At 47.1% G+C, this 55536-nt stretch carries 65 protein-coding genes (2 of these 65 cut by a window edge); 23 read left to right on the top strand and 42 right to left on the bottom strand.

Features of this window, described 5'->3' with window-relative positions; genetic code table 11:
- Positions 1 to 454 carry the 3' end of an ROK family protein gene (locus EBO34_RS18525; protein WP_122901360.1) on the top strand. 695 nt of this gene lie to the left of the window's left edge, so only the last 454 of its 1149 coding nucleotides appear in the window; its start codon lies beyond the left edge, outside the window; the stop codon is at positions 452 to 454.
- A gap of 63 nt (positions 455 to 517) precedes the next feature.
- Here EBO34_RS18525 and EBO34_RS18520 read toward each other — a convergent pair whose 3' ends face one another.
- From EBO34_RS18520 to EBO34_RS18475, 11 genes are all read right to left on the bottom strand, one after another.
- Positions 518 to 1606, bottom strand: a complete 1089-nt coding sequence (locus tag EBO34_RS18520) for a Gfo/Idh/MocA family protein (RefSeq protein ID WP_122901358.1) — start codon at positions 1604 to 1606, stop codon at positions 518 to 520.
- Between the two features lie 23 nt (positions 1607 to 1629).
- Entirely contained in the window at positions 1630 to 2781 is a 1152-nt protein-coding gene (locus EBO34_RS18515; RefSeq protein ID WP_122901356.1) for a Gfo/Idh/MocA family protein, read from the bottom strand.
- Positions 2782 to 2783: 2 nt separating this feature from the next.
- A complete protein-coding gene (locus EBO34_RS20835) occupies positions 2784 to 2948 on the bottom strand; it encodes a hypothetical protein (RefSeq protein WP_183163955.1) in 165 nt (54 codons plus the stop codon).
- Between the two features lie 16 nt (positions 2949 to 2964).
- Entirely contained in the window at positions 2965 to 3816 is an 852-nt protein-coding gene (locus EBO34_RS18510) for an SDR family oxidoreductase (RefSeq protein WP_122901448.1), read from the bottom strand.
- Entirely contained in the window at positions 3794 to 4864 is a 1071-nt protein-coding gene (locus tag EBO34_RS18505; protein ID WP_122901354.1) for a mannonate dehydratase, read from the bottom strand. The genes EBO34_RS18510 and EBO34_RS18505 overlap by 23 nt, the downstream gene beginning before the upstream one ends.
- A gap of 16 nt (positions 4865 to 4880) precedes the next feature.
- Positions 4881 to 6269, bottom strand: coding sequence for a glucuronate isomerase (gene uxaC, locus EBO34_RS18500; RefSeq protein WP_122901352.1), 1389 nt, complete (start codon positions 6267 to 6269; stop codon positions 4881 to 4883).
- A gap of 147 nt (positions 6270 to 6416) precedes the next feature.
- Positions 6417 to 6851 (bottom strand): peroxide-responsive transcriptional repressor PerR, encoded by a 435-nt coding sequence (gene perR / locus EBO34_RS18495; protein ID WP_122901350.1) that lies wholly within the window; start codon positions 6849 to 6851, stop codon positions 6417 to 6419.
- A gap of 115 nt (positions 6852 to 6966) precedes the next feature.
- On the bottom strand, positions 6967 to 7278 hold the full coding sequence (locus EBO34_RS18490) for a cyclic-di-AMP receptor (protein ID WP_122901348.1): 312 nt from the start codon (positions 7276 to 7278) through the stop codon (positions 6967 to 6969).
- A 30-nt stretch (positions 7279 to 7308) separates the two neighbouring features.
- Entirely contained in the window at positions 7309 to 8259 is a 951-nt protein-coding gene (locus EBO34_RS18485) for a D-2-hydroxyacid dehydrogenase (RefSeq protein WP_122901346.1), read from the bottom strand.
- A gap of 613 nt (positions 8260 to 8872) precedes the next feature.
- Positions 8873 to 9982 (bottom strand): aminopeptidase, encoded by a 1110-nt coding sequence (locus tag EBO34_RS18480; RefSeq protein ID WP_122901344.1) that lies wholly within the window; start codon positions 9980 to 9982, stop codon positions 8873 to 8875.
- Positions 9975 to 10463: a hypothetical protein gene (locus EBO34_RS18475; RefSeq protein ID WP_122901342.1), complete on the bottom strand. Its 489-nt coding sequence runs from the start codon at positions 10461 to 10463 to the stop codon at positions 9975 to 9977. The genes EBO34_RS18480 and EBO34_RS18475 overlap by 8 nt, the downstream gene beginning before the upstream one ends.
- Before the next feature lie 155 nt (positions 10464 to 10618).
- Between EBO34_RS18475 and EBO34_RS18470 the strand changes: the two genes are divergently transcribed.
- A complete protein-coding gene (locus EBO34_RS18470; RefSeq protein ID WP_122901340.1) occupies positions 10619 to 11404 on the top strand; it encodes a hypothetical protein in 786 nt (261 codons plus the stop codon).
- 42 nt (positions 11405 to 11446) lie between these two features.
- Here the strand turns inward: EBO34_RS18470 and EBO34_RS18465 are convergent, their stop codons facing one another.
- Complete coding sequence (locus EBO34_RS18465; RefSeq protein ID WP_122901338.1) at positions 11447 to 11914, bottom strand: hypothetical protein; 468 nt, start codon at positions 11912 to 11914, stop codon at positions 11447 to 11449.
- Positions 11915 to 12050: 136 nt separating this feature from the next.
- Here EBO34_RS18465 and EBO34_RS18460 point away from each other — a divergent pair, with 136 nt between their 5' ends.
- A complete protein-coding gene (locus EBO34_RS18460) occupies positions 12051 to 12884 on the top strand; it encodes a hypothetical protein (protein ID WP_122901336.1) in 834 nt (277 codons plus the stop codon).
- 40 nt (positions 12885 to 12924) lie between these two features.
- Here the strand turns inward: EBO34_RS18460 and bcp are convergent, their stop codons facing one another.
- The 5 genes from bcp to EBO34_RS18435 all read right to left on the bottom strand — a co-directional run bounded on the left by bcp (position 12925) and on the right by EBO34_RS18435 (position 16828).
- Positions 12925 to 13392, bottom strand: coding sequence for a thioredoxin-dependent thiol peroxidase (gene bcp / locus EBO34_RS18455; RefSeq protein WP_122901334.1), 468 nt, complete (start codon positions 13390 to 13392; stop codon positions 12925 to 12927).
- Between the two features lie 63 nt (positions 13393 to 13455).
- Positions 13456 to 13884 carry a potassium channel family protein gene (locus tag EBO34_RS18450; RefSeq protein WP_122901332.1) on the bottom strand — a complete coding sequence of 143 codons (429 nt, stop codon included), beginning with the start codon at positions 13882 to 13884 and terminating at the stop codon, positions 13456 to 13458.
- Positions 13885 to 14229: 345 nt separating this feature from the next.
- Complete coding sequence (locus EBO34_RS18445) at positions 14230 to 15015, bottom strand: ABC transporter permease (protein WP_122901330.1); 786 nt, start codon at positions 15013 to 15015, stop codon at positions 14230 to 14232.
- A gap of 6 nt (positions 15016 to 15021) precedes the next feature.
- Positions 15022 to 15813, bottom strand: a complete 792-nt coding sequence (locus EBO34_RS18440) for an ABC transporter permease (RefSeq protein WP_122901446.1) — start codon at positions 15811 to 15813, stop codon at positions 15022 to 15024.
- A 4-nt stretch (positions 15814 to 15817) separates the two neighbouring features.
- On the bottom strand, positions 15818 to 16828 hold the full coding sequence (locus EBO34_RS18435) for an ABC transporter ATP-binding protein (protein ID WP_122901328.1): 1011 nt from the start codon (positions 16826 to 16828) through the stop codon (positions 15818 to 15820).
- 827 nt (positions 16829 to 17655) lie between these two features.
- Here EBO34_RS18435 and EBO34_RS18425 point away from each other — a divergent pair.
- Both EBO34_RS18425 and EBO34_RS18420 read left to right on the top strand, forming a co-directional pair.
- On the top strand, positions 17656 to 18942 hold the full coding sequence (locus tag EBO34_RS18425; protein WP_122901324.1) for a glutamate-1-semialdehyde 2,1-aminomutase: 1287 nt from the start codon (positions 17656 to 17658) through the stop codon (positions 18940 to 18942).
- Positions 18943 to 19170: 228 nt separating this feature from the next.
- On the top strand, positions 19171 to 20250 hold the full coding sequence (locus EBO34_RS18420) for an FUSC family protein (RefSeq protein ID WP_122901322.1): 1080 nt from the start codon (positions 19171 to 19173) through the stop codon (positions 20248 to 20250).
- Positions 20251 to 20302: 52 nt separating this feature from the next.
- Here the strand turns inward: EBO34_RS18420 and EBO34_RS18415 are convergent, their stop codons facing one another.
- The 5 genes from EBO34_RS18415 to fabL all read right to left on the bottom strand — a co-directional run bounded on the left by EBO34_RS18415 (position 20303) and on the right by fabL (position 24817).
- Positions 20303 to 22045: an ABC transporter ATP-binding protein gene (locus EBO34_RS18415; RefSeq protein WP_122901319.1), complete on the bottom strand. Its 1743-nt coding sequence runs from the start codon at positions 22043 to 22045 to the stop codon at positions 20303 to 20305.
- A gap of 228 nt (positions 22046 to 22273) precedes the next feature.
- Complete coding sequence (ntdP, locus tag EBO34_RS18410) at positions 22274 to 22801, bottom strand: nucleoside tri-diphosphate phosphatase (protein ID WP_122901317.1); 528 nt, start codon at positions 22799 to 22801, stop codon at positions 22274 to 22276.
- Positions 22802 to 22877: 76 nt separating this feature from the next.
- Positions 22878 to 23336 (bottom strand): DUF3939 domain-containing protein, encoded by a 459-nt coding sequence (locus EBO34_RS18405; protein ID WP_122901315.1) that lies wholly within the window; start codon positions 23334 to 23336, stop codon positions 22878 to 22880.
- Positions 23337 to 23749: 413 nt separating this feature from the next.
- Complete coding sequence (locus tag EBO34_RS18400; RefSeq protein WP_122901313.1) at positions 23750 to 23971, bottom strand: gamma-type small acid-soluble spore protein; 222 nt, start codon at positions 23969 to 23971, stop codon at positions 23750 to 23752.
- A gap of 93 nt (positions 23972 to 24064) precedes the next feature.
- The gene (fabL, locus tag EBO34_RS18395) at positions 24065 to 24817 is read right to left on the bottom strand and encodes an enoyl-[acyl-carrier-protein] reductase FabL (protein WP_122901311.1); all 753 of its coding nucleotides are present in this window, start codon (positions 24815 to 24817) and stop codon (positions 24065 to 24067) included.
- Positions 24818 to 24952: 135 nt separating this feature from the next.
- Between fabL and EBO34_RS18390 the strand changes: the two genes are divergently transcribed.
- Positions 24953 to 25174: a cytosolic protein gene (locus EBO34_RS18390; protein WP_122901309.1), complete on the top strand. Its 222-nt coding sequence runs from the start codon at positions 24953 to 24955 to the stop codon at positions 25172 to 25174.
- Positions 25175 to 25608: 434 nt separating this feature from the next.
- Positions 25609 to 26574: an NADPH:quinone reductase gene (locus tag EBO34_RS18385; protein WP_122901307.1), complete on the top strand. Its 966-nt coding sequence runs from the start codon at positions 25609 to 25611 to the stop codon at positions 26572 to 26574.
- A gap of 318 nt (positions 26575 to 26892) precedes the next feature.
- Here the strand turns inward: EBO34_RS18385 and EBO34_RS18380 are convergent, their stop codons facing one another.
- Genes EBO34_RS18380 through EBO34_RS18370 form a run of 3 tightly spaced genes read right to left on the bottom strand, consistent with a single transcriptional unit; the run spans position 26893 to position 29594 of the window.
- Positions 26893 to 27426 carry a chromate transporter gene (locus EBO34_RS18380; protein WP_122901305.1) on the bottom strand — a complete coding sequence of 178 codons (534 nt, stop codon included), beginning with the start codon at positions 27424 to 27426 and terminating at the stop codon, positions 26893 to 26895.
- Positions 27423 to 27965, bottom strand: coding sequence for a chromate transporter (locus EBO34_RS18375; protein ID WP_122901303.1), 543 nt, complete (start codon positions 27963 to 27965; stop codon positions 27423 to 27425). The genes EBO34_RS18380 and EBO34_RS18375 overlap by 4 nt, the downstream gene beginning before the upstream one ends.
- A 15-nt stretch (positions 27966 to 27980) precedes the next feature.
- The gene (locus tag EBO34_RS18370) at positions 27981 to 29594 is read right to left on the bottom strand and encodes a gamma-glutamyltransferase family protein (RefSeq protein WP_122901301.1); all 1614 of its coding nucleotides are present in this window, start codon (positions 29592 to 29594) and stop codon (positions 27981 to 27983) included.
- A 156-nt stretch (positions 29595 to 29750) separates the two neighbouring features.
- Here EBO34_RS18370 and EBO34_RS18365 point away from each other — a divergent pair, with 156 nt between their 5' ends.
- Complete coding sequence (locus EBO34_RS18365; protein ID WP_122901299.1) at positions 29751 to 29912, top strand: DUF1540 domain-containing protein; 162 nt, start codon at positions 29751 to 29753, stop codon at positions 29910 to 29912.
- A 291-nt stretch (positions 29913 to 30203) separates the two neighbouring features.
- Here EBO34_RS18365 and EBO34_RS18355 read toward each other — a convergent pair whose 3' ends face one another.
- Complete coding sequence (locus EBO34_RS18355; protein ID WP_122901295.1) at positions 30204 to 30965, bottom strand: SDR family NAD(P)-dependent oxidoreductase; 762 nt, start codon at positions 30963 to 30965, stop codon at positions 30204 to 30206.
- Positions 30966 to 32045 carry an A/G-specific adenine glycosylase gene (mutY, locus tag EBO34_RS18350; protein WP_122901293.1) on the bottom strand — a complete coding sequence of 360 codons (1080 nt, stop codon included), beginning with the start codon at positions 32043 to 32045 and terminating at the stop codon, positions 30966 to 30968.
- Between the two features lie 439 nt (positions 32046 to 32484).
- Between mutY and EBO34_RS18345 the strand changes: the two genes are divergently transcribed.
- Entirely contained in the window at positions 32485 to 32778 is a 294-nt protein-coding gene (locus EBO34_RS18345) for a hypothetical protein (protein WP_122901290.1), read from the top strand.
- A 177-nt stretch (positions 32779 to 32955) separates the two neighbouring features.
- Here the strand turns inward: EBO34_RS18345 and EBO34_RS18340 are convergent, their stop codons facing one another.
- Complete coding sequence (locus tag EBO34_RS18340) at positions 32956 to 33270, bottom strand: hypothetical protein (RefSeq protein ID WP_122901288.1); 315 nt, start codon at positions 33268 to 33270, stop codon at positions 32956 to 32958.
- 162 nt (positions 33271 to 33432) lie between these two features.
- Between EBO34_RS18340 and EBO34_RS18335 the strand changes: the two genes are divergently transcribed.
- A complete protein-coding gene (locus EBO34_RS18335; RefSeq protein ID WP_122901286.1) occupies positions 33433 to 34416 on the top strand; it encodes a metal-dependent hydrolase in 984 nt (327 codons plus the stop codon).
- A gap of 198 nt (positions 34417 to 34614) precedes the next feature.
- Here the strand turns inward: EBO34_RS18335 and EBO34_RS18330 are convergent, their stop codons facing one another.
- Entirely contained in the window at positions 34615 to 34896 is a 282-nt protein-coding gene (locus EBO34_RS18330; RefSeq protein WP_122901444.1) for a YfhJ family protein, read from the bottom strand.
- Between the two features lie 96 nt (positions 34897 to 34992).
- On the opposite strand from EBO34_RS18330, the gene sspK reads away from it, so the two are divergent.
- Both sspK and EBO34_RS18320 read left to right on the top strand, forming a co-directional pair.
- Positions 34993 to 35139, top strand: coding sequence for a small acid-soluble spore protein K (sspK, locus tag EBO34_RS18325; protein ID WP_122901284.1), 147 nt, complete (start codon positions 34993 to 34995; stop codon positions 35137 to 35139).
- A gap of 63 nt (positions 35140 to 35202) precedes the next feature.
- Positions 35203 to 35343, top strand: a complete 141-nt coding sequence (locus tag EBO34_RS18320; RefSeq protein WP_122901442.1) for a YpzG family protein — start codon at positions 35203 to 35205, stop codon at positions 35341 to 35343.
- A gap of 123 nt (positions 35344 to 35466) precedes the next feature.
- On the opposite strand, the gene EBO34_RS18315 is transcribed toward EBO34_RS18320, so the two are convergent.
- The 3 genes from EBO34_RS18315 to recX all read right to left on the bottom strand — a co-directional run bounded on the left by EBO34_RS18315 (position 35467) and on the right by recX (position 38605).
- On the bottom strand, positions 35467 to 35778 hold the full coding sequence (locus EBO34_RS18315) for a YfhH family protein (protein WP_122901282.1): 312 nt from the start codon (positions 35776 to 35778) through the stop codon (positions 35467 to 35469).
- Between the two features lie 108 nt (positions 35779 to 35886).
- Positions 35887 to 37554: an L-lactate permease gene (locus tag EBO34_RS18310; protein WP_122901280.1), complete on the bottom strand. Its 1668-nt coding sequence runs from the start codon at positions 37552 to 37554 to the stop codon at positions 35887 to 35889.
- A 232-nt stretch (positions 37555 to 37786) separates the two neighbouring features.
- Positions 37787 to 38605: a recombination regulator RecX gene (gene recX / locus EBO34_RS18305; RefSeq protein ID WP_183163953.1), complete on the bottom strand. Its 819-nt coding sequence runs from the start codon at positions 38603 to 38605 to the stop codon at positions 37787 to 37789.
- Between the two features lie 107 nt (positions 38606 to 38712).
- On the opposite strand from recX, the gene EBO34_RS18300 reads away from it, so the two are divergent.
- The 5 genes from EBO34_RS18300 to EBO34_RS18280 all read left to right on the top strand — a co-directional run bounded on the left by EBO34_RS18300 (position 38713) and on the right by EBO34_RS18280 (position 41342).
- Complete coding sequence (locus tag EBO34_RS18300) at positions 38713 to 39618, top strand: TIGR01777 family oxidoreductase (protein WP_122901276.1); 906 nt, start codon at positions 38713 to 38715, stop codon at positions 39616 to 39618.
- A 79-nt stretch (positions 39619 to 39697) separates the two neighbouring features.
- Positions 39698 to 39823 carry a YfhE family protein gene (locus EBO34_RS18295; protein ID WP_122901274.1) on the top strand — a complete coding sequence of 42 codons (126 nt, stop codon included), beginning with the start codon at positions 39698 to 39700 and terminating at the stop codon, positions 39821 to 39823.
- 30 nt (positions 39824 to 39853) lie between these two features.
- Complete coding sequence (locus tag EBO34_RS18290; protein WP_122901272.1) at positions 39854 to 40042, top strand: YfhD family protein; 189 nt, start codon at positions 39854 to 39856, stop codon at positions 40040 to 40042.
- A gap of 162 nt (positions 40043 to 40204) precedes the next feature.
- Complete coding sequence (locus tag EBO34_RS18285) at positions 40205 to 40381, top strand: PLDc N-terminal domain-containing protein (protein ID WP_419466052.1); 177 nt, start codon at positions 40205 to 40207, stop codon at positions 40379 to 40381.
- A gap of 85 nt (positions 40382 to 40466) precedes the next feature.
- A complete protein-coding gene (locus EBO34_RS18280; protein WP_122901270.1) occupies positions 40467 to 41342 on the top strand; it encodes a hypothetical protein in 876 nt (291 codons plus the stop codon).
- Between the two features lie 189 nt (positions 41343 to 41531).
- Here EBO34_RS18280 and treR read toward each other — a convergent pair whose 3' ends face one another.
- The 5 genes from treR to EBO34_RS18255 form a co-directional block, all read right to left on the bottom strand.
- Positions 41532 to 42248, bottom strand: a complete 717-nt coding sequence (gene treR / locus EBO34_RS18275) for a trehalose operon repressor (RefSeq protein ID WP_122901268.1) — start codon at positions 42246 to 42248, stop codon at positions 41532 to 41534.
- Between the two features lie 79 nt (positions 42249 to 42327).
- Positions 42328 to 44010 (bottom strand): alpha,alpha-phosphotrehalase, encoded by a 1683-nt coding sequence (gene treC, locus EBO34_RS18270; protein ID WP_122901266.1) that lies wholly within the window; start codon positions 44008 to 44010, stop codon positions 42328 to 42330.
- Between the two features lie 242 nt (positions 44011 to 44252).
- Complete coding sequence (locus tag EBO34_RS18265; RefSeq protein WP_122901264.1) at positions 44253 to 45011, bottom strand: FixH family protein; 759 nt, start codon at positions 45009 to 45011, stop codon at positions 44253 to 44255.
- A 138-nt stretch (positions 45012 to 45149) separates the two neighbouring features.
- Complete coding sequence (gene rlmD, locus EBO34_RS18260; protein WP_122901262.1) at positions 45150 to 46550, bottom strand: 23S rRNA (uracil(1939)-C(5))-methyltransferase RlmD; 1401 nt, start codon at positions 46548 to 46550, stop codon at positions 45150 to 45152.
- A gap of 17 nt (positions 46551 to 46567) precedes the next feature.
- Positions 46568 to 47443 (bottom strand): DNA-3-methyladenine glycosylase family protein, encoded by an 876-nt coding sequence (locus EBO34_RS18255; RefSeq protein WP_122901438.1) that lies wholly within the window; start codon positions 47441 to 47443, stop codon positions 46568 to 46570.
- 129 nt (positions 47444 to 47572) lie between these two features.
- On the opposite strand from EBO34_RS18255, the gene EBO34_RS18250 reads away from it, so the two are divergent.
- Positions 47573 to 47938 carry a GAF domain-containing protein gene (locus EBO34_RS18250; RefSeq protein WP_122901260.1) on the top strand — a complete coding sequence of 122 codons (366 nt, stop codon included), beginning with the start codon at positions 47573 to 47575 and terminating at the stop codon, positions 47936 to 47938.
- Between the two features lie 176 nt (positions 47939 to 48114).
- Here the strand turns inward: EBO34_RS18250 and pdaA are convergent, their stop codons facing one another.
- Positions 48115 to 48918 (bottom strand): delta-lactam-biosynthetic de-N-acetylase, encoded by an 804-nt coding sequence (gene pdaA, locus EBO34_RS18245; RefSeq protein ID WP_429699524.1) that lies wholly within the window; start codon positions 48916 to 48918, stop codon positions 48115 to 48117.
- A gap of 225 nt (positions 48919 to 49143) precedes the next feature.
- Complete coding sequence (locus EBO34_RS18240) at positions 49144 to 50664, bottom strand: fumarate hydratase (RefSeq protein WP_429699530.1); 1521 nt, start codon at positions 50662 to 50664, stop codon at positions 49144 to 49146.
- Between the two features lie 182 nt (positions 50665 to 50846).
- Here EBO34_RS18240 and EBO34_RS21170 point away from each other — a divergent pair, with 182 nt between their 5' ends.
- The 3 genes from EBO34_RS21170 to fosB are packed head-to-tail and all read left to right on the top strand — an operon-like array spanning position 50847 to position 51797.
- Positions 50847 to 51128, top strand: a complete 282-nt coding sequence (locus EBO34_RS21170; protein ID WP_346725815.1) for a hypothetical protein — start codon at positions 50847 to 50849, stop codon at positions 51126 to 51128.
- The gene (locus EBO34_RS21165; protein ID WP_346725814.1) at positions 51098 to 51394 is read left to right on the top strand and encodes a hypothetical protein; all 297 of its coding nucleotides are present in this window, start codon (positions 51098 to 51100) and stop codon (positions 51392 to 51394) included. The genes EBO34_RS21170 and EBO34_RS21165 overlap by 31 nt, the downstream gene beginning before the upstream one ends.
- Entirely contained in the window at positions 51384 to 51797 is a 414-nt protein-coding gene (gene fosB / locus EBO34_RS18230) for a metallothiol transferase FosB (RefSeq protein ID WP_122901256.1), read from the top strand. Before EBO34_RS21165 ends, fosB begins: the two co-directional genes overlap by 11 nt.
- A 43-nt stretch (positions 51798 to 51840) precedes the next feature.
- On the opposite strand, the gene EBO34_RS18225 is transcribed toward fosB, so the two are convergent.
- On the bottom strand, positions 51841 to 52509 hold the full coding sequence (locus EBO34_RS18225; protein ID WP_122901254.1) for a ribonuclease H family protein: 669 nt from the start codon (positions 52507 to 52509) through the stop codon (positions 51841 to 51843).
- Positions 52510 to 53052: 543 nt separating this feature from the next.
- Here EBO34_RS18225 and EBO34_RS18220 point away from each other — a divergent pair.
- On the top strand, positions 53053 to 53898 hold the full coding sequence (locus EBO34_RS18220) for an STAS domain-containing protein (RefSeq protein WP_122901252.1): 846 nt from the start codon (positions 53053 to 53055) through the stop codon (positions 53896 to 53898).
- A gap of 291 nt (positions 53899 to 54189) precedes the next feature.
- Here the strand turns inward: EBO34_RS18220 and EBO34_RS18215 are convergent, their stop codons facing one another.
- The gene (locus EBO34_RS18215; RefSeq protein ID WP_122901250.1) at positions 54190 to 54630 is read right to left on the bottom strand and encodes a hypothetical protein; all 441 of its coding nucleotides are present in this window, start codon (positions 54628 to 54630) and stop codon (positions 54190 to 54192) included.
- Between the two features lie 195 nt (positions 54631 to 54825).
- Here EBO34_RS18215 and EBO34_RS18210 point away from each other — a divergent pair, with 195 nt between their 5' ends.
- Positions 54826 to 55128, top strand: a complete 303-nt coding sequence (locus EBO34_RS18210) for a YrhK family protein (RefSeq protein WP_122901248.1) — start codon at positions 54826 to 54828, stop codon at positions 55126 to 55128.
- 222 nt (positions 55129 to 55350) lie between these two features.
- Here EBO34_RS18210 and EBO34_RS18205 read toward each other — a convergent pair whose 3' ends face one another.
- Positions 55351 to 55536, bottom strand: the final stretch of a protein-coding gene (locus EBO34_RS18205; RefSeq protein WP_183163952.1) for a hypothetical protein. 960 nt of this gene lie beyond the right edge of the window; 186 of the gene's 1146 nt are visible here — the last part of the coding sequence; its start codon lies beyond the right edge, outside the window; the stop codon is at positions 55351 to 55353.

The following is a 55536-nucleotide window of genomic DNA, read 5'->3' as shown; positions in this document are numbered from 1 at the left end:
CCATGGCTTCGCAGGTGAGGTTGGTCACATGATCGTTCATCCCAATGGAAGGGATTGTCCGTGTGGAAATAAAGGCTGCTGGGAGCTGTATGCTTCTGAAACGGCTTTAAGATCTTTATTAAAGAAGGCACTGCCTGAAATAAACGAAGACAAACGGATTGAGTCAATGTTTACAGAAGAAAATCATTATATCCTAAAGGATTACTTAGACATGCTATCAATAGGATTAAACAATATCATTACCATTTTTAATCCAGAGACCATTATTTTAAATGGGGCCATCATCAATGCACATGCTGACATGATTGAAAGAATAGAATCCCGTCTTGATTCCAAGTTTGCCAAGTATAAAGAAATCCGTTCTTCGAGAATCGGGAAAGAAGCATGTGCACTCGGTGGATCAGCTATAGTACAGAAACACTTTTTGGGGCTTGCCTCTATTTTTCACCGCTGACACAAAAGCCAGAAAAGCTGCCTCTAAAGAGTTGCTGTCCTGGCTCATTAAAATTCAGCTCTTTCATATTCCCCAGTTCTGCTCAACCGTAATAGCCTGCAGCTGTGCCTTAAGGCAAAGTTCAGCAGCCTTAAAGGCATGCTCTTGTGTCATGGCGTTCTCTGTTCTGTTCAGGCAGTCCAGTATCAATTGACCAAAAAACGGAAAGCCCACTTTTCCTTTCAGCGGGTAATGGTACTCCCCTTCTTTATTAACAAGGTAGAGATGATCTCCTTCATGGTCCCTTGCCACATCTACATACTTCCGAATTTCAATCGAACCCTCAGTACCGAGTATGAATGTCCTTCCGTCACCCCAGTTGCTTAGACCTTCCGGAGTAAACCAATCGACCTTAAAGAAATGCGTAGCCCCGTTATCACCAATTAATGTTGCATCTCCATAGTCTTCGAGCTCAGAATATTCTTTTGCATCGTAATTGGCTACTTTACTGTGGACGACCTCTGCATTTTTACATCCAGCGTAATGTAAAAATTGTTCTATCTGGTGACTCCCTATATCACACAGAATTCCACCGTACTTCTCTTTCTGAAAAAACCAGTCAGGCCGGCTCTTTAAATTAAGACGGTGAGGACCGAAGCCTGTAACCTGTATTACCCTGCCGATTGCTCCCTTTTCAATCAACTGTCCTGCAAACACAGCACTTTCAACATGCAAGCGTTCACTGTAATAGACCATGTATTTTAAACCCGTTTGCAAAACTTTGTTCCTAGCTTCTTCTAACTGTTCGAGTGTCGTAAATGGTGTTTTGTCTGTAAAGTAGTCTTTGCCATGATCCATAACCCTCATCCCCAAAGCGCAGCGTTCAGATGGTACAGCTGCACCTGCTACCAGTTTTACGTCATCGTCAGTTAGAATTTGTTCTTCAGAAGAAGCTTCTTTTACATCAGGATAAATTTTTATAAAGGCCTTTACTTTCTCAGGATCCGGATCATAGACCCATTTCAAGTCTGCCCCTGCCTCAATTAATCCGTTACACATCCCGTAAATATGTCCATGGTCCAGAGAGATTGCCGCGAAGACAAACTCTCCTTTTTTAACGACTTTGTTCGGTTTTCCTTTTGGGGCATAGTTCATTCCCTGCTTTTTAGTCATTTAATGACTTCCTTTCCACTGACTTAGTATGTTCCGTCCACACTCAACGTTTTATCTGAAACAGATTTCCCGATTTTTGATTGTTTTATTTTTTCTGTCAGTTTCTGGTGGTATAAATCCTCATTAACGGGTAATGTTACCCAATCATCAATCCATGTAGATAATTGCATAGCATTTGAGGCAGCAAGACTTTTGATTCCCTCGGTTCCAGTGGCTAAAAGAGGGGTGCCATAAAGAATATTATCCACAAAATTTTGTGTGATCCCCTGATGTCCCGTTTCCTTCCCGGTTACAGGTACATCGATTTTCCAGCACTCAGGTTCACCGAACCCTCCGGTATACTCCCGGTTGAACTCTGATTCCGGTACTCTCAGCCTCCAAAAAGTAAATTTCCCATCTTCGATAACTGCCTTTCCACGGTCACCTGCGATTTCCAGCCTGTTCGTGCCAGGAGCTTCCCCGATACTTGTGGTAAAAACACAGGTAGCCTTATCTTTATATTCAAGAAAAGCTGTAACTTCATCTTCAACCTCAATGTTCCGGTATTTCCCAAAGTAGCAAAACGCTCTTATGCGGCTTGGTTCCATCCCTGTTATCCAATGAAGGAGGTCAAGCTGGTGAGGAGACTGATTAATTAAAACCCCTCCTCCTTCACCCTTCCAGGTAGCCCGCCAGCCACCTGAATCATAGTAACTTTGTGAACGGTACCAATCCGTGATGGTCCAGTTGATTCTCTTTAGTTGTCCAAGTTCACCGGACTGAATCAGCTCTCTTAACTTCTGGTACAGTGGGTTCGTTCGTTGATTAAACATAATAGAAAAGACCTGCTTACTCTCTTCAGCCTTTTCATTCATTTCTCTTACTTGTTTCGTATATACCCCCGCAGGTTTTTCAGATAGAACATTCAGACCGTGCTCAAACGCTTTAATTGCGATGGGAGGGTGATGGTAGTGAGGAGTTGCAATCAATACAGCATCGAACAGCCCCGAACAGTAGAATGCATTTTCATCAGTAAAAGACTGGATGCCTGACTCTTCTGCCCAGCGTAATTTCTCAGGATTAATATCTGCAACTGCAGTTAATCTTGCACCTTTTATCTTATTGTTTATAAGGTAACGAGCGTGGTGAGTCCCCATGCTGCCCAGTCCAATAATACCGAACCTGACTTCTTTCATATCTATACACCTCTGTTTACTGTTTTTTTGATTTTTGTATCGAGTATCCGAATCCCGCCCTCATACGAGGATTCACCGGGAGAAAGGGCTTCGGATGGACCGTCTGCCCGAATTATGGAAGCCAGTTTGTTTTCTTTCATTTTTAGCAATGTTTCATATTCCTTCAACTTAAATTCCCCTTCATTAAACGCCTGAATAGGCCGAGAACCCTCCATCAACAGGAATAACTACACCATTTACAAAACTAGAAGATTGGGAGTCTATCAGCCATAACAAAGTTCCCAGTAATTCCTTTGCATCACCAAAACGTCCGAGAGGTGTATGCTCTATTATTTTCTTTGCTCTATCTGTGTACTCCCCTTCTTCTGTAAGCAATAACGTTTCGTTCTGTTTCGTTAAAAAGAATCCCGGGGCAATTGCATTTACACGGATACCCACATCAGAATAATAAACCGAAAGCCACTGGGTTAAATTATTGATTGCCGCCTTTGCCCCGCTGTAAGCAGGAATCTTCGTCAAAGGTCTGAAGCCATTCATAGATGACACATTTATTACAGAGCCTCCTTTTTTTCCGGCCATATCTTTTGAAAATACTTGAATAGGCAGTAACGTACCCATGTAATTTAACCTTAACAGCCAGTCTAGGGATTCTGGATCAAGGTCAAAAAACGTCCGGTTCGAATCATCGTATATATCCTCTATCTTTAACTTTTCAGTTGTCGTGGTCGCCTTTGTGTGATTACCCCCTGCAGCGTTTATTAATATATCTGTTGAGCCAAACGTTGACGTCAGCTGTTCATGCGCTCTTTCGAGTGAATCCTTATTTAAAACATCTACTTCAAACCCTTCGGCAGTCCCGCCACTTTCTCTTATCTTTTTTACCAACGTGTCCATTTTCTCTTGGTTTGTTGCCAGGATCGCTACTTTGGCTCCACACTTCGCTAATGCCTCACACATGGTTGAACCAAGCACGCCGCTCCCTCCTGTTACAACCACTACCTTGCTTTGAAGATCAACGGTAAATGGCAGCTGTATCATTTGTCCTCACCTTCCTCTCCTGGTAGGAATCAATAATTCCGTTTAAGTAAGCAGCACCCAGCGCCCGATCATAAAGACCATACCCCGGACGTCCGGATTCTCCCCAGATCATCCTTCCATGGTCTGGCCTTATTGCTCCCTTAAAGCCTTTATCCAAAAGCTTATTCATTACGCTCACCATATTTATTGAGCCATCTTTTACAGAATGGGAAGTCTCTTGAAAAGATTTAGAACCTGTCCATGTTATGTTTCGCGCGTGGACAAAATGAATCCTCCCTTCTGCTGTTTCAATTATTTGTTCCAAATTATTTCCCCGGTCAGCACCAAATGATCCGGTGCAAAAGGTTATGCCGTTATTCTTGCTTTCTACAGAAGATAAAATCGTTCGGACATGGTGTACATTGTTTACAATACGGGGCAGGCCAAATACCGGCCACGGAGGATCGTCAGGATGAAGTGCCATATTCACGTTTTTCTCTTCTGCCACAGGTATGATTTTTTTCAGAAAGTAAATCAGGTTTTCCATAAGCTGTTCTTCCGTCACTGAACTGTAGTCTTTTAACAGCGTTTCAAGATCTTCTTTCTGGTATGATAAGTCCCATCCCGGAAGTGAAAACTCTCCCTTCACCGGATTCAGTGAGCGAACAGTTTCATCACTGTAATAAAGAGAGTTTGAGCCATCTGGAAGAGCAGCAGCCAGGTCGGTTCTTACCCAGTCAAAAACAGGCATGAAATTGTAGCACACAGTGTTAATGCCTGCCTTTGAGAGGTTTCTAATTGTTTGGGCAAACTGGTCAATCAGAACATCTCTCCTGTTTGAGCCGAGCTTTATCTCCTCATGCACAGGAACACTTTCAATGACAGTAAGTTTAAGACCGGCTTCTTCAACACTGTTTTTTAATTCAACAATATCTTCATAAGGCCAGGTTTCTCCGGGAGGGATATCATAAATGGCTGTTACTATTCCTTTCATATCAGGAATTTGTCTGATTTTTTCTAACGTAACCGGATCATCTTCTCCATACCAGCGAAAACTCATCTCCATCCTTTTCACTCCTTTTTTATAAGCGGAAGTAACGTTTTGCATTTCCGTAGCTGATATCTTTCACATAATCACCCAGCAGCTCTATATCATGCGGCGCTTTTCCTGAAGTCACCCACTCACCGAGCATTTGACACAGAATCCGGCGAAAGTATTCGTGTCTTACAAATGACAACAGACTTCTTGAGTCCGTCAGCATTCCAATAAAATGCCTTAAAACAACCATATTACCAAGCGTGGTCATTTGGTCAATCATCCCTTCATAATTGTCGTTATGCCACCATGCAGTTCCGAACTGCACTTTTCCAGGCATTGAGTCTCCCTGGTAGTTGCCGGCCATGGAAGCAAAAACATCATTATGTTTAGCGTTATTTGTGTAAAGGATCGTTTTAGGAAGTTCCCCTGTAACCTCCAAAGAGTCCAATAGCCTGCTTAGAGGTTGCGCAGCCAAACTGTCTCCAATAGAATCAAATCCCGTATCCGGACCCAGCTCGCGGTATTTTTTTGTGTTTGTATTTCTTATGGGTCCGATATGAAGTTGCATTGCCCATCCCTTCTTATTGTATATACGGCCAAGGCTGGTTAAGGTGTAACTTTTGAATGCCGTAATTTCATCAGTACTTAACCGCTCATCTTTCATCCGTTTGCGGAAGACGGTAGATACATATTCTAAGGAAGCATGTTGATACTTTAGTTCGTTTAAGCCGTGATCGGCACTTCTGCACCCTGACAGATCAAAGTATTCAGCTCTTTTTTCTAATGCAAAGAGAAACTCCTCATAATCTGAAATGTCATACTCAGCAGCTTCAGACAATGCGATTACCCAATCTTTAAAATGGTCTCCTTCAATCATCAACCCCTTGTCCGGTCTGAAAGAAGGAGATACAACGACAGGAAAACCCTCTTCTTTCAGCTTTTTATGATAGGTTAAATTGTCAGTAGGATCATCAGTCGTTCCAACAAATTCTACCTTCTGTTTAGTAAGGATGTTTCGTGCTGATAACTCATTTGTTTTCAACATTTCAGTCGTTTTCTCCCATATGTACGCTTTTGTTTGTCTCCCCAACAAACTATCCACATTAAAAAACCTGGTGAGCTCCAGGTGAGTCCAGTGATACAATGGATTTCCTATCAAATTGGGAACTGTATCGGCCCACGCATCAAACTTATCTTTGTCTGAAGCATCCCCTGTAATCAAATACTCACTGATTCCGTTTGCACGCATGGCTCTCCACTTATAGTGATCATCGGCCAGCCAAAGTTCAGTAAGGTTATCATACATGCGATCTTCATATATTTCTTTGGCACTGAGGTGGTTATGATAATCGATGATCGGCAATTCTTTTGCATAAGAATGGTAGAGTTCTCTGGAAATATCATTTGTTAGTAAAAAGTTGTCGTTAATCATATACTCCTCCTTTTAATTTGTTTACCTGATAAACTAATTAGTTTTCATACTACTCATAGTTTTGAAAAAATTCAACCTTTATTGGATGATCTTTCATGCTTTCGGGATAAAAAAAAGAAGCCCGGAACAAAACGTTCCTGCAGCTTCCTAATGTTTGTGCTTCTGGCATTCCGGGCATGTGCCATATATCTCCATACGGTGGTGCTTCACCTTAAAGTTTGTTACATGTTCAGCCAGTGTTTCCACTTCATCGAGTCCCGGGTAGTGGAAATCAACGATCTTACCGCAATCTTCGCAGATGACATGGTAGTGGTCTGTGGTGTTGCTGTCAAATCTGCTGGAAGAGTCACCATAAGTCAGTTCACGCACCAGGCCTGCTTCTTTAAAAACACGAAGGTTATTGTAGACAGTTGCGACGCTCATGTTAGGGAATTTCCCTTCCAGCGCCTTGTAGATATCATCCGCTGTGGGATGGGTTTTGGCATCGAAAAGAAATTCAAGAATAGCATGGCGTTGAGGTGTCATGCGCACTTTCGTACTTTTTAAAGATTGCAAGGCTTCCTGCAGTCGATGGTTTTCCATGTTCAACACCTCTTCCGAAAAGCATTCTTACTTTATAATATTTACAATTAGTATAGCGAATGCTAACAAAGTTTGTCAATGAATACAACCTTAAATCGCTTCTTTTTTCACAGGCTCAGTTTGATTTATTTTGAAAGGCAGCAAGGATTGGCAGGCTCTCTTTTGCTTCTACTACAAAGGAGGTATAGCGGCTGTCCACATCTTTTGCTTTTCCTTTCTTCTTTTCAAGGTTAAGGCAGATCGTCTGCATCTCCCGCTGGAGAGCATCAACATCATTATCTTTTACACCGAGAAGAAACGTGGTATTCCCTTTTTTCAAGAATCCGCCGCTGCTTGCCAGCTCCGTCATCCGGTAGCCTTTGTCTTTGAGTCCTTTTTCCATAGCGTCACTGTAGCGGTTGTGGACGATACATACCACTAGTTTCATCTTGCCTCTCCCCTTTTATCATCTAAATCCTCAATATCCTTTTGAGGGGTCAACTTTATTTTGATAATTCGTTCCTCCGCCTGAAAAAACCTTTAGGTTATTCTTAAAAATTTCAAGTGCTCTCGGCTGGTATTCCGGTGATATGCCTGAAATATGCGGTGTCACGGTTATCCGGTCCGTACTCCAGAATGGATGTCCTTTCGGAAGCGGCTCTTCTTCGAATACATCAAGTACGGCATGGGAGATCTCCTTGTTTTGCAGTGCTTGTAAGAGAACATCCTCCCTTGCGACAGTGCCTCTTCCTATATTTATAAATATGGCTTCCTTTTTCATCGCTTTAAAAGAATCGGCTGTAAGCATTCCGTCGGTTTCATCGGTATGGGGCAGAACAGACACGACGTAATCAGACTCGTTGAGCAACTGATTCAGATCTTTGAAGGTGATGATTGTATCAAAATGATCGACAGGTCTTCCGCTCCGGTTCAGACCGATGGCAGTCATCCCGAAGGCTTTGGCGAGTCTGGCAATTTCACTGCCGATGGCTCCTGCACCAAGTACACCGATTGTTTTTCCTTTTAATTCGGTCATTGTCAGTTTACGGGACCACACTTCGTTTTGTTCCTGCTCGATAATCCCTTTTCCATACCTGGATACCTGAAGCATCATGGCAAGTGTGTATTCTGCCATCGGGGTGGCATGAATGCCCCGGGCATTGGTTATGAGAATGTCTTTTTTGGCGATGGCGTCAAACGGCATTTTTTCCAATCCGGCTGAGATGACCATGATCCATTTCAAGTTGCGGGCCTGGTCAATGTGATCTTCAGTCAGATCCTCCCCGTAGGTAAGGAGAACGTCAGCGGACGGCAGGTCTTTTTCTGCTTCGTCAATGGATTCATTGAACGAAAAGGTTACCTCCGGGAAGAGGTTTGGCAGTTCTTCACGTAAATCACGGCGGATTTTTGCTGTAGTCACGACATTCATTGGCTGGACTCCTTATTACTTTTAATTTAAATTTTATCATATTTAACGGGTCAGTTAAAAAAATGCCTGTTGATGTGGTGTTGAAATGCGAATGCTCTTTGATTTCCGCGGGGTGCCGGGATAAGACTTCATTCTTTTAGAGGTGGCTTTTTTAAACTCAGGTGTTGATTTATGCTCATTGCGCTCCCTTTCCGCGGGCGGTTCGGGAACCTCCTCGACGCTTTGCGTCTGCGGGGTCTCCCCTGAACTCGCTTTTCCCGCAGGAGTGTCGTGCATTCGTTCCAATCTAAGGCGGCGACTGCGGGAATAGCATCAACTACGAGCAGTTACAGCTTGAATGAGCTACTAGTTGCTTCGACGCATATTCGTCGAAGGTTAAGCTGGTAGAGGAAGAAGCAGAAGGCAACTTCCTCGAGAAGGCTGAAGTGATGACGGGGAAAGCGTTTGCCTGCAGCGGAATTTGTGAACAGCAACCTTTAAGAAAAAAGCGAAAAAAAGAGCGAGACTGGTTTGTCTCGCCTGCAATTTATATTATTGAAGAGGGATTGGGATCACCTATACTTAAATACTATGCGACTTTTTTGATCCGGACTGGTCACGCGCCCTTAAGGGCTTATTTTAATTTTTCAGGGTTGAGCCCCTGAAGTTCTTCGGGGACGAAAATGCCGTCTTTTCGCACAAGGACGCCATCGAAGTAGATCTCTCCCCCTCCGTATTCCTCACGCTGGATGAGAACCATATCCCAATGGACGGAGGACCGGTTGCCGTTGTCGGCATCTTCATAGGCTTCGCCAGGTGTGAAGTGAAGGCTTCCTCCGATTTTTTCATCAAAAAGTATGTCTCCCATAGGGTGCAGGATATACGGATTCACCCCGATGGCAAACTCTCCGGCGTAGCGGGCTCCTTCGTCCGTATTGAGGATTTCTTCGAGTTTTTCTTTCTGGTCGGCATAGGCTTTAACAATTTGTCCTTTTTCAAATGTAAGGCTCACATTGTGGTAGGTCACTCCCCGGTACGGGCATGGTGTGTTAAAGGTAATCGTGCCGTTCACGCTGTCTTTTACCGGAGCCGTGTAGATTTCGCCGTCGGGAATGTTTGCCTCTCCGGCGCAGGGGACAGCGGGAATGTCTTTAATGGAAAAAGACAGGTCTGTTCCCGGACTAGTGATCCGTACGCGGTCGGTTTTTTCCATCAGTTCTCTTAACGGAGCAAAAGCCTTCTCCATTTTTTTATAATCAGCGGTACACACATTGAGTAAAAAGTCAGTGAACGCTTTAGTGCTCATCCCGGCTTTCTGAGCCAGTGCCGGTGTCGGGTAATTAAGGAGCACCCAGCGGCGGTTGTTGATGTAAAACTCCTGAACCGGCTTGAACACTTCTCCACGGAGCTGGAATTTCTCCCCCGGCACCTCTGCCATTTCTGCGTCGTTTTCTTCGGCAATCACGGCTATGACGGCATCCACATCTTTATAACGCTGGAGGGCCCAGGCTGCCTGGGTTTCGAGCTGCTCTTTTTCGTACCCCATACTCAGGTGACGTCCGAGCTCATCGTCCAGGAGTTCGATGTAGGGGTAGCCGCCCCGCTCATAGGTCTTGTCAATTAGTTCGGTCATAAGGGGTTTTGATGCAGCGTGGCCTTTAATGAGGATACGCTCGCCTTTTTTTAAGCCGATGGAGTGATCAAGCAGGAGATCGGCCAAGTGTGAAATTCGAGGGTCATTCATTTGTATTCTCTCCTTCATTTTCGTGTTTAAAAAGCCCGTGTGGCAGCTGGAAGTGGTGAAAATGGTCATAGACTTCCCCGTCTGCCTGCCAGGCTACTTTAACCGTAGCATAGGTTGTCATCGTATCGTAGAAAGCTTCTTCCATGTCACAAAAGCTGCACGGTTCCTGATATGTAAGGGTTCCTTCAAAGTTTTCAACATCCAGGTCCTGATAATAGAGTCCGCCCGGAGGTTCGTGGGTCGCAATGAAGACCTCTACAGCTTCAATGGTTTCCCATTCTTCTTCATTTATGAATTCAGCGGTAAAGCCGATTTCCGGTTCGTCCCCGTAATGTGCATACATCGTGAAACTCCACGGGCTTCCTGCCATGGCGGAGTTTCTCGACCAGTCCGGCTCCCTTTCTTCTTCAGGATCCTGAAAGAAAATCATGGCCCCGGCGATTAAGGCTGCAATGATTACCAGTGGGAGTAGTTGTTTCATCGTTGTGACCTCCTTTTCTCGAGCATTCTCTCCTCATCCTATCAGAAGTTCTCCACCATTTGACAACATTTTTATCTTAATTTTCCAAACTTTGTTTATTCGCCGTTTTCTTCGTGATAGGATGACTAGTAGAAAAGAAAAAGGAGAAACGATTTATGAAAGGACTTATCTTTTTTACCCTTCTCATTCTAATCTCAGGGTGCGGGGTTATGGCGGATGAACCAGATGTAGAGGGTTCGGTTGTGATTCACATGGATCAGCCGGAAATGTTTGTGCTGTTTGTGGAAGACAGCTATTCGGGGGCTGACTATGAATGGCCTGGGCATGGTCATGTAGAATCACAGGAAGATTACGAGGTTGAGGCTTATCTCGTTCATGTTACCGACGAGACGGTGATAAAAGTGGAAGAAAACGGAGAAAAAGTGGAGCTGTTTTCAGATGATACGGACACGCTGGCCCGGATGAATACGTTCAGGTCAGCCATTCCCCTTCAAGTGAAAGCCTCGTTTACAGAAGACTTCACCCCAATAGAAAAAACAGAGCAGAAATCCCGTTTTTCATACGAGTGGTCCCTTCTTCCGGTGTATGAAGCAGAGGAACTTATTTTAACGAGGCCGGATAAAGAGGATGTGATCGACTCCTTGGATTTAGGGAGAGGATCGAGGAACATGGAGTGGCTTATCGTGATGGAGTTTTCGGACGAGCCTTTTGAGTGGAACTGGCATGATCCGGCTTACGATGAGATTCATCACTACTCAAACTCCAACGCTCAGGCTGTCTTCAGACGGATGAGTCATCATGAAGACAAAACGTTATATGAAGATGTAGTGGCGTCCTTTCCCTGGTTTATGATCATAAACGGGGAACAGGAAGTGGTGCATGAAAGTGCCTCTCTGGACGAGGTGTACACGTTTTTTGACCAGTATTTTGATGAAGAATAAGCTGTTGAAGCTGTCCTTTTAAGCTGAAGAAGGACAGCTTTTTTATTCCTGTTCCTGCATTTCCCTGAAAACATACCCGGGATAGGTGAAGTGCTCTTTTACGGTGTGGATTTCCCCGTTCTTTTTCCACGATAATGAGAAGTCGCCTTCCGAATAATCTTCTGTTTCACTGCAGAAATTACAGGAGGTCCGGTAAAAAATTTCTCCGCCGAAGTCTTTAAGATCGAGCTGCTGATCATAGAATCCTCCGATCGTGTTCATACTGCTGTAAAAGAATTCATAATCCGTGATGTCCTCCGGATCCCCGAGATACACGAGCTTTACACCAACTTCCGGGAGCCTTTCCTCCCCTTCATCTATGAAAATTGTAATCTCCCACTCCTGAGCGTCAAAGCCTGCCTGTTCCCGTTCCCAGTATGGATCGAACACTTCCTCTACGGGGTCCTGAAAAAACAGCAGTGCTCCGCCGATCAGGGCAGCGATAATGATGAGTGGCGCGAATTGTTTCAAGGTGACCATGCCTCCAAAATCAGGTTCTCTCTCAAGTTTAGCAGATAATGGATAAACGAAGGGAAAATTCAAGAAAAAATGTATGTATTTTACCAAAATCCTCGTGTTACGATTGAATGACTAAGGAGTTCGGGAGTTGAGACAGATGAAGGTTGCGGCGGGATTAATCGGATGGCTGTTTTTTCTGACGGCCTGCGGGGCGGTGGAGAAAACAGAGGGTCAGGCGGATATGGAGGGGACCCTTTTGGGGAGCATGGGGGCAAACACGTTTCTTTTATTTGTGGAAGACAACATTTCAGGTACAGTATTGGAATTTTCGGACGAGCTCGTTGGCGACTCCTACGAGGCGGAAATCTACAGGATTTTTCTGGATCAGGATACGAAATTGATATACGAGGAAACCGGTGAAGAGCTTTCCGCAGAGCTTTCGGGAATGGGCTTTAACACCATCAGCTTTCTGGCATCTTCCACTGAACGGATCAAGATTAATGTGCGGGGCGATTTTGAGCCGGAGGTAACAACAGGCCGTGATCAAAATGTCCTATTGTACCCGGCTTTTATTCCCATCCACGAAGCAGATGAAATTATTTTCCCAAGGCAGGATTTAGGCACGATTCTGGACCGGTACGATCTGTCCAGGTATCATTCCGATAAAACTGTGGCTGTTCTGTCGTTTTTGGATGAGGTTTTTTCGTATGACAGTATGTTTGATGGGGACCAGCTTTATGAATACAGTGCAGAAGATCAGCACGTTATCCTGGGACATTATTATAATGATGAGGTCGGTTTTTTTGACCATTTCATTGATGAGTACCCCGCCTACTACGTTGTCCGTGAAGACGGCGTCGTGTTTGATACGAATAATCTTCAGGATGTGACGAACTATCTTGAGAATGAACTTGGTTTTGAGGTGAACGAAGACATGTATCATGACGGGATGATTGAGGACGACGGTGGATCGGATGAATAGCTGGAAGCGCCCCTGGATCGCGGTCCGGGGGCGATTTTTTTTACTGCTTTTCTTTTAAGTAGTTAAGCGCTTCCTCCACATGCCCTTTCACGCGGACTTTGCGCCATTCTTTATCGATGTTTCCTTCTTTATCGATAATGAAGGTTGAGCGTTCAATGCCCATGTATTCCTTGCCGAAGTTTTTCTTCAACTTCCACACGCCGTAGTCTTCAGCCACTTTGTGGTCTTCGTCGGCGAGAAGTAAAAACGGAAGACCGTGCTTGTCGATGAATTTTTCGTGACGCTCGACCGGATCCGGGCTTACGCCGAGAATCACCGCGTCCACTTCCTCAAAGTTCTCTTTGTTATCGCGAAAATCACAGGCCTGGGTTGTACATCCCGGCGTCATGTCTTTCGGATAAAAATAAAGGACGACGTTCTTTCCTTTGTAATCGGACAGGCTTACTTCTTCTCCGCTGTTTGCCTTAAGTGTAAATTCAGGTGCTTTTTGACCAACTTCTACTGTCATGTGAAAACACTCCTTCTCGTGTGTAATCTTGTCTCCTATAAGGATAACCAAGATCTGCCCGGGCTACAAACGATTTGGCTTGTTTTCGTTGTAAATAACGGTGGTCACCACGAACGCTGCCGGAAGAAGGTAGCCGATGAGGGCTTCGATCATGGCAATCCAGCGGCCGATGCCCTGGGGAATGATGTCTCCGTATCCGACGGTAAGGATCGTGACGGCGCTAAAGTACATCACGTCTTCGACTAAGTGAATGAGCGACCCGGACATCCGTCCTGTTCCTTCCATCAGCACCGGGTACCCTTTGAAATGGAGGCTCAGGTACAGGCAGCCGAATCCGGTGATTACTGTGGCATAGACGAGCAAAAGAACGAGGAAGTTCCGTATTGAAACACGCCTTCCCTGAGGCGGCTGATTTTGAATGAGTAAAAGCAGGCTCATGACAATGCCTAAAATCGACGTTATGGTTACACACCAAAGCAAAAAGGTTCCCATCCTGATTCACCTCTCTTACTTATATATGAGCAGGAGAGGTGAAGTAGGACAAGGAACCTTTTGAAAGACGTCATGGTCACTTAGCTTTTGTAACTTAAGAGGGATGCTGAAACAATGTCCTCCCTTTCCGCGGTGGTACCGACGAGCCTCCTTCGTTTGCGGGGTCTCGTCTGGCCCCTACTACCGCAGGAGTGTCGGACATTCCTTCAGCATCCGGACTTTTTAGTGTGAATAAAGAAACTATTTTCATGGAGGTTGTATTCTTTCTTTTTATACGGAGGAATCCGTGAGCTTTACAACAAAACTTCAATTATTCCGTAATCTTCTCTTCAGAACACCTACGAATCAATTCCCCGCGCCGCGATACCTTTTCACGCCTTCATTCCATGCAAACACGCTGATTGAAATAAAGATCAGCCCCATTACCGGGGTTAAAAAGGCGTAGAAGTACCATTCATCACGGCCTAGAAAAAAGGCAGCCGGGTACACTCCCACGAACGCAAACGGCAGAATCCACGTGAGCACGTAGCGGATCACCTGGTTGTAGATGTCCACCGGATAGCGTCCGTAGTTTCCGATATTGTACATCATCGGCATAATATCGGTTCGCGAATCGGACCAGAAACTGATGCTCGCCAAAATGATGAAGATCCCGGCATAGATGAGCGAGCCTCCGGCCACCATCAGAAGAAACATAAACGGATCGTACCAGCTAAGGGTTAGCCCAAGCTGGGAGCCGGCGTAAAACATGATCGCAAGTCCGGTAATGACGCCGAACATGGATTCCAGCTCCATCCGTTCGATAATAATCTGAAACAGGCTGTGGATGGGTCTTGTGAGGACCCGGTCCATTTCCCCTTTTACAATGTAGCGGTCATTAAAGTCCCAGATGTTAAAAAACGAACTGAAGATCGCATAAGGTACGAGGAAAAATCCGTAGATAAAGATAATCTCCTCCCGGCTCCAGCCGCTCAGGAGTGTGGTGTGGCCGAACACCACAAGGATAAAGATCAGGTTCACGGCCTGGAACAAGAGGTCCGAGAACAGCTCAACCACAAGGTCAGAGCGGTACTGAAGCCGTGTTTTCATATACTGTGATGCGTATTGGAAAAAGATCGATACGTAGAACATGGCCCGTTACCCTCCTTGTACGATGAGCCGGCGTCTGGCTGACATCCATAGCAATGTAATTGGAATAAATAAAATGACTGACCACATGAGCTGCAAAAGGAGTGCCGAATACACTTCGCTGCCTGTGAACCCTTCCGTGAAAATCATAGACGGAATGTAGCTGATCGCCTGAAACGGCAGAAATGTCATAATATCCTGAGCCCACATCGGGTAAAAGGAAATCGGCAGCAAAAGTCCCGAAAACAGGTCAATGACGACCCGTTTCGCCCGGATGAGTCCGGTGTTATAAAGTAAAAAGAACGTTAAAATTCCTGTAATCAAGTTAATCTGTGTATTTACGATAAAGCTGAACACGAGTGAAATAAAGAAGAGTCCCCAGATCGAAAGGTCGTTGGAAAAGCTGATCGGAAACACGAGCCAGACAATAACCATTCCCGGTACGGAGAAAAAGAGGAGCCGGAAAAGACCTTCCCCGAGTCCCTGCATCGTTTTCATGCCGAGATAGTTGTACGGCCGAATCATTTCCACCGCTACTTTTCCTTCCTGGATCTCCTGGGCTATTTCCCGGTCAATATTATTAAAATAAAATGCCCGGGCCATCCATGCGATGGCTACATAGGTGGTCATCTGGACGATACTAAGGTCCTGGATAGATTCCTGGCCTCCGTAGATCGCCTGCCACAAAAAGTAGTACGCGCCAATGTTGATGCTGTAAATTAAAATGCCGCTATAATAATTGGTCCGGTAGGCAAGCATCATTAAAAACCGGATCCGGAGCATTTCCAGATACATGCTTATCCGGCTAACCATGACGGATACCTTCTTCATAGATGTTTCGGATGATCTCTTCTGTAGACACCTGATTCAGCTTCACGTCACTGATGGAATAGTGGCTCATGACGGTGGCCATCAGCTGGGAAACCACGTCATCGTCCCCGTCCACCGTTGCCTGCCAGCCCCTCATTTTATCCCCTGCACGCCACTTGACCGGAAAATGAGCAGTCAATTCTTCAAGGGCCTCTTTTTCCACCGGCTTTTGAAACTCAAACTGCACCTGCTTACCCTCGACCCAGTTCTGCTGCAGTTTATCCAGGGCTCCGTCGTAGATGATCTTTCCTTCATCCAACAGAACGACCCGGTCGCAAAGGGCTTCGATGTCACTTAAATCGTGAGTCGTTAAAAGAATCGTCGTTTGGTATTTGCGGTTGATATCTTTTAAGAACTCGCGAATCTTCATTTTTACCAGAACGTCCAGACCGATTGTGGGCTCATCCAGGAAAAGCAGAGGCGGATTGTGAATGAGTGCGGCTGCCAATTCACAGCGCATTCGCTGACCGAGACTGAGCTTTCGCACCGGCTTATCAAGAAGCGGTTCGATCTCGAGTGTTTCAATGACTTCTTTCATATGTGTATCGTAGTGCTCGTCAGACAGACGATATACTTTTTTCAGCAGGCGGAACGATTCCTGAACCGCGATATCCCACCAGAGCTGGGAGCGCTGGCCAAATACAACACCGATTGTGCGGACAAATGCCTCCCGCTGCCTGTGGGGATCCATTCCGTTTACCCTGACTGTTCCTGCGGTCGGGGTTAAAATGCCGGTGAGCATTTTGATCGTGGTGGATTTACCGGCTCCGTTTTCACCGATGTAGGCGACCATCTCACCCTGCTTTACATTGAGGGATATATCGTCAACGGCGTTTAAAATCGTATAGTTTCTCGTAAGCAAGTCGCGAAAAGCGCCTGCAAGGCCTTTTCTGCTTGAGTACGATTTAAATTGTTTTCGTAACCCGTGAACTTCAATGACGTTCATGAGGTTTCCTCCTCTCGTAACAACCTTACTAGTTTATCGAATGGGAGGTGTTCCTTCAAGATAGTTGCTTTAATAATGTTTTCAAATCAACTGTTTTTGCTTCCTCTTCATTACAAAGTGCATTTTGATGAAGCCGGAGTGCCCTTCGCTTTCCGTGGTGGTACCGATCATTCTACCAATTTTGTGGGATTATCAGCTTCTCATTGATGATCTAAGCTTCGTTGAACGGAATACGCTCCCTTTCCGCGGACTCGCGACGAGCCTCCTCAGGGCTTTGCCCCTGCGGGGTCTCGTCTATCTCGCACTTCCGCAGGAGTGTCACGTATTCCGTTCAACGAAGCACAATAGGTTGAGAATCAGAGTATAAATTTAACCCAAAGTTAACCTCCCTTAGTCTTAAAGTGTGAAAAGAGTTTGGGTGTGTTTTTCGTAAAGATTGTTGGTTTTGCTTTAGCGATCTGTTGTCAAAAAACAACTGGTGACATTCACCACAACCTCTTGTATAAAAGCGTTGATTGGAGCGAATGCGCGACACTCCTGCGGGAAAAGCGAGTTCCGGGGAGACCCCGCAAGCGCATAGCGCTGAGGAGGCTCCCGAACCGCCCGCGGAAAGAGAGCGCAATGAGCGTAAATCAACATCTGACTTCTAAAGAAGTTTATTTTTTTTCAGTGCCCGTCTTTAACTTGAAAAAGCTTGCCGGCACTACTCATCTTCTTTTTTCAGTACTTTAAAGTAAACAGCTACAATTTTCACGAAATCAGCTATCCATTTTTTCCACTGTGCTACAATGAAACGGACCTGAGTTTTAGAGGAGGATTTATTCAATATGAAGTTTACGGAGTCAGAAAAACATAATGAAGTTGCCCAGGAGCATATTCTTGGGGGCGTTAATAGTCCATCACGTTCGTTTAAGGCTGTAGGCGGAGGCTCTCCTGTATTTATGGAGCGTGCTAAAGGTGCTTACTTCTGGGACGTGGACGGAAACCAATACATCGATTATCTGGCGGCTTACGGACCGATTATTACCGGCCATGCCCATCCCCATATTACAGAAGCGATCAAGGGTGCGGCTGAAGACGGGGTTTTGTACGGCACCCCCACCCGCTATGAAAACCAGTTTGCCGCTATGCTGAAAGAAGCTATGCCTTCGCTGGAAAAAGTGCGGTTTGTGAACTCCGGGACAGAAGCGGTCATGACGACGATCCGTGTGGCCCGTGCCTACACCGGGCGGGATAAAATTATCAAGTTTGCCGGCTGTTACCATGGTCACTCCGACCTTGTTTTAGTCGCTGCCGGATCAGGGCCTGCCACACTTGGAAGCCCGGACAGTGCCGGTGTGACAAAAGCCATTGCCAAAGAAGTGATTACCGTTCCGTTTAACGACATCGAGAGTTACAAGCAGGCTCTTGATCACTGGGGTGATGAAGTGGCTGCGGTTCTCGTTGAACCGATTGTGGGTAACTTCGGGATCGTTGAACCGGCTCCGGGATTTTTGGTAGCGGTGAACGAACTCACTCACGATGCCGGTGCCCTCGTTATTTACGACGAGGTAATAACAGCGTTTCGGTTCAAGTACGGCGGCGCCCAGAATTACTGCGGTGTGGAGCCGGACATGACAGCACTGGGTAAAATTATCGGCGGAGGTCTACCGATCGGTGCCTACGGGGGAAGCCAGGACATTATGGAAACAGTCGCCCCACTTGGACCTGCGTACCAGGCGGGAACGATGGCCGGTAACCCCGCTTCGATCCGTGCCGGAATTGCCTGCCTTGAAGTGCTTAAAGAACCAGGCGTGTATGAAAAAATGGACGAGCTCGGCGGTATGCTTGAAGAAGGGATCCGCAGGCACGCAAAGACACACGGCGTACCGATAACATTGAACCGTCTCAAAGGGGCACTTACGGTGTACTTCGGGGTTGATGGTGTGGCAAATTACGATGAAGCCGAAAACAGTGACGGTGAGATGTTTGCACGCTTCTTTAAACTCATGCTCGAACAGGGCGTGAATCTTGCCCCGTCAAAGTATGAAGCGTGGTTCCTGACAACGGAACATACAAAAGATGATGTAGAGAAGACGCTGGAAGCGGTTGAAGCTGCATTTTCCAAGCTGTAAGCATACAATCCTGATTTCCAAATGAAATGATACAAAAATCTCTCCACCTTTCAATCCTTTACGGTTGAAGGGTGTTTGCGTTTACAAGGACGGTTACGTGGAACACTACATGTAAAAAGTAACTTGATTGAATTGGAAATCAGGTGTATAGTACGTTCGATAACCATTTTTTTATGAAATAAACGTGTTTGAATAACACGGTTTTAGAAGAAAGGAACATGTTACGTTATGAGGCTAGGAGCCCGTATTTTAAAAACCGGTCTGGCAGTTGTAATGGCCCTTTATATTGCGGCCTGGCTCGGGTTTGATACCCCCGTTTATGCTGCATTGGCAGCGGTGTTTGCTGTTCAGCCGTCGGTTTACAGAAGCTTTATGACCATTCTCGACCAGCTTCAGGCAAATGTCATCAGTGCTGTGCTCGCCGTTGTGTTCGTCTTGTCATTCGGACACGAACCTTTTGTGGTCGGTGTGGTCGTGGTCCTGATCATTGCCATTAACCTGAAGCTCGGGAAAGAAGCGATTATCCCCCTTGCTGTTGTGACAGCGATCATTATTATGGAAGCACCGTCAGAGGACTTTATTTCATTTGCATCATCTCGCTTCCTGTTGATCATGATCGGGGTGGCGTCATCGTTTGTTGTGAACCTCATCTTCCTTCCGCCGAAGCATGAGAACCATCTTTTTCACAAAATTACGGATGCCAATGAGCAGATTATTCAGTGGATCCGGCTGATGACGCGTCACGAAGCGGAGTACCATACGCTCAAGCAGGATTTGAAGAAACTGAAAGACACCATGATCAAAATGGATAATATCTTTCTTTTATATAAAGATGAGCGTACGTATTTTAAAAAGAATGAGTATCCGCGGATGCGAAAAGTGGTCCTGTTCAGGCAGATGCTGTATTCGACGAAGAAATGTCTTGATATTCTGCGGAGTCTGAGCAAGCACGAAAACAGCATGCAGCAGATGCCTGATGAGCTTCAGGATCTCGTCCGGGTTCAGCTCGACTACCTCACGAACTATCACGAGCGGATCATGCTTAAATATATGGGGAAAGTAAGGCCCCACACGACAGAGGACTTGTACGAAGAAGTGGATGTGGGCAAGCGCCAGCTCACTGATGTCTTTTTCAGTCTTCATGAGGATAAAGAAATTGAACGCAGTGAATGGATTCACTTCTTCCCGGTTGTGGCTCTCATTGTAGAATACAGTGAGGAGCTTGAGCACCTGGATCGTCTTGTTGCCAGCTTCTTCAAGTATCACAAGGACGAAAATGAAGTAAAAGTATTGGAACGAAGAGATTAAAAAAAAGCAGCCCGCCATCATTGACGGGCTGCTTTTTCTGTTGGAGATCTGGTTAATCCAAATGCTGTACCTGGAACAGCTTGTGATACGAGCCTTGTCTGGCCATCAGTTCGGCGTGGCTTCCCTGCTCGACGAGACGCCCGTTTTCGATCAGGAAAATCCGGTCCGCATGGGTAATTGTAGACAGGCGGTGTGCCACGATAAAGGTGGTCCGGTCTTTTGCCAGTTCGAAAAGGGACTGCTGAATGAGCTGCTCGCTTTCAAGATCCAGTGCCGAGGTGGCTTCATCAAACACAAGTATCTCTGGGCTCTTCAGGAAGACGCGGGCAATGGCGATGCGCTGTTTCTGACCGCCGGAGAGCTTCACGCCCCTTTCACCGATGCTGGTATCGTAGCCGTCCGGGAGCTGTTCGATAAATTCGTGGGCGTTCGCTGCCCGGGCTGCTTCGTATACTTCTTCATCGCTCGCCTCGGGACGCCCCATGAGTATATTAAATTTCACTGATTCACTGAAGATAATGTTGTCCTGAAGTACCATGCCGATTCTGTCACGGAGGGTTCGCACCTTATAGTCACGAACATCTTTGCCGTCGATCAGAATCCGGCCGTCGCTTACATCGTAAAACCGAGGAATCAAACTCATAATTGTACTTTTTCCGCCACCGCTCATTCCCACAAAGGCGATCGTTTCGCCGCTCTTCACGTGAAAATGAAGATCCTTAAGAACAAACTCTTCGTTTTCATAGCCAAAGAATACGTGGTCGAATGTCACATCACCCTTTGGATTTTTCATGGCCACTGCGTCTTTTTTGTCTTCAATGTCGTACGATTCATCGGCGAGTTCAAACATCCGGTCCATGGACGCGATGGACTGGGTGAGTGTGGTGGATGAATTGACGAGACGGCGAAGCGGGTTGTAAAGGCGGTCCATGTAGGCCACAAAGGCCACCATTGTCCCCACGGTTACGGATCCTTGAATCACCAGGGTTCCTGCCACTGCAATAACGAGGATCGGTGCCACATCCGTAAGCGTATTGATCACCGCAAAGGTCTTGGCGTTCCACCGTGTGTGATCGAGTGCTTTTTCCAGGAAGTTCTCATTCCGGGTGTCAAATTGCTTTTCCTCGTGATTTTCAAGGGCAAAGCTTCGAATCACGTTCATGCCCTGAAGCCTTTCGTGTAAATGGCCCTGCACTTCTGCAAGTGCCTGAGAGCGGTCCCGGGTAAGGGTTCTGAGCCGTGTGTAGAAAAACTTGATCGATAAGCCATAAAACGGCAGCAGCAGCACTGCTACAAGGGTGAGTAACGGATCCATCGTAAGCATGATGATGATGGCCACAATAATCGTAAACATATCCAGCCAGATGTTCATCATCCCTGTAATGATAAAGTTCTTCGTCTGCTCCACATCATGGATCACCCTGGAGATGACTTCCCCCGATTTGTTGTTTGAATAAAACCTGAGACTGAGCTTCTGCAGGTGGGTAAACAGCTGGTTTCGTATGTCGTAAAGAATCCTGCTCCCCGTCCACTGGGCAAAATACTGCCGGTAGTACTCCACGGGCGGGCGGAGGAAAATAAAGATAAAAAGAACAATTCCCATCAGCCAGTACAGCTGGTTCAGCTGCTCCCCCGTTGTAAGATCCGTTGCTCCGACGATGTCATCGATGACCACTTTCATAAGAAACGGGATGATTAACGGGATCCCGAATTTCAGCATCCCGATGAGTACAGTGATGATGATTTGTTTCCAGTATGGTTTTACGAACTGCATATACCGTTTAATACTGTCCATTTGTTTTCACTTCCTGTCTGATCAACGGTGAATGTTTATTGTTAGTGTTTGTTTTTGCAGTTGCATTCAGCCTGTAGAAAGTGGAGGCATTTTTCCGTAATGTGTGTATTATCTTCCGGAATAGTGGCTTTTTTTCCGCAATGTGGATGTTATTTTCCTTTAAGGCAGAAAAAGAAAGACCGGCTGATTAATGAGCCGGTATCTTTGGTTCCATATTTGTTTTATGAATCAGCGGTGCTGAAGGAAACGCTCGTACCAGTATTCGATAAATCCTGGCTCAAACGGTCCTTTGCGCTGGCTGATCCACTGGACAAGTTCATCTACGCTTCTGCGCAGGATCGCATCAACTTCCTTCGGGTAGTTCATGCGCTGGCTGTGCAGGGCGTATTCATCTTCATCAAGAAGCTTGTAGGTCATGTCGGGAAAGACTTTAATATCCAGATCATAGTCAATATACTTCAGTGCTTCTTCATCATACGTAAAAGGGGTCCCTAAATTACAGTAATAATAGATCCCGTCGTTTCTTATCATTCCGATCGCATTAAACCAATGATGCGCAGTGAAATAACAAATTGCAGGTTCTCGTGTACGCCACTGACGTCCGTCAGATTCTTTTACCATAATTCGGTCGTTACCGCCGATAATTTCGTGGGATGTCCCTTTTAGAACAATGGTTTCTTCCCAGATGCGATGAATATGGCCATTATGTTTATAGCTGTGGACCTCTATGTTGCTGCCGGTCATGGGAAAACTCAATGTTCTACTCCTTTCTTCTGTGGTGAACATTAAACAGGACAGGCTCCCTTCGCGTTAATATTCATGCACGATTTCCTTATTTTTCGGGTACTCTGTGTGTGACCATCCGGTCCTGTGGGTGAAGGTAGAGCTGGAATGGTGGTTCGTCTTTCATGTAGTTTCTGATTTTTAAGTAGTTGACTTTCCGTGTGGAATCACCAGGTGTCACGGGTTCTTCATCTGTTTCCAGGAAGTACTGGTCACAGGCGACCTGACAGAGGTCGATCCATTTCGGGTAGTCGGCTTCTTCAAAAATCTCAAAGGTTTCTTTAGACATGTAAAAGGGCCGGTCGGGTTTACAGTTCAGTTGTTCGATAAGGACGTCACTGTCTACTTCGTGGTTGTCTTTTACTATCGTACGTAATGAAACGTCGGGGTTCAACTGTTTTGCATACTGATTTATGGCGCTTCGCATTTCTTCGATGGTGACGGGTTTTGTTTCTACGTTTGGTTTCTTCTTACGATTGTTGCCACCTTTTTTCCTTTTGAACCACATATGCGCCCTCCTCACCCATTGCTTATACACTTTTGCCTTATCTTCCCTCTATTTTTCTTATTATACTATTGATTCAGTCAATTTTAAATGTATATTGGCTCGGATTCTGGTTTTTGTTTAGGTTGGGGTGGTTGGTAGATGCTGAGACGGGGGTTGGAATTTGTTTTCCTGAAGATGTGGAATTCTTAATATAAGCTTTTTGTCTAATAGACTTGTGACGATATAATTCATGTCCGGTGCTATCGGCAGGCGTTTGCCTGCCTTGTTGTGCCGGCGCACAACCTACATAATAAAAAGCGAAACACCTTCCAAGCGAGCTTGCGGTGATTTCGCTTTTTAATTATGTTTCGCACCTCTTATATAAAAAACGCGCCGTTTCGCTTGGAAACGGCGCGCCAGGATTCAGCTTACAGTTATTGTTGCTGACGTCCTTGTTGTTGTTGCTGTTGTTGTGCAGATGCTTGTCCTTTACGCTGAGCAGAAGCTTGGTTCTGCTGGCGTACTTGTTGAGCATCAGTTTCGCTCGCGAACTCCTGGTTGTGCTGGTTCTGAGCGTTTTGCTGTTGTACTTTTTGAGCGTTTGTTTTTGCAGCTTGCTGTTGAGCTTGCTGCTGTTGTTGGTTTTGCTTACGCATGAGTATCACCTCCACGTACATTATGATGTCCCGCGGGGTTGTTTTTATCCTCAAAAATTTGGTGGTTTTTTAATTTTGGTAAGAAGTGTTGAGTTATGTGAGCAGTGAAATGCCGCCGTCAACAATGATTGTCTGGCCGCAGATCATTTTCGCCTCGTCTCCAAGAAGGAAAACAGCGGCGTCAGCAAGATCGTCGGGTTCCACGATCCGGCCGGCTGGTGTCCGGTCTTTGGCATCCTGAAGCAGTTCATCGCGGTTCGGGAAATGTGTAAGAGCGTCGGTATCCACAGCTCCACCTGACACCGCATTGACGCGGATGCCTTTAGGGGCAAGCTCAACGGCTAAATAACGGGTAAGGGCTTCTACCGCCGCTTTTGATACGCCTACCGTAGTGTAGTTTTTTAAATAACGTTCGGCCCCTAAAGAACTCATGCTGACGATGGCTCCGCCGCCGTTTTTTTCCATACGCTTTGCAGCTTCCTGAGAGCAGAACAGCATGCCTTTGTTGTTGATGTTCATCGTCCAGTCCCAATGGGATTCTTCAAGTTCCATGATCGGGCGTAAAACGCCTGATGCGGCGTTGTTAACAAGAATGTCCAGGCGGCCAAAATGCTCATCGATTGCTTCGAACATTTCAGCAACTTTATCCTGCTTGGCAATGTTTGCTTTTACCGTTAACACTTCCGCTCCGAGTTCACGCAGTTCGTCTGCCGTTTCTTCTGCTTTTTTCCGGCTGCGGGCGTAGTTGATGACAATGTTGTATCCTTTTTGGGCTAATTTTGTGGCAATCCGCTTTCCGATTCCGCGGCTGCTTCCTGTAATGAGAGCAACTTTCTTTTCATTCATCGATTATTTCCTCCTATTGACTTACGAAGAGCTTTTCTCCAAATTTACACTTCATTATATCGCATATGAAGGCTTTGGACTAGAAACACTAAGAACCGGCGTATTGTACGCCAAGTTTAAAGGGGGCTTTTCATCATGTATGTAGGGCGCGATATGACTGAGCTGTCAATGATGGGAAAACAGGATTGGACTGACAAGGAACTGGCTTTTTTTCATCAAAACTTGCAGCAGATCTCTCCTTACCTGAATTCAGAAGGGCTTACGATTCACCGGGAGATTGTAAAGGAAATCATGAACCGCGGTGGTATGGAGAAAGAAGCCGACTGGACGAGCGGCAGCCGTGTTCATTATGATTGACCGTTTCATCTCTTAAAAATCAGGCGTTCCGCTGTGCGGGGGTCTGGTTTTTTTAGTAATTCGATTTTATGAAAAATGTGTTCCAGAGAGACCTCAACTATTTATTAAAAAGTTGAGGTTGGGAGATGCAACCGGAGTATCCTTCACTTTCCGCGGTGCCCCGGTGAGCCTCCTCACTTCGTTTGCGTCGTCTCTCCCAGCCCGTACTCGTGCTAGAAGTCTTCTTCTCGTCTAAGTTATAATTTACCTCTAATTCAACGCAAATGCGGAGTTTGAACGGAAGACTGTTAAAGGATTGCAACTCTTTTTAAAGGTAACAATCGACATTCACCTTTTAACTCCTTCTAAAATGGGGAACCGGGGTGATATAAGGTGACGCAGTGCCTGGCTTTTTATAAAATAGAAGGTAGAAACTTTTGAAGGAGAGTGAGCACATGAAAGCAGTGGCATATCACGAATACGGCGGAGCTGACGTTTTGCAGGTTGTGGAGCTTGAGAAGCCGGAAGTCGGTGAAAATGATGTTCTTGTACAAATCGGAGGAAGTGGCCTTAACCCGGTGGATACATATTTCCGAAAGGGGATCCGTCCTGTTCCCCACTTCCCTGCTGTTCCTCATTTCGACCTCGGAGGTATGGTTGTGGAAGCTGGCAGTAAGGTGACAAATGTGAAGAACGGCGACCGGGTATGGGCGACAAACGTTATGGGCGGTACGGCAAAAGAGTACGCTTCAGTGCCATCTGAAAAGCTGTTTAAGCTGCCTGAACATGTGACGGAAGCTGAAGGTGCAGCTGTGGCGATGGCTTTTATGACGGCGCACTTAAGCCTTTTTCACCGAGCAGGGTTAACATCTGGTGAGACGGTCCTTGTATACGGCGGTTCTGGAGCTGTGGGACACGCGGCGATTCAACTGGCCAAACAGGCTGGAGCGACAGTCATTGCAACGGCAGGATCGAATGAAAAAGCTGAAATCTGCCATGATGCAGGGGCGGATGATGTGATTCTTTACAAAGAAGAAAAGGTCGTCGCAAAAGTGGAAGACCTGACTGGTGACATGGGTGTTGACATGATTCTTGATATGAGTCTCAGTGAAAACATAAAGAATGACCTTGCTATGATTAAAGTAGGCGGACGTATTGTGACGATCGGCTCTCCTGTGAACAACACACCTGAACTTCCTTGGCGGGAACTGAACCAGAAACACGCGTCTCTTATGGGGGTGCTTCTCTTTACGGCACCTCCGGAACAACTCCGAAAAGCGGGTGAAGAGATTGCTTCTCTTCTTGAGGATCAGAAAGTGAAGCCGCATTTGGCCAAGACGTTCCCTTTTGAAGAAGCGACGGAAGCCCATCAGTCACTTGAAGATAAAGTATATAACGGAAATATTGTGCTTGTGCCGTAAATTTTTTAACCCAAAGGAAAGCTGTTAAAGGCTGACTTGAATATTGGTACGACTTTTTAAGAGTGAATGACCTCCAGAAATAAATAAGCCTACTTTAGATGGGGAGGGAATGTACAACACTCCTGTGGAAGTGGGGGCCTTGGCAAGACCCCGCAGTGCGAAGGAGGCTTGCCGGCACCTCCGTGGAAAGGGAGTAAATTCCCTCCCCATCGACCTCATACAAAAAACGATGCTGCTCCCAAAGGTATTTTACCCTTGGAAGCAGCATCGTTTTGTTTGCCCACAAGTATTGAACTGCAATAAATAAGAAACTCTCTGTCAGGGTGCCAGAAACACGGCGCCGTAAATAAGTGAACCGAGAATCACGAACGCCGGGTGTACCTTCAAGCGTTCCAGAAGTAAAAAGCTGATCACGACCAGAAACCCTGTCTGGATCATACCGTTGTCAACGTAGGAGGTGGCGAAAAAACGGTAGGCCATGATGCCTAGAAGGACGGCGATGGTCGGTCTCACAATCATCGACAGGAGCTTTACTTTCGGAGAATCCTTGAACTTGTAAAGGAGACCGAGTAAAGCAATCATGAGGATCAATGAAGGGGCTACCGTGGCAAAAACCCCGACTGCTGCGCCCAGCACGCCTCCTTCAACATAGCCGATGTACCCGGCCATCTTTGTGGCTATCGGACCGGGAAGGGCATTGCCAAGGGCCAGAACTTCACCAAACTCCTCCACCCCCATCCAGTTGTAGCGATGGACCACTTCGTATTCAATGAGCGGAATGGTCGCTGGACCGCCACCGTAGCCGACAATCCCGGGGATAAAGAAAGCGAGAAAGATCTCCCAGTAAATCATGAGCGTCTGCCTCCCTTCCTTAGAAAGACAAACACTAACAGCCCGGCGATCACAAAGGCCGGATGAATGCCTGCCAGACTAATCAAAACGACACTTAACACGATGAGCCCAAGACTGTACCACGTACCAAGCCCTTCTTTTGACTTGGTGAAAAACTGCCACGTAAGGACGGCCAGCATCACGCCTACCACCGGCATAACACCGTTGGTCATCCCCTGTACCCAGCCATACTCCCGAAAGGATTCCAGAGAGACGAGTAGTACGATCATAAGAACGATCGTAGGGACAATGGATGCTAAAAGGGCGTTGAACAGCCCGGTTACTCCTGCCACACGATAGCCGATATAGCCGGCCATTTTCGTTGCTATCGGACCGGGAAGTGTATTGCCGATGGCCAGTATGTCGGCAAACTCGTCGCTGTCCATCCATTTATACTTTTCCACTACTTCTTTATGAATGAGAGGAATGGATGCCGGGCCCCCGCCGTAGCCGAGCATCCCTACTCTGAAAAAGGCTGAAAACAACTGTTGCTGCGTCACGAACGTTCCCTCACTTTAATAAGCAGATATGCTTCCGTCTGTTCTTGATTCTGTTCCGCCTACAAGGACGCCTGTTTTCGGATCGCGCCAGATAATCTGGCCGCGGCCGAATCCTCCGCTGTTATGGGCTACTTGAATGTCATGGCCTCTTCTTGACAGCTGGCGTGCTACCGGTGCGCCGAAGCTTTGTTCAAACATGACTGTTTTGTCCTTCGTCCACTGCCACCGGGGCGCGTCCAGGGCGGCCTGGGGGTTTAATCCGAAGTCCACCGTGTTCATGACCACCTGCATATGCCCCTGTGGCTGCATGAAGCCTCCCATGACACCGAACGGGCCGACAGCTTCGTCATCTTTTGTTAAAAAACCCGGAATGATGGTGTGAAACGTGCGCTTACCTGGCTTCAGGGCATTTTCATGTTCAGGGTCAAGGCTGAAATTATGGCCCCTGTTTTGAAGGGCAATGCCTGTTTCAGGAACGACGACGCCTGAGCCAAAGCCCATATAGTTACTCTGGATAAAGGACACCATGTTTCCTTCACCATCAGCAGTGGCTAAGTAAACCGTGCCCCCTTTTGGCGGCTCTCCGGCTGACGGGTACATAGCATGTTCGCCAATCAGTTCCCTGCGCTCACGGCCGTATTCTTCGCTTAACAGAGCACCGGTGGAAACACTCATGTGTCCTTCTTCAGTGACATATTTGTTTCCGTCTGCGAAGGCGAGCTTCATCGCTTCAATCTGGCGGTGGAGGGTGCTTTCGTCATCACGGCCGGCAAACTCATCGTCTTTTAGCATGTTTAAAGCCATGAGGGCGATAATTCCCTGTCCGTTCGGTGGGATTTCCCAAACATCATATCCCTTATAGTTGACGGAGATTGGCTTTACCCATTCAGGTTTAAACGAAGCGAGATCTTCCTTGCGCAAAAATCCGCCATGCTCCCTTGAGAAGCGGTCCATTTTATCCGCAAGCTCCCCTTGGTAAAAGGCTTCTGCATTTGTTTTGCCGATGAGTTCGAGGGTGCGGGCGTGTTCTTCTGACTTCCACACTTCACCCGCTTTTGGTGCGCGGCCTTCTGGTGCAAAGATTGTAAACCAGTGTGCGTACTCTTCGCCGTCGAGTTTTTCTCGGAAGGCGTGCTCGGCTTTTTCCCAGTAAAAGGCGAGAGTCGGGCTTAGGGGGTAGCCTTCACGGGCGTATTTCACAGCAGGTGCGAGGACGTCCATGAGGGGCAACTTGCCGAACTTTTCCGATAATTCGGCCCACGCTGCCGGAGCTCCGGGGACCGTTACGGGAGTGAGGCCGAAAGTCGGGATTTCGTTGTGGCCTTTCTTTTTCACTTCTTCAATGGAAGCGGTAGCCGGTGCGGGACCGCTTGCGTTCAGGCCGTGGAGTTCCCCTTTTGTCCAGACGAGGGCGAATGCGTCTCCGCCGATGCCGTTGGATGTGGGTTCGACCACGGTGAGACAGGCGGCTGTGGCAATTGCAGCGTCGATGGCATTGCCGCCTTTTTTCAGGATGTCGAGGCCTGCCTGGGATGCGAGGGGCTGGGATGTGGCAACCATGCCGTTTCGTGCGTATGTAACCATTCGTTGTGAAGGATAAGGGTAGTGCTGACTGTCGAAATTAACCATTAAGTAAGCTCCTCTCGAGACTTTGTTTTTTTCATCCTATCATATTTCGTGTTCCGAATAAATTGAAAAGTTTGCCTTTGATGTGATTACTGGCAATGATGAACCGGTATTACCTTGAAAAAATCAGCCACCCTATAAGGGAGGGGGTGAATACGGATGGCACAGGATGTATTATGTGAGGTAAACAACTGCGTACACAATATGGAAGGGCAGCGTTGCGGTGCTTCTGAGATTTTTGTGGTCAGCCACAAAGGGAAAAGTGCTTCCCGACAGGAAGAGACGGATTGTAAGACGTTTGAGCCTACTGATTTGGGATAGTGATTACCGCCACAAGAGGTTGTTCACCTTTTGTGGCGTTTTTTATGTTTGATATTAATTCTTCAGCCCGGGAAAAGGCAGTTTTTGATCTCCGCTCTATGCTTTTAAAATACCAAAAACCTTGGTTCGTTTCCCCTTTAAACAGGTTCAGTGTGCATTTAAACGGGTTAAGCATGCATTTAAACAGGTTAGCACCCACTTTAAACAGGTTAACACCCACTTTAAACAGGTTAGCCTCTACTCCCAAGGTTTCACCGGCATTCTCGCCCTGCTTTCCTTCACGTTCTCAGTCTAGAAATTGGAACGGCTTTGGCCCCCGTCTACGTTGAGGGTAGCGCCCACTACCCAGCTGGCGCGTTCGGATGCGAGTAACACCGCAACATCTGCCACCTCTTCCACTCTTCCGAAACGGCCGGCGGGGATTTCGTCTTCTACAAATTTGTTGATTTTCTCGGGGTTCTCGTCGAGTCTCTTCTGCCAGTTGCCTGTTGGGTGAAGGATTGATCCCGGGGCTACGCTATTCACCCGGATCCCGTCTTTGATGACTTCATCAGCAAGAGATTTTGTAAAGCTGATCATCGCTGATTTTGCACTGTTGTACGTCGGCTTGCCGCCTGATTCACGGCCAAAAATAGATGAAATGTTTACGATGGCACCCTCGCCTTTTTCCCGCATATTCGTCACCGCAAGCTGGCTGAAGTGCACAGCAGACATGTAATTGAGTTCAAAAGCTTCACGGAACTGGTCGAGTGACGTCTCCATTGTTTTACCGCCGCTGCTTCCACCAACGTTGTTTACAAGAACGTCAATGCTGCCGAAATCGCTAAGAAACTGGTCAAAAACACGGTGCCGTTCGCTCTGGTCGGTCAAATCTGCGGAATAAACGTGTACGTCTCCTCCGAGCTCTCCTTTGGCTTCGTGCAGCGCATCCTCTGAGCGGGCCACGATGCCAACCCGCGCCCCTTCTTTTAAAAATGAAGCTGCAATTCCTTTTCCTATTCCTTTTGAACCGCCTGTGATCAATACGCTTTTTCCTTTAAGTCCTAAATCCATTTATTTCTCCTCCTTAATGACGTAATCAATGATTTTCTGATGGGACACCGGGAACGGATAGGTGTCCACTTCTTCTTTGTTTACCCATTTAAGAGTGCCGCAAAGCGCCGCATCTTCTTCAATTTTCCCCGTAAACACATCGATTTCCCAGACGATATGGGAGAAGACATGTCTGACGTGCTGGACATTCTCAATGGTTTGTGGCTCCTGAAGACCCCGCTCGTATAAATAACGGCGAAGCTCTTCCCCCGTCCGGGAATCATCCTCGCAGTTTGGAAACTGCCACAGCTTTGCCAGAAGGCCGGTATCGGGCCGTTTCTCAATGAGCACCTGGCCCTTTTCATTTTCAAGAACAACGGCTTTCATAGCTTTTGCCTTGGGCGGTTTCTTTTTTGCTTTAACCGGCAGAAGATCCTGGACCCCTTCGGCTCTTGCGCTGCAGTGCTCCTGAACCGGGCAGATGAGGCACGACGGGGAGCGTGGCGTACAGATGAGCGCCCCGAGTTCCATAAGTGCCTGGTTAAAATCAGACGGGTTTGTATGTATGACAAGGCTTTCGACAATGTCTTCAAACCGCTTACGGGTCGTCACTTTACCGATGTCATCATAAATCGTAAGAAGGCGGGACATGACCCGCATGACATTGCCGTCCACTGCCGCTTCCGGCTTGTTATAGGCGATACTCGTGATGGCACCGGCTGTGTAGGGGCCGACTCCTTTCAGTTTGAGGATTTCTTTTTTCGTATCGGGCACAACGCCGCCATAGTCCTCGGTAACTTCCTTGACCGCCTGCTGGAGGTTTCGCGCTCTCGAGTAATACCCCAGACCTTCCCATGCCTTAAGAACCGTCTCTTCTTCGGCTTCAGCAAGGGCTTTCGGGGTCGGGAAAAGGGATATAAACCGGTTAAAGTACGGAATAACCGTGTCGACCCGTGTCTGCTGAAGCATTATTTCAGATACCCATATTTTATAAGGGTCCTGGTCTTCACGCCACGGCAGGTCTCGTTTGTTTTTTCTGTACCAGTCTGTGAGTTCGTTGCAGAAGGCCTCGATGTTAAATTCGTTTAATTGTTTGTCCATCTGTGTCGGTGACTCCTTTTACATTTTAGCTATGCTGCAAATACATTTGACACTATCGTACTGATGATTTCAGCTTCGTGGAACGGAATACGCTCCCTTTCCGCGGACTCGCGCCGAGCCTCCTCAGGGCTTTGCCCGAAGGCACTGGAAAAGTTCGCTCTTTAACTTTTTCCAGTGCCTTCTAAACAATGAGCGGAACGGTTGCATGTTTTAAAAGCCTGTTATGAATGGGTTTCTCCTAACAGGCGAGCAACCGGTTGGAGCCATTGCCACTTGAATAAAGGCACTGAAAAAGTTGGTTTATACTTTTTCAGTGGTGTCTCTAGCCCTTGCGGGGTCTCTTCTGTCTCGCATTTCTGCAGGAGTGTCATATTCCGTTCAACTCCGCATTTGCGTTGTGAAAATCAAGGAATTAGTTAATTCATAAGGAAAAGAAAGCATGATTATTTCTGTGTTAAAGATCAATGTTTATTATAAACGCTGTTTCCACATAATTGTTTCTAATTTTACTTCCTTTAAAGAACAGAATATGAAGATGAAGCCTGCGTGCCCTTCGCTTTCCGTGGCGGTGCCGGCAAGCCTCCTCAAGCTGAAGCTCTGCGGGGTCTTGCCTGGCCCCCACTGCCACAGGAGTCTCCGACCCTTCGGCTTCATTATCTTTTCAGTAAAAGCAACAATTTTTACGAAAACAGAAATTAAAAGTGTTGATTACAGCGAATGCAGGGAGCAATGAGCGCTTACATCTTGAAAGAGCTGCGAGTTGCTTCGACGTACCGTTTCTGGTAGAGGAAGAAGCAGGCATAAACCTCTTAGAGGCTTACCGGCGCCCCCGCGGAAAGGGAGTGCAATGAGCGTAAATCAAAACCTGAGTTTAGCAGAGCCTTATCATAAAGCAGCATTCTGTTTGTATCTAATCTGCCTGCTTTTGGATAAAGGCCCAGCAGTGAACTTTTTTTATGCCGCCTTCAACAGCGTGGTCGAGCTTTGAAAAAAGCGGGTGTTCGTTTGTGCACCGGAGTTTTTTCATTGCATGATAATGGCTCATCGTAGGCATGGTGAACATTTCAACGTACAGCGCTTTCTGGTCTGCCGCTTCGTACCAGTCCACGTCTTTGGCGCCATACTCGGAAAGAGCCGGCAGCACGTCTTTCATAAGTTCTTCGTATTCTTCAAGACGGTCTTCTTTGACTTTGTATTCAAGAAAAATCTGCAACTTTCGATTCATCTCTTATTCTCCTTTTGAAAAGCCTCTTTTTCGGGTATGACTATTAAAAGATAATGTGTAATTTTTATTAAAAAACCGTAAAATGCCGTTACTCATGTGGCGATTTCGATTATAGTTTAGTGTAACAGCAAATCGCAAATGATTCATCAAGGAGGTACACAGATGGACACTGGAACTCACGTCGTGATGGGCATTGCCCTGGGGGGACTTGCCACGCTGGATCCGGTAGTGTCACAAAACCCTGCTATGATGCAGGCCGTGATGATCGGTGCTGTCGTTGGCTCCCAGGCTCCCGACTTCGATACTGTACTCAAACTGAAAAACAACGCTTCCTACATCCGCCATCACCGCGGTGTGACCCATTCTGTTCCGTTCTGGTTCATCTGGCCGACGCTAATTACAATCGTTCTGGCTCTGATGATCCCGGGCGTCTCACTCATTCATTTATGGCTCTGGACGTTTCTCGCCGTGTTTATTCACGTATTCGTCGATATTTTCAATGCGTATGGAACAAAGGCTCTGTCGCCGTTCAAGCCGAAATGGATGGCTCTTGGTATTATCAATATTTTTGATCCGTTCATTTTTTCCGCTCACATCGTGGCCATTCTGTTCTGGCGTTACGGGTTTGACCCGGGCTGGACGTTTCTCATTATGTTCGGCGTAATTGCTCTTTATTACGTGTGGCGTGTGAGCGAACAGCGGAAAGTGAGGAAGGAACTTGAGGTGCTGCATCCTGATGCGACGCACATTTTCACCTCCCCTACCTTCCGCTGGAGCCAGTGGCATATCGTTGTCCGGACTGACAAAAAACTGTATGTTGCTCAGATGAAAAACGGCACTGTAAATTACTTTGAGACCTACCCCTTTGAGCCGATTCCCGATCATCCCGTAATCAACTCGGCACGAAAGGATAAAAACCTTGCCGCTTTCCTTTCCTTTTCGCCGACATACCGCTGGGAAGTGCACCGTGAAAAAAGCGGCTATACCGTGAAATTTATTGACCTTCGTTACCGAACGAAAGGGTACTATCCATTTATTGCGATTGTGAAAATGGATGAAGACCACAACATATTAAGTTCCTACACGGGGTGGATTTACAACACCAATACGCTGCAGCGGAAGTTGGAGGTTGCGGCGGAGGGGTAGATTGTTTTTTGATCAATACCTTTAAGCAAAAAGCTTTGTTAAACTCAGGTGTTGATTTACGCTCATTGTACTTTCCGCGGGGGCGCCGCGCATTCGCTGCAATCAACATTTTTATAAATTAACAATCCTCTTTAACACAGCCCAGCAAAAAAGAGGAAGGCCGTCGATCTGACGGCCTTCCTCTTTTTGTGTATTTTATTAGTGCAATATCTGCTGATTGCCTGTGGAGCGTTCTTCGAAGTGCTGTTTAAATTTAGGGTTGGACAGCATGACTTCGTGAAGTATGCTGCCGTACTGGTTAATCCATTGCAGCAGAATCATTTCCGTTACTTCTTTTCCTCTGTATTCGCGCCCAGCCTTTGCGTACGTTGATTCGAAGTCTTCCCATAACAGTTCGATCCACGTACGTGCTTCAACAGCTGTCATTTGATCATTTTTTTCCAGTAATCGGTTTGTGAGACGCTCAAAATAGTCTTTCATAAATCCGATTCCTCCTTTTACATTTTTTCCAAAGGATGAATGAAAAAGCTGCTCCATACACTATAGTTGCCCCGTCAAAAAAAGGAGGTTCATTCCTTGAGAAATAAAGCAAAAGGTTTCCCAAACCGCATGCGGTTTTCCAAAGAGCGCCGAACGGATGATGAGCACCAGTCGAAACGGGCAAATGGTGAGATTAATGATCACCCTGCCGCGAGAATGCGTTCATCGAACCAAGAGCAGTAAAAGCTCCGCAGCATAAGCATTCATTGGGAGGTGCCCGCAGTGGCCAAAGGAACAACGAGACAATTGTTTGGATTAAATAATTACAGTGATCCGTTTCAATCCCCTCGTGCCAATCCTAAACACGCTTTTCATCAAGTGAATGGTGAGTCGCAGCAAAGTCAGCATAATCAGATCCTCGAGGTTCAGACGAGGAAACGAAGCTAACCTGAGACATCCATTAATGAACCGGGAGAGAGGCATTACGCCTTTCTCTTCTTTTTCATATCCGGATAAAAAGTTACCTCAAAATGCTGGCGCAGCCATTTATACGAATATAACACAGAATGATTACTGTTTTTTTCCGAGAAGCGAAATTGGTACTGCTTCTTCTTCCTTGCCGCCATCGCGGTATCCCCATGCAAAGACACCGTTCATGTACGTAATTTCAAATGTGCTTTCTTCATCTGTAAAGACGTACGTTTCCCCCGGCTTAAAGTCATCGGGATTCATGAGATATGCTTTTGCCATTGCCATTTTACGTTCATGGACAGCATATTCATTTACCATCCCCATCTGTTCTGCTTTTTGGGCTTTTTCCTTCAACGCTGCAATTTCATTTCGTAATTCGAATTCAGTCATTTGGCTGTATCTTCGTTCCAATTTCACAACGTCCTTTACAATCTGTTTATGTCTCATTATATGGGATTAAAGTACAAAAGAAAAGGCTTGTGCACTTTTTAAACAGATTAAATACAAAAGTGATACAGGCTATACGAGAAGAAGAATGATAAAGCCTATGATTCCTGCAAACCCAGCGTAATAAAGCATGGGCAGGAGCGTCATACGGATAATTGTCCCTTCTTTACCTACAAGTCCGGCTACTGATGCCGCTGCCACAACGTTCAGGACACAAATCATGTTTCCTGCGTTCGAGCCGAGAATCTGCAAGGCTAAAACCCGTGCAGGCGAGAGGTCGATTTGGTCTGCAACGCTGAACTGAAACAGGGAAAACATCATGTTGCTGAAGGTGGCACTGCCTGAAATGAACGACCCGAGCGCTCCGATAAACGGTGCCACGAGCGGCCAGCCGCCTCCGATGGCAGCGGATGCTGTGGCAGCAAGCTCCATAGGCATGCTGTCAAGACCTGCATCGTTAATGCCGGAATTGATAAAGATCCGGACCATGGGAACCGCGGTAAAAAGAGTAATGGCCGTTCCCGTGAGTGCTTTTCCTGACCGGGTGAAGGCTGTCTGAAGTTCTTTTATGTTCATGTTAAAGATAAAGAGCGTGGACAGGACCACGATAATGAAAACAAATCCCGGCAGATAGAAAGGATGAAGACTCTCGCTGATTCCTGTGCCGAGGATGTCTGGCCAGGTGATTGTGATGCCCTGGAGCCATGCTTTAAAAGGCAGGACATTCAGCCTTGTTAGGACAAGAAGAAAGCCGACCAATAGGTATGGAATCCATGCTTTCAAAAGGCTGGGTCTCTTTCTGGGTGACTGGTCGTCTGCAAGCAGCGTTCCGATCCAGTGGGGAAGCCAGTCTTTCCTCTCCGGGAAGTCCCATGTTTCTTTTGGCACGAGAAAGCCTTTTTTCGCAGCCGGAATTACAATGGCAAGACCAATGAGTCCGCCAAAAATAGCAGGAAACTCAGGTCCGAGGAACGTTGCGACAATCAGAGCGGGCACGGTAAAGCTGAGCCCTGAAAACAGGGCGAATTTCCAAACCTTGAGTCCTTCTTTCCATGAGCGGTTTTCACCAAAAAAGCGGGTCATGAGCATGACCAGAATGAGAGGCATCAGTGTACCTGTGAAGATGTCCACCTGCATGACATAAGTGGCGACCTGCTGAATAAACGCATCCATCCCTCCTGCCGCTTCGATATAAGGAGCAGCGGTTGCGGAGATTTGTCCCCCTTCGTAGAGCCCCTGCTCCACCCCCACGACAATGGGCGTTCCAACGGCACCGAAAGAGACGGGGCTGCTGTCGGCAATGAGAGCCAGAGCGACTGCTGCAAGGGGTGGAAAGCCGAGTACCACAAGGAGCGGGGCACCAATGGCCGCCGGTGTACCAAATCCCGCAGCTCCTTCTATGAATGCGCCGAACAGCCAGGCAATGATAATCAGCTGAATGCGGCGGTCTTTACTGATTTTCATAAAACTGCGGCGAATCGTATCGATGGCGCCGGTAATTTTGAGTGTGTTAAGAAGAAGGATCGCCCCGAAGACAATGTAAAGAATGGACAGACCGATCATGAGCCCTTCAAAAGTCGATGCCGCGATAACCCGGATAGGAACCTGCCAGTAGAAAAAGGCAAGAAATGCGGTAGCTGTGAGGCTGATGGACATAGCCTTCACAGCAGAGACTTTCAGGACAACGAGAAGAATCATAACGCTAAGTACTGGTGTTAAGGCAACAATCGTCTGAAGCATAAAAAATCCTCTCCCTTTAAGGGGTCTGACGTAGTATATCTTAATTATACCACGTGATTGCTCAGTATTTCACAAGATATTTTGTCGAAAGTGGGAAAATTTATGGCGGTGCTGAATCATTATCCTGACAAATTCTCTTTTATCCTGAACAATTGCCTGTGTATCCTTACAAATTCGCTTTTTTCCTGAAAAATCCTCTGTTTACCCTGAAAACGCAAAAAGCGGGCGGGGGCTACTCCTCCCCCGCCTTCCAGTCTTCGAGCCAGCGGTCGATTTTGTCAAAGGGGAATCCTTTGCCGTAAAGGTGCTGCTTGATGCGGCGTTCCTTTTCCCAGCTGTCATACTTCTTGTATTTCCGGACGGCTTTCTCGGCGTGCTTTTGAAGGGCTTCCCGCTCTATGGCTTCGTGCTCGCCGGTGAAGTCGAGCTCTTTCAGGACTTCGCCGGCAACAGTGCTGGAGAAGCCTTTTTGAATCAGAAACTGGGTGAGTTTCTGCTTTATTTTTTGGATGGAGTCTGATTTGTAGGTCCGCTGTTTTTTTTCCGCCAGCTCATAGGCCTGGTCATACTGTTCGGCGTAGGTGTACTGCTTGAGGGCGTGGTCGATGTGTTTGTCGGCGACGCCTTTTTCCTTCAGCTCCATTTTGATTTTCATGGGGCCTTTTTTCTGGGTGTTTTTTTTTGTCCGTACGTAGGCGTCTGCAAAGCTTTGGTCATCAAGCAGGTTCATGCCGATCAGCCTCTCCAGGATTTCATCCTTTTCTTCATCGGTTATTTCCTGATCACGGAGATAGTCGTTCATTTCTTTGACGGTGCGCATGCGGAAAGAAAGGTAGTAAAGGGCCCGGTTGTAGGCTTTACTCTTTTCTTCGTCTTTTTTGATAACGGTGATTTGTCCGTCGTTTAGTTCAAGTCCTTTTTGAATGCCGTGCTTGACGAGGACGTCTTCGTTTACGGTAAAGGCGTACTGTTCTTTTCCGTCTTGCTGAAGATAAATATGATAGCGGTCCTTGCGTTTTTTGTGCAGGGTAATTTTGGATACAACTGCCAACGTTCTCACCTCTTCTTTCATCGTACCACAGAAAGGGCAATGTTTAGACACCTTGGGATCAAGGAATTATGATAACACTAAGACATTAACAGGGAGGATACGAAACCATGAAAGTAGCGATTGCAGGTGGATCCGGATTTATCGGTACGGCACTTACAGAGCGGCTCACCTCGGAGGGGCATTCTGTTTTTATATTGACGAGAGATAAAAGCAATAAGTCTGAAAAGGCCGGTGTGAGATTTGTTGAATGGTTAAAGGACGGGACCACTCCTGAAGAGGAGCTGGACGGAATCGATGCTTTTGTGAACCTTGCCGGTGAAAATTTAAACAGCGGCCGCTGGACCGATGAAAAAAAGAAACAGATTATGGACAGCAGAATTGAAGCGACTCGGGCTGTAATGGACGTGATTAGGAAGCTGGAACTAAAGCCTGAAGTACTCGTCAATGCATCTGCCGTCGGTTATTACGGTACTTCGTTTACGGAGACGTTTACGGAGGAGCATAAAGAAAGCGGCGATGATTTTTTAGCCGAGGTAGTGAAGCGCTGGGAAGAAGAAGCAAGTCATGCCCAGAAGGAAAATGTCCGTGTGGCCTACATGAGGTTCGGGGTCGTTCTGGATGACGAGGAAGGTGCGTTGCAGAAGATGCTGACGCCGTTTAAGCTCTTTGCCGGCGGTCCGCTCGGGACGGGAAAGCAGTGGATGAGCTGGGTCCATATTGATGATGTGGTCGGTTCGATTGTTTACGCCATCGAGCACAGGGAGATTTCCGGCCCGGTTAATGTGACAGCGCCGAACCCGGTGCAGATGAAGGAGTTCGGCAAAACGCTGGCAGATGTTCTCGACCGTCCGTACTGGCTTCCGGCTCCGAGTATTGCCCTGAAAACGATTCTCGGGGATATGAGCGTCCTTGTTCTTGAAGGGCAGAAGGTTTTGCCCGACAAGCTGGAGAAGCATGACTATCCGTTTGAGTACCGTGAGCTCAAGCCGGCGCTTCAGGATCTTCTTGTGTAGATCTGGTAAATCCATCATATTTGTGTATATTCTGGTGCTCGTTCGTTCACACTAACGAGTGAACGCGAGGTGATTGCAGATGGAGAGCAAGAAGCGCCAGGCAAAAGAGGAGCGCAGCACCATGAGTAAAGCACAGCGAATGGCTTTTACGAGTGAGTTTAAAGCTGCGGACCGAGCTGCCATGCGAGACCGCACCCCAAGGTAACACCCTGACATCCAGAGGAGGTATACACAAATGAACCAAGACCAGCAACAGCGTGATAAGAAGAAGCAGCAGGCAGAAATGGAAGAGATGGCCCGTCAGTCACAGGACAATGAGATCGTGGAATATTCCGAGGAGATCGCTGATGCCGAGGATAAAGAAGCGATGGAACGCGCGGCCGAGGCCGACCAGAGAAACCGCGCCAATACAGATAACGTGTAGAGAAAAAGGAGATGATTCATGCTATGAGTCATCTTCTTTTTTTTGCCATCCCTATCCTTTATGAGCAATTAGATGTACAATGAAGATAGACATTGTTTAGCAGGAGGTTGAATCTTTGTGTCATATCAACAATTCCAGCTGACAGATTTATCATTCTTTCTCATCCCCATCCTTGTTATCCTCTTCATCTTTTTACTTAATATCATTACAAGCATCTGGGCGTACAGAGATGCCCTGAGAAACGGCAACAGTAAAGAGTACAGTTTGCTTGTATTAATCGCCACACTATTCTTTCCGATTCTGGGATTGATCGTATATTTAGTAATCCGAAGAGATTAAGTGAATACGCAGCGTTCAGGAACACCTTATACACCGATACTCCCCCGGCAAATGCCCGGATAAACGAAAGGAAAGGTGAGCCTATATGAAAAACCTGCCACCAAGCTATTTAGGAAAGAAAGTGTTTATTGACGGACCGGATGCAAAATTTTATGTGGTCCGCTACGAAGAACACGTAGGAAAAAAGAAAACTCACTGCTTACTATTTGACCAGGATACTCCGGTGATTTTTGCCGTCTTGTCCGATGAGGGCGCATTCCTTGACTCCTTTTACCTCTCCAAAAAGTCCAACCAGGCATCCACAAATGCAGTTGAAACCTATGAAGAGATTGTTCAGCGAAAAAAACAGTACCGCGTGACGCAGGACGACCTCCGGGATGCTCTGAAGCCCAAGTCCGAAGCAAAAATGAAAAACGAAAACATCATGAAGCATCTCGTTGATGAGCATTTGGAAGACATCAAGAATCAATGGCCTTCCCGATTACTCACGCTTCAAAAGACAGATGGGAAAAGTGAAGAATCTCTGATTAACGAAGCCTTGTCTGAAGCGATTCGCCAGGCAAATGCCAACAAATCATTCGACTTTCTCGTCTCCCACCGTTATGATCACTTTGTGCCGCAGCTTGGGTTTGTTATGGAAAAGTACCCTAACCTTCTTCCCCAAGTGACGGATTACTACCTTGAATACAATGAAACGAAAATTGTGAAACAGCTTCTTATTAATACGTGTGAGAGTGTCTCTCTTGACGATACACCGCTGATTGAGAGCGTCCTGAGTCTGGCAAGAAAGATTGATCACATTCACTACTCGAGTGTATTGAAGCTTGTATTGAGTATCCTCTTTAAGCGGGTCAAACAGGACCGTAAATCGAGTCCGAAGGCGTGGCTCAATGATACGGTGCACGACAAAGCGATCCGCCACTCGATTGTAGCAGCGCTTAAGAGTAAAAAAACAGGATGATCTTGTAGTTAGGGCAGCCCGGGATTGCGGGCTGCTTTTTGTTTTGGGTTGACGCGGGGGAGTGGCTTTGGCATTGTTCATCACTTTGGGCGGGTTGTTCATCGACCTTTTGTTCACCACTTGCTCTATTAATATACTTAAAAAGAGCGTCTGAGGAGAAGCTTTTCACTCTCCTGAGACGCTCTTTTTTTATCCGTGTGTCCGTCTTGCAAAGTCCACGAATCGGAATTTGTCCGGGCGGTGGCGGGATTCGGTGTACTGAAAGAGGCTTGCATCATCGAAGTACACGTAGTTTTTTACCACAACAATGTTGGAGAAGCCTTCGAGATCGAGAAGCTCCCTGTCCTCCTCGGTCGGCTCCACAACAGTGATTTCTTTTTTGGCGAAGCTGATCGTCATGTTGAGATCGCTTTCAATATATTCGTAAATGGAATTGGCACAGATTTCTGCGGTCAGGTGGTCGATATAGACTTTACTGAAAAAGTCTTTATCTAAAATTACGTTTTCACCGTCGATTTCCCGGACACGGTGAACCTCCCATACCTTGGCATCCTCTTTTACTTTGAGCTGTTCCTGTATGTATGAGTCAGGTTTGATCAGATCTAGTTTCTTCACGTAAGTCTTATTATTGCTGCCGATTTTTTTGGCCAGTTCTTTAAAGCTCACAAGTCCGCTGATGGGAAAATCAAACTTACGTGCGTCAAGAACAATCGAGCCTTTCCCTTGTACTTTTTGAATAAAGCCATTCTGGGCAAGCATGTTCAGAGCCTTGCGGATGGTTTCACGGCTGGTATTATACTTCTCCATAAGGTCGTGTTCCGACGGGAGCTTGGACTGCGGGGAGAAGGTTCCCTCCTGGATTTTGTCTGCTATGTCATGGTAAATCTTAATAAATTTATTCTGCATTGTCATCACCGCTTTAAGAAAGTAGCCAAAAAGTCCGGCAGGATTCCGCCGGAACTTTTTGGAATTTAAGTTAAGTGTATCACGCTTTTTTCAAATGATAAACGACAGACTCGTATGGTCTGAGGGTAACAGAGGATGGATCGCTGCCGGAGTCGTCGTAATTTGAGAGAAGGACTTCTGACTCGCAGCCATCCACGTTAACCGGGGATTCAAACGTTGTTTCTTCCTCGTAGAAGTTGTTTACCACAAGAAGGCGTTCGTCTCCGTGTTCACGTACATAGGCAAAAAGCTGCTTATCATTTTCCATAAGAAGCTTGTAGCTTCCGTAGGTGATGATGTCATGGGTTTTACGCAGCTCAATCAGCTTGCGGTAGTGGTGGTATACGCTGTCCGGGTTTGCTGTTGCGTCTTTTGCGTTGATCTGCTTGTAGTTTTCCGGAATACCGATCCACGGTGTGCCTGTGGTGAATCCTGCGTTTTCGCTGTCATCCCACTGCACCGGTGTACGGGAGTTGTCACGGGATTTCTGCTTGATCGCAGCCATAAGCTCGTCCTCGCTCATGCCCTCTTTTCGTTTTAAATCATAAATATTCAGCGATTCTACATCGCGGTATTCGTCGATGCTGTCAAAATTCGGATTGGTCATGCCGAACTCCTCGCCTTGATAAATATAAGGCGTTCCCTGCATCATGTGTACCGTTGTGGCAAGCATTTTTGCCGATTCGCTGTGGTACTTACCGTCATTACCGAAGCGGCTGACAACACGGGGCTGGTCGTGGTTGCACCAGAACAGGGCGTTCCAGCCGCCGCCTTCGTGCATTGCTTCCTGCCATTCGGAGAGAATCTGCTTCAGCTGAATGAAGTCAAAGTCCGCAGCGGTCCACTTTTCTCCGTTTGGGTAGTCCACTTTTAAATGGTGGAAGTTGAATGTCATGCTGAGCTCGTTGCGGTCAGGGCGTGTGTATTTGATACAGTTGTCAATCGTCGTGGAACTCATTTCCCCGACGGTGAGAACGTCGTATTTTGAGAATACTTCCTTGTTCATTTCCTGCATAAACTCGTGGACGCGGGGACCGTCTGTGTAAAATTTCCGGCCGTCCCCAGGAGCTACCGAGCCGTCATCGTTCGGGAATGACTGGTCTTTTGAAATGAGGTTGATGACATCGAGGCGGAAGCCGTCCACGCCTTTATCAAACCAGTAGCGCATCATGTCGTACACTTTTTCCCGGACTTCTTCGTTTTCCCAGTTTAGGTCTGCCTGGGTGACGTCAAACAGGTGCAAGTAGTACTGCCCTGTTTTTTCATCGTACTTCCACGCGTTGCCGCCGAATTTTGACTGCCAGTTCGTCGGCTCGGCTCCGTCCACCGGGTCTTTCCAGATGTAGAAGTCGCGGTACTCGTTATCCTTTGATTCAGCGGACTGTTTAAACCAGGCGTGCTCGGTGGATGTGTGGTTGACCACAATATCCATGATGATTTTTAAGTCCCGTTTATGTGCTTCAGCTAAGAGGCGGTCAAAGTCTTCCATCGTGCCGTACTCTTCATGGATGCTGAAATAGTCGCTAATGTCGTAGCCATTGTCTTTTTGTGGTGACTTATAGATCGGCGTGAGCCAGATCACGTCCACTCCTAGGTCTTTTAAGTAGTCCAGCTTTTCAATGATTCCTTCCAAATCACCGACACCGTTACCCATCGTGTCGTTAAAACTCTTCGGATAAATTTGGTAAACGACGGATTTTCTCCACCATTCATTTTTAGGCATAATCTATGCACTCCTCCATCAAGTCGGTCTCTTACATGTTCCCCAAATGAGCGCCATTTGAAACCGTGTTCAAACAGGACTCACCGCATTGGAATTCAATTGAATTATAACTTGTATATACAAGAAGTTCAACCTCTTTCCGTATGTGAACTCCAGATCAGAGGGTCTGACCCTTTGTGAATAGGTTCACATTTTCTGTCTTAGGGAACGAAAAATAAAGCCATCCCCGGCGGGGGATAGCTTTATTGTTTCGGCTGGGGTTCGAAGACTTCGAGTTTGTCCTCGATATGGGCGTCGAGTTCTTCCGTTTCGTCGTGGAAGTGAATCATGATGTGATACTTTCCGCTCGTTTCAAACGTGTGTTCCAGTTCGTAGGTGCCCGGCTCAACTTCCCTTGTTTTCAGGGTATCGGGCTCTTCTCCGTTCTGCCAGAGGTCAAACAGCACCTCTCCGTTCGTCCACGGCTCGTCCTCCCAGTTTACCTGTACTGTTAACATGGCGGGTTCTCCTGCATAGAGTTCATCGTTTGCTCCGAAGAAGGCGATGAGCTCTTCAGGAACTTCTGCCTCATTATTTCCCTGGTTACCGGAGCGGATCAAAAAGTCTCCTACGATCAATTCGCTCAACATTACAGACTGACGGTCTCTTGCCGTGACCCTGGGCTGGATGTAAAAAAGGTTTTCTTCATCAAAGGTAAAGCTGCTTGCATAGATCCCACCGCCCTCGTGCTCGGCTTCAAGTTCGGTGCTTTCATAGCTTCTGCCGTGGGGCCAGATCTCAAACATCACCTCATCTGCATCGTCTACCTCTTCCCCGGCCTGCTTTACCTCTACGCGCAGCGTTGTCTCTTCGTTTGGCTGAATGTCGTCATCAAACAGCATTCTCACGTTAATCCGCTCGCCGGTGCCTGCGGATTCCGGTTCCTCGATGAGCGGATCGTCACTGCATGCAGCAAGCACAAAAAGAAGTACGCCTGCCAGCACTATCCTTATATTGTTCATTTTGATCGCCCTCCGTACAAACAAGCTTCTAGTTCCATTTTACCCTATATTGATACTTTGGACACAGATAACTTTAGTTCCTTGCTATGTAAAGGAAAAGGAAAAGACACCCTGGGTTGCAAGGTGCCCTTTTTTCTTTTACTTCTGTAAAACAAACCTCGCGACACATTCCACCTGTGCGGTTTGGGGGAACATGTCCACCGGCTGGAGGGAGTCGAGCTTATAGCCTGATTGGACTAGCTCGTTTGTGTTTTTCGCCAGGGTGGATGGGTTACAGGATACATACACGAGACGTTTCGGCTTCACGCGGCCGATGGTGTTCAAGAGGCTTTCGTCAAGCCCGCTTCGTGGTGGATCGACGACAAGAACATCGGGTTTCCAGCCTTCTTTTGCCCAACGCGGAAGGACATCTTCTGCTTTTCCTGTTTCAAATTCTGCGTGGTCAAAGCCGAGCTGTTCGGCATTGATTCGGGCGTCATCAATGGACGCCTGCGTCACGTCCACCCCCCGCAGCTCCTTCGCTCCGTCAGCGAGCCAGAGTCCGATCGTTCCGACTCCGCAGTAGGCATCTGCCACTTTCTCCTGTCCGGTAAGCCGGGCTGCTTCTTTTGCCAGGTCATAAAGCTTCCGGGTCTGGATCGGATTGAGCTGGAAGAACGCCTGAGCCGACAGATTAAAATTCAGTTCTCCCAGAGTTTCGCGGATTTTTTCCTTCCCGTCAAGGACACGGGTTTCGTCTCCGAAAATGACGGACGTTTTCCGTGAGTTTACGTTTTGAACGATGGACTTAATAAACGGCAGGCGCTGGTTGACGCGCTGGACGATTAAGTCTGCTTTAGGCAGGTCTCTCGTTGCGGTGACAAGCACGAGCTGGACTTCTCCCGTTTCAAAACCGACACGGGTGACGATAGTGCGGACGATTCCTTTTCGCTTTCTTTCGTTGTAGGCCGGGATGTTCAGTTCTTCGAGAATCTTCTTAACCGTACGGGTGACTTCATCGGTTTTCGGATGCTGTACGATACATTTTTCGATATCGATCAGGTGGTGGCTTTCGGTCTGGAAAAGGCCGGTAATCAGGCTGTCATCGGCGTTCCCCACCTGCATCTGGCTTTTGTTCCGGTAGCGCCATGGGTCTTCCATGCCCACTGTGTCGCCAAATGAAAGCTTATCGAGGTTAATTTTTGTATAGCGCTCAAACGCCTGGCGGACAATGTCCTTTTTCTCCTGAAGCTGCCCTTCGTACGTAAGGTGCTGAAGCTGGCAGCCGCCACAGCGGTCGTAGTACACGCACGGGGCTTCTGTCCGCTGATCCGATGGCTTTCGGATTTTACGGATTTTCCCTTCGGCAAACTTTCGGTGAACTTTTGTGACTTCGCACACAATTTCTTCCCCGGGCAATGCGCCGCGGACGAAGACGACCTGGCGTTTAAAATAGCCGACTCCTTCTCCGTCAATGCCGAGACGTTTTATGGTAAGGGGGAAACGCTGTCCCACCTTCATGTTTAATTCCGTTTGTTTTTTGTTGTACTGCTTTTGCATCTACAAAATTCCTCCGTTCAGACGATGCCGTTCTCCAGGCTGTTCCACAAATACAGTGTCACGTAGCTCCGGTACGGCTTCCAGTCTGCTGATTTTTTCTCCATCCAGTCGAGGGACGGTTTTTGGTCTAAATGATAAAACTGTTTTAATGCGTTTTGGACACCGATGTCCTGTGCCGGAAACAGATCCATTCTACCGAGCCCGAACATCATGAAATTCTCTGATGTCCAGCGGCCAATGCCACGAAGGGCGGTCAGCTTTTCGACGATCCGTTCTTCTGATTCCGGACGAAGACCATCCAGGTCGAGGTGGCCCGCTGCGATTTTCTCTGATGTCTGGATAACGTACTCCGCTTTTCTTCCGCTGAATTGCAGTTCCCTTAACTGTTGAACGTCCAGGCCGCTTACGGTCTCGGGGTCCGGGTAAAACCAGGCGCCCTCTTTTTGAGTGCCGTAGGTTTTGACGAATCGTTCGGTCAGGGTCGTGGCAAATGCCATGTTCAGCTGCTGGTGGATGATCGTTTTCATGAGGCAGCCGTAGAGCTGGAAGTCGGTGATGAACGGGACGCCTTCGCTTTGTTTCATGAGCGGGTAAAGATCGGTGTTTTCGTAGTGTCCGGTCATGCGCTTTAAAGGCACGTCGAAGTGCATGATTTCATAAACCCTCGTTAGTATAGCATCTTTGTCCCAGTTTGCGTCGGCGGTGAGGTGAAAAGTTGGTTTTTCTGTAGTGCCGGTTGCCCTGAGGGTCACGACGACAGGTTTTCCTTTTATCAATATAGGCATTTTCAGCGTTCTTTTTTCACGGTCGAGGCTGTTGAGAGGGTCGAATGCCAATCGTTTCAACGACTGGTCAAAATTGTAAGGTCCTTCAAGCTGAACGGTTGTATCCATTGGCGCACCGCCTTTCGTTACTCCTTTCATCATACCATAACGGCCGGTCTTCCTTAACTTGCCACCCCGGTTTTGGGGCTATGTTTGATACACTCGCTATTGAGATAAAAAAAGAGGGAGAGATTACAAGTGTCTATTGCAACAGATGTAGCATCACTCGAGATCATGGCTGATATTTACAAAAAGAAAAGCCTGAACGACATTTTGAAAAAGACGGTGGACTGCCTTGTGGAGAACGTTCCGTACATCGACTGGGCAGGTGTTTATTTCGTAGAAGGAGAGGGCGATGCGCGCTTGATGGCTTCCAGTGACGAAGAACGTGACCTGAGCTGGGAATCGAATGCGGAGCTGAAATTTCCTATTGAGGACGCGAACAAGAACGTTCTTGGAGTGCTGATTGTCCGCAGTAAAGAAGCGATTGCCTTTGATGTGACGGACGTGGCGACGTTGGAAGAGATTGCTTCCGGTCTGGCTGAAATCGGATTTTCAAACTGAGCATGATGAACGGAGAGAGGTTGTTTTAAAGGTCCAAAAGTAGATTGGGCAATGGCTCCGCGCCACTGCTCGCCCAAACACGCGAAAGCCATTCGTGCAGTGTTTTCAAAAGAGGGCAGCGGCTTCGCTCATTGCTTCAGAGGGCGGCTCATCAGTCTGATGAGCCGCCCTCTTTTTTAATCTGCTTTAAACGGGGTTACCTGGTTTTGGGAGGCGTGGTCATCAAGGCTTTTGAATTCGTACCCCTGGGCACGGAGGTCGTCGATGACTTTCGGCAGGGCCTCGGCGTTGTCGCTGGATACGGAGTGAAGGAGCATGATGGCTCCTGGATGGATGCGGCGCATGATCGAGTCATAGGCGTATTTCCAGCCTTTTTGTCTGTTCACTTCCCAGTCCACGTAGGCAAACGACCAGAAGACGTTTGTGTAGCCGAGCTGCTGTGAAAGGGCGAGTGAGCGTTCGCTGAAGGTCCCTCTCGGTGGTCTCAGGTACTGCATCCGGCTGTCCCCCGTAACTTCTGTGTAAAGGTCTTTGAGGTTTTCCAGTTCTCGTTTCACCCGGGCGTCGTCTACTTCCGGAAGGCTCGGATGATGATACGAATGGTTTCCGACGATGTGACCTTCTTTGAGCATGCGCTGGATGAGCTCCCGTTCTGTGTTCAGGTAGTGGCCGGTAACGAAAAAGGTGGCCGGCACTTCTTTTTCCTTCAGGACGTCGAGCACCTTTTTGGTGTACCCGTTTTCGTACCCGTTATCAAAGGTGAGGTAGATTTCTTTTTTGGACGTGTCTCCGATATAAAAGCCGCCGTATTTTTCGAGGAGCGCTTCATAATGAGGCTCGGTGGATGGCGGTTCGTTGTTTTCTTTTGGCTTGAAGTTCCAGTGGTGGACCTGTGTACTGTAGGCGTGTGCGGTTGTGGCGATGGCGGTTGTGAGAAGGATTGCCGTCATCGTTGCCGTCAGCGCTCTTTTTAGGTTCATTGAAGAACCGCCTCCTTTTCTGCGGATGGTTTTTGGGTAGTTTTTGTTATGAAAGAGGGTTTTATGTATGGGGGGCGGGATGGTGTTTTTGGATGTGGGGCAGCTAATTGGGTTGAATGGGGTACTAACCTGTTTAAAGGCGCACCTAACCTGTTTAAACAACCTCCCAACCTGTTCAAACCCAAAAACCGGCCGCGCACTTTGAGCACGCGGCCGGTCTGTTTTTTAATATACTCTTTCTTTATACTGGCTGAGGCGCTCCAGTGATGTTTTTTCCACATCTCTGTGAAGACTGTTTCCGTGGGCGTCCATCGTAACGATGGCGCGGAAGCCTTCAACGCGGAGGTGCCACATGGCTTCAGGAATTCCGAATTCCATGAGGTCCACCCCTTCTACGCCTTTGATACAGTCTGCATAATACTGGGCGGCTCCGCCGATGGCGTTTAAGTATACGCCGCCGTGTTCTTCCAGTGCTTTTAATGTTTTCGGACCCATTCCGCCTTTTCCGATGACAGCGCGGATACCGAACTTTTTCATGATGTCTCCCTGGTACGGCTCTTCACGGATACTCGTTGTCGGGCCGGCTGCTTTCACATGCCAGTTGCCGTCACCGTCTTTTAACATAACTGGACCACAGTGATAAATGACCTGGCCGTTCAAATCAATCGGTGCGTCGTGCTCCATCAGGTGGTGGTGAATCGCATCGCGTCCTGTGTGCATCATACCGTTGATGACAACGACATCGCCGACTTTAAGATCTCTAATCTGTTCTTCTGTAATCGGTGCTTCGAGAACCACTTCACGGGGAGCTTCTTCTATTGTTTCCTCAGCGGCTGCAGCTACTTCCTCTTCTGCGAACGTCACTTTGTCTCCATCTTTATAAAGCCAGCTCTGAATCGAACCGTCTTCTGCGTCGAGGGTCACACCGAGACGGCGGAACGCCCAGCAGTTGTACGCCACAGATACAAAGAAGCTTGCGGGAAGACGGTTGCCTGCACCGATTTTACAGCCGAGAAGCGTCGCTTCCCCGCCGAAGCCCATTGTGCCGATTCCGAGCGTATTTGCTTTTTCAAGCACGTAGTCCTCAAGGTTGGCAAGGTCTTCATTTGGATTCACGTCATCGACTTTACGGAACAGCTGCTCTTTTGCAAGGGCGTAGCTTGAGATGCGGTCGCCGCCAATGCCGACGCCGATAAAGCCGGCGCTGCAGCCTTGTCCCTGTGCCTGGTAGACAGAGTGAAGGATGCACTTACGGATACCGTCAAGGTCACGACCGGCGCGGCCGAGTCCTTCAATTTCCGCTGGAAGGCTGTACTGAATGTTTTTATTTTCACATCCGCCGCCTTTCATAATGAGGCGGACCTCAATATCATCTTTTTCCCACTGGGTGAAGTGGATGATCGGCGTACCATCGCCGACGTTGTCCCCGCTGTTTTCACCGGTAAGTGAGTCTACCGAGTTCGGACGCAGTTTCCCATCTGCCGTGGCCTGCTTTACAGCCCTATGGATCTGCTTTTTCATTTCAATCTGGTCGGCGCCGACAGGCACTTTTGCTTCAAACGTCAGCATCCCTGTGTCCTGGCAAATTGGCAGGACGTGGTCGTCTGCCATACCGATGTTTTGTGTAATGGTTGCTAACGACAGTGCGGCTCTTGTCCCGGCATTCTCTTTTTGTTTTGCTCGGTCAATCGCCCGTCTTACGTCGTGTGGTAAGTTTGTTGATGTTTCAACAATCAGGTTGTACATGCTTTCTTTGAATTCCTTCACAGTCAACACTCCTCGTCCGCTGATAAAAATTCCAGATGTTTATTCAAACCCGATTATACTATGAAACCCTTTTCAATTGGCGGATTTTGTGGAGAAAAATCAGAAAGATTGAGAGAACGATGGTATATTATGGTATATAAATTGTAGGAGGAGTCTTGACGATGGACAAAGAAAAGCAGGATTGTGCCGCTGATGGTGAACAGCGGATAATTGATTATGGAAAAATTCATATTATCGGGTCCGTGAGAAGCGGGAAAACGACACTTGCAAAAAAGCTGGCAAAAAAGACAGGGATTCCACATTTTGAGCTGGATAATGTGGTCTGGGAGCGGCATCAGTCCGGGGACCGGAGCGTTCAGAAGCGGAACGAATTAAACGTCTCGGGGAGATTGTGCAGGGAGACCTGTGGATCGTGGAAGGTGTCCATAATGAACCTTGGGTGAATGAAAGCTTTGAGCGGGCTGGTGTGATTCTTTTTCTCGATCCCACGTATCGGATTCGGACGTATCGTATCGTCAAGCGATACATGAGGCAGAAGCTCGGTTTGGAAAATTATAAACCTACGTTTGCCGTTTTCGCAGCATGTTTAAGTGGAACCGGCATTTTGAAAATAAGGGGAAGCCTCATTTTTTTCAGCGGTACAGGACGTATGAACAGAAGATCCGGATCATTAAAGGACATCTTAAAGGAGGTTTCAAATGACGATTAAAGGACTGAATCATTTTTTATTTTCTGTATCGGACTTGGACGAGTCGATTTCATTTTACGAAAACGCGTTTGGCGGGAAGCTGCTGGTGAAGGGAAATAAGACGGCGTATTTTGATGTGGGTGGCATGTGGTTTGCCCTGAATGAGGAGGCGGATGTACCAAGGAATGAGACCTACACCCATGTTGCCTTTTCGATTGCAGAAGCTGATTTTGACCCGATGCTGGCAAAATTGGAGCGGCTGGGAGTAAATATCCTTCCAGGCCGCCGGAGAGATGAACGAGACAAAAGGTCGGTGTACTTTACCGACCCTGACGGCCATAAATTCGAGTTCCACACAGGGACACTTCAGGACAGGCTTGATTATTACAGAGAGTCAAAGAACCATATGACTTTTTATGAGTAAAAGGTGCCCCCTTACACTTTTGGGGAGACCTTCTCATTACTTTTTACTTCGACTTTCCATCCAGCTCGACCTTACTCCTCACTGCCACTCCGTTTAACGCCTGGGATGCGAGGTGATCGGCTTCATGGTTCTTTTTACGGGAGACCACTTCGTAGGCCGGATCGATGCCCAGTTTCTTTAATTTATCCTCAATCCGGTCAGCCCAGCTGTTCAGGGCTTTTTCCATTGTGGGCCACTCGCCGCTGAGCTGATTAATGACCACTTGGGAATCTCCCGTAAAGGTAACGGGTAAATGGTGGGCGCCGAGCTCTTCCAGCTCTTGGACAGCCAGGTGGAGAGCCGCGTATTCCGCTTCGTTATTCGAATCCAGAGCCTCCATTTTTGCATTTTTCCTTAAACGGAAAGATTTCCCGTTCTGCTCATAATAGATCGCACAGCCAAGACCGGATACTTTTGTCTGTAGATCGAATCCGCCGTCAAAATAAACCGTAATGTGATGGGGCTCTGTTTCAATTTCTGCAACGAGTTTCTTGAGCTGTTTTAATGTCCACGTTTGTTCCCGGTGGTCTACAAACGTAATGTTCTTAAGGCGTCCGGTCCGTTCGAGATCTCCTGCAATGGCAATCGCTTCTTCTACACGCATATCTGCGGAGCTGAAGGTGGTTTCCAGTCCCTTTGGGGTTTTGTATGTGATATCAAGCCTTACGTCCATTTTTGTTCCTCCCGTTTGTCAGCTATCCGTAGTGTATGTGAACCGTGGACATTTAACGCTGTCCTGAAAATAAAACCTTTGGGCCTCGCGCCTGTTCAGCAATGATCTCAGCTTTATTTAATGGAAGATGCTCCCCTTCCGCGGACTCGCGCCGTGCATTCCTTGGGGTTTGCCGAAGCATCTGCAATGCTCTGTTAACACTTAAAAATCAAAAAGTGTCACAAGCGGTCATTTTTTGAGGAGATCTTCTTTTTATCCGGTCAGTTCTCCTGTTAAAGAAAACTAGATGAATCATCGACTCTCCACTGATACCCCAGCAACCTGTTGAAGAAATACAATAACCTGCAGCCCCGATCAGTCCGAGTACAACTACAAGCAACTCGATCCTCTTCCGTCATGTATAACCTGTCTATGGCGGGACCAGGAGAAGGTTTCACTACACCTCAAAGAATCATGTATTTTAAGAAATCATCGATCGACATCCCTGTATTTTTAAGGTAATATCAAAATTACAGAATAAATTGGTAATAGCGGGAGGCCATCATGCACAGAAATAATAATTTGTATCAGTTTTTAATGGACAATGCAGACAGGATCACTGATGAATGGTATGAAATGGCCAGTAAAAACAGTTCAGACGGTGTATACGCATCAAGTGATCCTGACATTATCCAGAACATTAAACGACAAAACAATGGGTTTCATAAGCGGTTTTTTTCGGTGTTTATCCAAAGTGAATCTGCCTTTTTGGAAGGGATCGAAGAATGGATTCATGAGATCGCGCAGGACGAAGAGCACCATAACACCCCCCTGCACCTGATTCTAAGAGAGTTTAACCGGACACATGAACAGTATGGGAAAATCATTGAAGAATTTGTAGAAACTGTTGAAAATGACTACAGTATTCACGAGATTATCAGATGGTACCGTGTTCTTGACCGCATGTTCAGTGAAATTACTGTCTGGTTTGTCGAAGAGCATACCAACTATTCTAAAAAAAGAATAGAAGCACAGCAGGAACTGATTAGTAAATTAAGCTCCCCGGTCATTACCTTAAATGAAGAGGTTGCCCTCCTTCCTATCGTAGGTGACATCGATTCTGCCAGATCCAAAATCATTATGGAAAAAACACTTGAACGCTGTTCGACACAGGGTGTCAATTACCTGCTCATGGACCTGTCGGGGGTAGTAACAATTGATCAAAACGTGGCTGAAGAGCTGATGAACCTGATCGACGCCCTCCAGCTGATCGGCGTTTCAACGACCCTGTCAGGAATGAGACCTGAAATGGCCCAGGCCACTGTAAAGCTCGGCCTGTCTTTCGGTCATGTGTCCATCAAGCCGACTCTCGCAGAAGCGATACGGTTCAGAGAATTCCCATTGAATTAACGAGAGCTCCCCTGATTATTGGGGGAGCTTTTTTGTGGTGCCTGTTTTGTCGTGCCTGTCACTCCCCTAATTTCGATGCTTATTTTTTATAAAATCATACATCGCATAAACAAGCAGACATACAAAGCCTGCAAATGGAAGCATAGAAGTAAACACACACGGTCCCCGTTTCTCTCTTTTGTCATATTTTAGCACGTATGACAAAACACCGGCATCGTTCTTTTCCACAAAAAAACCAGAGCTTAGGAGAACCGCCCTGGTTATACTTTATTCACATCCGTCATGTCCCAATTACTCCGGCGCTTTTCCGTCCAGAGAATATGGCGCACCGCTCACGTCATTGTCCTTTGAAACCGGATAGGCCCAGCCGCCGATCACTTCTCCCTCAATAATCATGACGGTTGCCTTTGTTTTCCCCATGCCAAACGCGTTGTCCAGTGGATGCTCTTGGACGGTGAATGTTATTGTAATAATCATTTGACCAGAAAAAGATTCTGCAATATGTTCCTGAACCGCCCAGATCTCTTCATGAGGCTGAGCCCGCTGTTTGGAAACCAGGTCTTCATCTGTAAACGTGTATGTCCCTTCCCGGTCCATTGACAGGACCTTGAATCCCATTCCTTCAAGATGTGTTTGTGCAATGAGAGCATTGTCACTGAGAAGAGCCTGGCTGCTGCAGCCTGAGACAAGCAGGATGAGTAGAGCTGCTGCTATTGGTGCGATGCGGATCATTGTCATTCCTCCTTTTGAGGTGCCTGTCACTCCTCGAATCCTTAGGTCTTTTCCCTCTGCTTTTTTTTTGCAAAAAAGTACTATGGATACGACAAAGTTCGGGTGGTGACAGGCACCATTTGACGTTTTGGAAGTTTTTAATACGCTTTGTTGTGGTAGGTACTAAAGTGAGAGTTTTTTAAAGGAGGGTAACCGATGAAGCCTGAAATTTCACATAAGAAAGACTTCTTAGACGTCAAAGCAGGCCGTTTCCGGTTGTATTTCAGAAAAAGATATCGGCTCATCACCACGGTGAACGATCTTCTGATCGGTCTTTTCTTTGTTACAGGAAGTATATTGAACTTCTTTTCATCTGCAGAAATTTTTGGTATGGTTCTGTACCTGTGCGGAAGTCTCCTGCTTGGAAGCCGGCCTGTGCTAAGGATTATGCATGATGCGGAGCTCCGTAACGAAATGAAAGAGTCGAGTAACTATAATCCTGCGAAAAAGCAGGAGTAGCCGTCCTCATGGATTCAGGATTGGGATCATTCCTGAATCCATGGCAAGACCGATAGCAAATTCCGTCGCCAGACCTCTTTTCATCTATCATTTCTTCTTCTATTTAATTAAACCTTCCCGCTTGGAATATTAATGGATTTTCATAGAATTTATTCGGGGAAATTTAAAATTTATCCGGTGTTTTCCACCATTTAACCGGTTTTTTTACCCCAGCCCACCCGATCACCCGGCCACCTGTTCATGCTTGTGACTCCAGTAAAGAAGAACGGTGACCCCAACCGTAATTAATGCAAATAAACAGATGAGAACAGTATGGTACAATACCGGAATGCCAAACACGTTGTATGCCTCAAACGTTTGAAACAGGCGCTCTGTGCGTATCAGTTCCATATAGCTGAATGCAGTGAC

The organism is Alteribacter keqinensis, from assembly GCF_003710255.1.
In the GTDB taxonomy this organism is placed as follows: domain Bacteria; phylum Bacillota; class Bacilli; order Bacillales; family Salisediminibacteriaceae; genus Alteribacter; species Alteribacter keqinensis.
The sequence above is the reverse complement of the archived record's forward strand: the minus strand, read 5'-3'. Positions and strand labels throughout refer to the sequence as shown.

Excerpts from the sequence above, each read along its gene's own strand:
- EBO34_RS18520 (WP_122901358.1), bottom strand. The coding sequence starts at position 1,606 with ATGACTAAAAAGCAGGGAATGAACTATGCCCCAAAAGGAAAACCGAAC.
- EBO34_RS18515 (WP_122901356.1), bottom strand. The coding sequence starts at position 2,781 with ATGAAAGAAGTCAGGTTCGGTATTATTGGACTGGGCAGCATGGGGACT.
- EBO34_RS18505 (WP_122901354.1), bottom strand. The coding sequence starts at position 4,864 with ATGGAGATGAGTTTTCGCTGGTATGGAGAAGATGATCCGGTTACGTTA.
- uxaC (WP_122901352.1), bottom strand. The coding sequence starts at position 6,269 with ATGATTAACGACAACTTTTTACTAACAAATGATATTTCCAGAGAACTC.
- perR (WP_122901350.1), bottom strand. The coding sequence starts at position 6,851 with ATGGAAAACCATCGACTGCAGGAAGCCTTGCAATCTTTAAAAAGTACG.
- EBO34_RS18490 (WP_122901348.1), bottom strand. The coding sequence starts at position 7,278 with ATGAAACTAGTGGTATGTATCGTCCACAACCGCTACAGTGACGCTATG.
- EBO34_RS18485 (WP_122901346.1), bottom strand. The coding sequence starts at position 8,259 with ATGAATGTCGTGACTACAGCAAAAATCCGCCGTGATTTACGTGAAGAA.
- EBO34_RS18480 (WP_122901344.1), bottom strand. The coding sequence starts at position 9,982 with ATGAATGACCCTCGAATTTCACACTTGGCCGATCTCCTGCTTGATCAC.
- EBO34_RS18475 (WP_122901342.1), bottom strand. The coding sequence starts at position 10,463 with ATGAAACAACTACTCCCACTGGTAATCATTGCAGCCTTAATCGCCGGG.
- EBO34_RS18470 (WP_122901340.1), top strand. The coding sequence starts at position 10,619 with ATGAAAGGACTTATCTTTTTTACCCTTCTCATTCTAATCTCAGGGTGC.
- bcp (WP_122901334.1), bottom strand. The coding sequence starts at position 13,392 with ATGACAGTAGAAGTTGGTCAAAAAGCACCTGAATTTACACTTAAGGCA.
- EBO34_RS18450 (WP_122901332.1), bottom strand. The coding sequence starts at position 13,884 with ATGGGAACCTTTTTGCTTTGGTGTGTAACCATAACGTCGATTTTAGGC.
- EBO34_RS18445 (WP_122901330.1), bottom strand. The coding sequence starts at position 15,015 with ATGTTCTACGTATCGATCTTTTTCCAATACGCATCACAGTATATGAAA.
- EBO34_RS18435 (WP_122901328.1), bottom strand. The coding sequence starts at position 16,828 with ATGAACGTCATTGAAGTTCACGGGTTACGAAAACAATTTAAATCGTAC.
- EBO34_RS18425 (WP_122901324.1), top strand. The coding sequence starts at position 17,656 with ATGAAGTTTACGGAGTCAGAAAAACATAATGAAGTTGCCCAGGAGCAT.
- EBO34_RS18420 (WP_122901322.1), top strand. The coding sequence starts at position 19,171 with ATGAGGCTAGGAGCCCGTATTTTAAAAACCGGTCTGGCAGTTGTAATG.
- EBO34_RS18415 (WP_122901319.1), bottom strand. The coding sequence starts at position 22,045 with ATGGACAGTATTAAACGGTATATGCAGTTCGTAAAACCATACTGGAAA.
- EBO34_RS18405 (WP_122901315.1), bottom strand. The coding sequence starts at position 23,336 with ATGTGGTTCAAAAGGAAAAAAGGTGGCAACAATCGTAAGAAGAAACCA.
- EBO34_RS18400 (WP_122901313.1), bottom strand. The coding sequence starts at position 23,971 with ATGCGTAAGCAAAACCAACAACAGCAGCAAGCTCAACAGCAAGCTGCA.
- fabL (WP_122901311.1), bottom strand. The coding sequence starts at position 24,817 with ATGAATGAAAAGAAAGTTGCTCTCATTACAGGAAGCAGCCGCGGAATC.
- EBO34_RS18390 (WP_122901309.1), top strand. The coding sequence starts at position 24,953 with ATGTATGTAGGGCGCGATATGACTGAGCTGTCAATGATGGGAAAACAG.
- EBO34_RS18385 (WP_122901307.1), top strand. The coding sequence starts at position 25,609 with ATGAAAGCAGTGGCATATCACGAATACGGCGGAGCTGACGTTTTGCAG.
- EBO34_RS18380 (WP_122901305.1), bottom strand. The coding sequence starts at position 27,426 with ATGATTTACTGGGAGATCTTTCTCGCTTTCTTTATCCCCGGGATTGTC.
- EBO34_RS18370 (WP_122901301.1), bottom strand. The coding sequence starts at position 29,594 with ATGGTTAATTTCGACAGTCAGCACTACCCTTATCCTTCACAACGAATG.
- EBO34_RS18365 (WP_122901299.1), top strand. The coding sequence starts at position 29,751 with ATGGCACAGGATGTATTATGTGAGGTAAACAACTGCGTACACAATATG.
- EBO34_RS18355 (WP_122901295.1), bottom strand. The coding sequence starts at position 30,965 with ATGGATTTAGGACTTAAAGGAAAAAGCGTATTGATCACAGGCGGTTCA.
- mutY (WP_122901293.1), bottom strand. The coding sequence starts at position 32,045 with ATGGACAAACAATTAAACGAATTTAACATCGAGGCCTTCTGCAACGAA.
- EBO34_RS18345 (WP_122901290.1), top strand. The coding sequence starts at position 32,485 with ATGATTATTTCTGTGTTAAAGATCAATGTTTATTATAAACGCTGTTTC.
- EBO34_RS18340 (WP_122901288.1), bottom strand. The coding sequence starts at position 33,270 with ATGAATCGAAAGTTGCAGATTTTTCTTGAATACAAAGTCAAAGAAGAC.
- EBO34_RS18335 (WP_122901286.1), top strand. The coding sequence starts at position 33,433 with ATGGACACTGGAACTCACGTCGTGATGGGCATTGCCCTGGGGGGACTT.
- EBO34_RS18330 (WP_122901444.1), bottom strand. The coding sequence starts at position 34,896 with ATGAAAGACTATTTTGAGCGTCTCACAAACCGATTACTGGAAAAAAAT.
- EBO34_RS18310 (WP_122901280.1), bottom strand. The coding sequence starts at position 37,554 with ATGCTTCAGACGATTGTTGCCTTAACACCAGTACTTAGCGTTATGATT.
- EBO34_RS18300 (WP_122901276.1), top strand. The coding sequence starts at position 38,713 with ATGAAAGTAGCGATTGCAGGTGGATCCGGATTTATCGGTACGGCACTT.
- EBO34_RS18295 (WP_122901274.1), top strand. The coding sequence starts at position 39,698 with ATGGAGAGCAAGAAGCGCCAGGCAAAAGAGGAGCGCAGCACCATGAGT.
- EBO34_RS18290 (WP_122901272.1), top strand. The coding sequence starts at position 39,854 with ATGAACCAAGACCAGCAACAGCGTGATAAGAAGAAGCAGCAGGCAGAA.
- EBO34_RS18280 (WP_122901270.1), top strand. The coding sequence starts at position 40,467 with ATGAAAAACCTGCCACCAAGCTATTTAGGAAAGAAAGTGTTTATTGAC.
- treR (WP_122901268.1), bottom strand. The coding sequence starts at position 42,248 with ATGCAGAATAAATTTATTAAGATTTACCATGACATAGCAGACAAAATC.
- treC (WP_122901266.1), bottom strand. The coding sequence starts at position 44,010 with ATGCCTAAAAATGAATGGTGGAGAAAATCCGTCGTTTACCAAATTTAT.
- EBO34_RS18265 (WP_122901264.1), bottom strand. The coding sequence starts at position 45,011 with ATGAACAATATAAGGATAGTGCTGGCAGGCGTACTTCTTTTTGTGCTT.
- rlmD (WP_122901262.1), bottom strand. The coding sequence starts at position 46,550 with ATGCAAAAGCAGTACAACAAAAAACAAACGGAATTAAACATGAAGGTG.
- EBO34_RS18255 (WP_122901438.1), bottom strand. The coding sequence starts at position 47,443 with ATGGATACAACCGTTCAGCTTGAAGGACCTTACAATTTTGACCAGTCG.
- pdaA (WP_429699524.1), bottom strand. The coding sequence starts at position 48,918 with ATGAACCTAAAAAGAGCGCTGACGGCAACGATGACGGCAATCCTTCTC.
- EBO34_RS18240 (WP_429699530.1), bottom strand. The coding sequence starts at position 50,664 with ATGTACAACCTGATTGTTGAAACATCAACAAACTTACCACACGACGTA.
- EBO34_RS21170 (WP_346725815.1), top strand. The coding sequence starts at position 50,847 with ATGGACAAAGAAAAGCAGGATTGTGCCGCTGATGGTGAACAGCGGATA.
- fosB (WP_122901256.1), top strand. The coding sequence starts at position 51,384 with ATGACGATTAAAGGACTGAATCATTTTTTATTTTCTGTATCGGACTTG.
- EBO34_RS18225 (WP_122901254.1), bottom strand. The coding sequence starts at position 52,509 with ATGGACGTAAGGCTTGATATCACATACAAAACCCCAAAGGGACTGGAA.
- EBO34_RS18220 (WP_122901252.1), top strand. The coding sequence starts at position 53,053 with ATGCACAGAAATAATAATTTGTATCAGTTTTTAATGGACAATGCAGAC.
- EBO34_RS18215 (WP_122901250.1), bottom strand. The coding sequence starts at position 54,630 with ATGATCCGCATCGCACCAATAGCAGCAGCTCTACTCATCCTGCTTGTC.
- EBO34_RS18210 (WP_122901248.1), top strand. The coding sequence starts at position 54,826 with ATGAAGCCTGAAATTTCACATAAGAAAGACTTCTTAGACGTCAAAGCA.